Below are 57,671 nucleotides of genomic sequence, written 5' to 3'. Positions count from 1 at the left end.
AAAAGTGAAATCGACCGATAGCGTCACGCTAAACTGTGACGCTATCTTTTTTTAACCGTTATACTCTCAAACCTTTCTATCTTATTTGATCAACCATTAAAAATCACAAAGGAAAGCAATGTTACTCGGCATTCACCATGCAGCGATTATTTGCAGCGACTATCAAAAGTCCAAACACTTTTATGTAAACATTCTTGGCCTTACCGTGCTTGCAGAGCATTTCCGTGAGGCACGTAAGTCCTATAAACTTGATTTACAACTGGCCGATAAGAGTCAAATTGAGTTGTTTTCATTCGACAATCCACCCAAACGACCAAGCTATCCCGAAGCCTGTGGACTTAGGCATCTCGCCTTTCGCGTAGCATCAATTGAAACCGCCATCGAACATCTTCATAGCCATCACATTACCGTTGAACCCGTCCGCATTGACGAATACACAGGCAGAAAATTCACCTTCTTTAGCGATCCCGACGGCTTACCCTTAGAGTTATATGAGCTATAGCACGAGTGAAATAAGGCAACATCGCAGCAATAAGATGAATAAAGCTTAATTACGCTACGGGATAGTCAGCATTAGACTCAATAAAACGACGCAGCCGTTTAACCAATAGTTTAAGTAATCGATTGACCAATTTGGCACTGTGATAAGGTCAAAGCCTACCTAGGCTAACCATTTAGGAACTCAAGATGTTTGATAATCCAGCATTATTACTATGGAGTTTAGTCTTTAGCCTCTTTGGTCTTGGCTTTTTCACCTATGGCAAACGCCAAGGTGCACCCATCCCCCTCGTCGTTGGGATAACCCTGATGCTCTACCCTTATTTTGTCAGCAACCTAATCTTACTCGTCTGCATCGGCATAGCACTCATCGCGCTACCGTATTTTGTGAAGTTGTAACAAGCGATCTTTGTCATAGCTAGATTGAAAAGCTCATATCTATCAGAGCAAATGAGGACTTATGTCTTACTCGACAAAATGACCTTATTCCACTATCTATCACTGGTCATGACTTTACTGGCCAAGCCAATAAGCAACACACCTGATATCCCCTCTAAGGCTCTCGAATAACGCAGGGAATTGGGGCGACTAAATACCCAGCTTCCTGCCGACGCATAAAGGACGTTACACAAGGTCGCTAACAAACTGAAAATAAGACCAAGGGTTAACAGCTGAATTGACGTTGAACCCGCTAACGGGTCAATAAACTGCGGCAAAAAAGAGAGGAAAAATAAAGCGACTTTAGGATTAAGTACACTAACGACAATGCCTTGGAAAACTACGTTGCCGTTTGGTTTGCTATTGTTATCAACCACAATTTTATTATTGCCACGCCACATTGATATTAACGCTTGAATGCCTAAATACACTAGATACGCGGCCCCTAACCACTTCACAATACTAAAAGCCAACGCTGAACTGAGAATGATGGCAGATAATCCCAAGCTAGCAGCAAGCGTGTGAACAAAATAACCCACACCTAAACCCATCGCAGCTTTAAGCCCACTGATCATTTTCCCTTTCATTGTGTTAGATACAATGTAGATGACATCGGGTCCAGGGATAAGATTGATAGCAAGGCAAGCAACTGCAAACAGTAATAGTGAATTTAAATCCATTTAATTTTTCTCCTTGTTAAACGCGTAATCTATCGCGCCGCTTAAGTGGTGTCCGACGCAATACCGCAGCCTCTGTAAACCACTTTAAAAAAAATCAAAACGTTAACTACAAGTAAATTGGTAACCAGAACCTGTGCTCAACTTTATATACTTTTTGCTCACGTCTTGATTCAAAGCAAACTTCAATTTGCTCATCCTTAACGATCTTAATTTGCGCTTAATTTTTTTTATTCACGGCAAATCGTTAAACGGCGCATCGCAAAAATGCCCAATAGTGAAAGTATTAATAAAGATAAGCTGCCACCGCCGCTGTAACCTTGTTTATGTTCTATGGTGGCGACGTGCTCTTCCTTAACCCGAGTTTTAAAGCGGGCAAGCTCGTCATCTAAATTGACTATCATGTCGTTCACCGCGAGAGCAAAGCCCTCGTAGGATTTCTCTCTTAGTGTTGTCGTCACGCCAACAGCGGTTGAACTTTCAGTCAACTGATTAATACCTGGCGCCCTAAATAACATCTTCTGGCTACGCATATCGAAAACGGCTGTATCAACAAAGGTTTGAATCGCATTTTCATTGCCGGGGATTAAATACATGCCCACGATAGTCCAATAAAGGATGGCGGACTTGTTCTCGTGGCTTTGCATCAATTGATCGTAAGAAACCAATGCCATCACATCAACATCATGCAGGCGAGCAACCTGCTGCAAGGTTTCAAAACCTTTACCATTTTTAAGATAGGTACTTGGGATCACTTCGATACGATCGATATAGTCATATTTAACAAAGGATTTTTTAACCTTATCAAGTAATGCCATCTGAGTTCGGCTATCAATTGCATCGGCTTGCCAATGGGACGAAGGCAAGAAAGCGATGCCGACGGTAATAGGTAAACGCAGCACAGGTAAGGATGGCTGCTGGGCTTGGCGACTCTTCTCATCAGGGTATAAATATTCAACTAAGCTACTTGATACCGCATTTTTCTCCGTAGTATTACCGTTAAAAAATGCACTACAACCACCCAGTGAAAGCATTGCGAATGAGGCTATACCACAGGCTAATACCTTAAGTTTCATTTGTTTCCCTACCGTATCCATACACTTGCTGTTAATGATGAAAACTGAACCTACAACTAATGTAGATTTTGGGTTACCTTATCCATTCATCAGAGTAAAAACAAGCTGTTATGTTCACATATCACAGCATTAATCTTCCTTGATTAGATTTTAAATACAAAAAAGCCGCACTATAAATGCGGCTAGTCAATAGGTACAACCACTCTCTAAAATACAACTTAAGTCAAAAGTTAAGCGTATTTACGCACTTTTTTAAGGGCGATTTGTTGTTTTAGCATGGATAAATGTTCGATAAATACTTTGCCATGCAAATGGTCGATTTCGTGCTGCAACACTATAGCTAAAAACTCATCGGTTTCGATTTCGATAGCCTTGCCCGTTCTGTCTAAGGCGGTCACTTTAACTTTTTCAAAACGTGACACTTTAGCGCGATAACCAGGGATAGACAGACAACCTTCTTCACCGACGAACTCACCTGACTTTTCAACAATCTCAGGATTAATCAGCACTAAAGGCTGGTCGCGACCGTCAGATAAATCGATCACGATAATTGCATCTGTACTGCCGACTTGAGTTGCTGCTAAACCGATACCATCATCCGTGTGATACATGGTTTCGATTAAATCATCGATAAATCCCTGAACAGCTTCAATATCTTTTACAGGTTGCGCTTTACGTTTAAGGCGCTCATCGGGAATAGTTAGAATATCGAGTACAGCCATGCCAGTTATCTTCTCTCATCGAGTCAAAAAAATTGGCGCCATTATGGACTATTTGACCATTTACACAATATTTAAGCTAAAAACAGTTTAAATATTTTGTTAGTAATCGAGCTAGCCGATAAAAATATCGAGAAGTGCTTAATCCTTTAAATGCCAAATACCCTCACATCTTCCGCTAAGCCACGCTTTACCGTTACACTAGCGTGAGCTCATCAAGCAAAAGTTTTTGAGCGTGATTCTTTGTGAGTCATACCAATCGTATTAAATATCTGTTCATTCAGCGAGAATTCAACGCGCTTTAGACAAGGCGAAGGCTTGAAGGCATAGTGGTGCTCTGTCGAAAGCCTTAAACGCAGTATAAAGCGTTTTGAAACCCGCCCTTTGGGAGCCTCACAGGTATCCCACTCCGGTGTTGCATTGACTTAAAAGAGAATAACGATTTCTGCGTCAATGCGCCTGAGATTTAAATACCTGTGAGGCTTTGAACTGATTAGATATTTAATGTGATTGGTATCAATACCATTAAGCTGAGGGTTAACAATTCAATGGCATCGTTCCCTAAAGACAAATCACCACTGTATCAATACCTTGAACAAGATAAACAGAGTGTAGCGAGAAAACAGCCCCAAGCAGTGGACTTGTCTCCTATGGCGAAAATCTGGCATATCGTCGCCATGATCCCGCAGGGTAAAGTCAGCAGCTATGGCAAAATTGCCGATTATGCAGGATTACCGGGACGAGCGCGTTATGTGTCAAAAGCACTGAAAGCAGCTCCCGAACATTTGTCACTCCCTTGGCATAGGGTACTCAATAGTCAAGGCAAAATATCCTTCGAGAAAAATTCAACCTTCTTTCAAGAACAGATGGAATTATTAAGAATTGAAGGGATAACAGTGAACTGCGGCAAAATTAATTTGTCTGAATACGAGTGGCGCCCGGATCTGGTGACTTTAGTCATGGCAATGCCATTTTAGTTTAATATATTGATCCATAAACTATTTACATCTCTATTTACAGAAACGTCGTCCTCGGCTATAACCTGCTTACAGTCGATCCGATAATTGATTTATGCTCAACTGATTGACCCAGAACTGTGTAAGTAAGCATGCTACTCGACACTTTTTTATCAACCACTACCGACAATTCTGTAGTGATACAAGGTGAAAACCTGCGACCCAAGGAGCATTCTTTGCGTACCATTCCCACATTATTAGTGAGTTTTACCGTCCTCACTCAAAGTATGTTTGCCATGGCAGCGCCAACGCCGCTAACACCGCAGACGGCCGAATACCAAGTCAACTATGGAGACATTGAATTAGGAAAAGCCAAATACACGCTACCCAATCCCGAAGATGGCGTGTTTAAGTATCGTTTTGATAGCGATCTCAGCCTGTTATTGTTAACCGATGTGCGTCACATCTTGAGTGAATTTACTCAAAATGATACGCAGCTCAGTCCTTTGCGTTACTTACAACAACGCCAAGGTGTCGGGCCTAATTACACGGAGCAAACCGCATTCGCCAAAGCTCAAGGCTTTATTCATACCCGTTACAAAGATGAAAAAGGCAAGTTTCCCTATGATGATAAAATCTTTGATCCTCTTATGGTGCAGTTGCAATTTAGGCTAGATATGATGGCGGGCAAAGAAGTGCTCGACTATAAGATGGTCAAGGACAACGAAGTCGATGAATACAAGTTTCATGTGATCGGTAAAGAACGAATGAACATCGACAGCGGCAGTTACGACACAGTCAAAATTGAAGTCGTGCGTGACAATAAAAAACGTCAAACCTTCTTCTGGATGGCGCCTGACTTAGCGTATTTGCCCGTGCGTCTAACTCACTTTGAAAAAGGCAGTAAGCAGCTCGATATTAAGTTACTTAAATATCACTTCGATGAAGTGCCGCACCAAGAAACCATACCTGCAGACATTGCAGAGAAACCGCTAGTGCCTAAACTGCTCGGCACGACTGAAGGTTAATCGGTAAGGCATTGAGTTAAGATGTATAAACTTAACCCAATGATACAAAGCCTTAGCTTCACAATACTGAACTAAAGCCAAACTCATATCGAATAAAGCCCAACCGAACTAATATCTAACCGAACTATATTTAACTGAACTATATCTAACTGAACTTAGGGCCTACCTCTAAGTTCAGTTAATGTTCATCGCTAATGGTTCATCACTGATTGCTAGAAGGTATGTTAGATACTGACTCGAACTTTTTAATAAAGTGACCTGAACAAAACAAAGTCAACCGTAAATCCGCTTGCCCTCATTATTTAGCTCAGTGGTATCACATCAGAGATCGATTAACAGCTCACCCAATCTGAACAGCTTCCAGTTACCCGGCTGCATAACGCGCCACTGTTCATTCTCGGTCAATGGGCGAGTCGCAATCACAGTCACCACATCATGGGCAGTAGTTTCCTTATCAAAATCAATCACCACATCGGTATCAATAAGTTTCGCTTTACCAAACGGCGCGCGGCGAGTGATGTAACATAAGTTATTACTGCAATAGCTCATTAAATGCTCGCCATCGCTCAATATCATGTTGAACACACCTAAGGCACGGATTTGCTCGGCCAACGTTGCGACGTAATGGAAAACTGCCAACATATCTTCAGGTTTAGTACCGCCAAACTTCTGGGCGACTTGTTCCAAAATCCAGCAGAAAGCAAGTTCGCTATCGGTATCGCCTACGGGTTGATAGCGCGAGACATGAAACTTGGGCAGATAGTCCGTCAATTGACCATTATGGGCATAGGTCCAATAACGTCCCCATAATTCGCGGGTAAAAGGATGAGTATTCTCTAAAGACACACAACCGCGATTCGCCTGACGAATGTGGCTTATCACCACTTCACTTTTAATCGGGTAGGATTTGATCAATTTTGCAATATGCGATTCGCTACTCGGGCAAGCATCTTTAAAAGTACGGCTACCTTTCCCCTCGTAAAAAGTAATACCCCAGCCGTCCACGTGGGGACCGGTTACACCACCACGTTGTGCTAATCCCGTAAAACTAAACACAATATCGGTCGGCACATTGGCGCTCATCGCCAGTAACTCGCACATATTTCTCGCCTATCATCAATCAAAAAAACTACTTATTGGCATTGTAACTAGTTGATGACATTTGTGGAATGATCAAAGCTGACAAATAATTTAAACAATTGTTTGAAAAATACTTGTATTAAAATTCTCTTAGGTTTAACTTTTATGCGACACAGGTCTGACCACAAACTATAATTGTGATCGCAATCAATAAAACACTCTATGACCTGTGGTTGGCACTCGGTCATATTTAAGGAGAATTACAGTGACTACCCTACTTTGGATCATCGCCATGATCTTAGTGCTAGGAGCCCTAGCTTACCTTCGGGTATCTTTGCTCACTGCCACTATTACAGCCGCTGTTGTGATGACAGCTGGATGGACACTCGATGTTGTCGGCCCTATCTCTTGGATCGTTTTCCTCGTGATCGCGCTGCCGTTTAATATCAGTGCATTTAGACAAAATGTGATCAGTCGTCCACTGATGAAGGTATATCGCGGCATCATGCCGGAAATGTCTTCAACAGAGAAAGAAGCGATTGAAGCCGGCACCACTTGGTGGGAAGCGGATCTGTTTGCGGGTAACCCGAACTGGAAAAAACTCCATAACTACCCCGTTGCGCGTTTAAGTGCAGACGAACAGGCCTTCCTCGATGGCCCTGTTGAAGAAGTGTGCCGCATGGTGAATCAACACCAAGTGTCACATCAACTTGCCGATCTGCCTGCCGACGTATGGCAATATCTGAAAGATCACGGTTTCTTCGCCATGATCATTAAGAAAAAATACGGCGGTTTAGAATATTCAGCTTATGCCCAATCTCGTGTGTTACAAAAACTGGCGGGGTTAAGCAGTGAGTTGGCTTCAACTGTTGGCGTACCTAACTCTTTAGGCCCTGGAGAGCTGCTGCAACATTACGGCACGCCAGAGCAACAAAACCATTATTTACCGCGTTTAGCCAAAGGCTTAGAAGTCCCTTGTTTCGCTCTGACCAGCCCAGAAGCTGGTAGCGATGCAGGCTCGATTCCTGACTTTGGTATTGTGTGTAAAGGCCAATGGGAAGGTGAAGAAGTTCTGGGGATGAAGCTGACCTGGAACAAGCGTTACATCACTTTAGCCCCTGTCGCGACAGTATTAGGCTTAGCCTTTAAACTGCGCGATCCAGAGCATCTACTTGGCGATAAAGAAGAACTCGGCATTACTTGTGCTTTGATCCCTACTGATGTGGAAGGAGTAGAAACGGGTCGTCGTCACTTCCCGCTCAACTGCATGTTCCAAAACGGTCCGACTCGCGGCAACGAAGTATTCGTGCCATTAAGCTTCATCATTGGCGGCCCAAAAATGGCGGGGCAAGGCTGGCGCATGCTGGTGGAATGTTTGTCAGTGGGCCGTGGTATCACACTGCCATCAAACTCAGCTGGCGGCGTGAAAACCGCAGCGCTGGCAACAGGGGCTTATGCTCGCATTCGTCGTCAGTTCAAATTGCCTATCGGCAAGCTTGAAGGTATCGAAGAGCCAATGGCACGCATCGGCGGTAACGCCTATCTGATGGATGCTGTAACGACTTTGACCACCACAGGTATCGACTTAGGTGAAAAACCGTCGGTTATCTCTGCAATTGTGAAATATCACCTGACCGACAGAATGCAGAAATGCGTTATCGATGCCATGGATATTCACGGCGGTAAAGGCGTGTGTCTTGGCCCCAATAACTATTTAGGCCGTGGCTACCAAGCTGCGCCTATCGCAATTACTGTTGAAGGTGCAAACATTCTCACCCGTTCTATGATCATCTACGGCCAAGGCGCAATTCGTTGCCATCCGTATGTACTCGCAGAAATGGAGTCAGCGTTTGATACTGAATCGGGTCAAGGTTTAGCTAACTTCGATGCGGCTATCTTTGGTCACATTGGTTTTGCGACCAGTAACTTCATCCGTAGCTTTTGGTTAGGTCTGACATCAAGCCGTTTCTCTAACGCGCCTTATTCAGATAAAACCAAACGTTATTATCAACAGATGAACCGTTTCAGTGCCAACCTTGCCTTGCTCTCTGACTTAGCCATGGCAACCTTGGGCGGCAACCTTAAACGTAAAGAGCGTATCTCTGCCCGTTTAGGTGACTTACTGAGCCAACTGTATCTGGCATCAGCCACGCTGAAACGCTATGAAGATGAAGGCCGTCAAACCGACGACTTGCCATTAGTACAATGGGCAGTTGAAGATGCGCTGTACAAGCTGCAAGCTTCTTTAGACGATTTACTGGATAACTTCCCTATGGGCCTTGGCGGCGTATTACGTGTGGTGATGTTCCCATTCGGTCGTCCACTGAAACGCCCAAGCGATGTGTTAGATCATAAAGTCGCTAAGATCATGCAAACACCGTGTGAAAGCCGTAACCGTTTAGGTAAAGGCCAGTTCTGGACTAATTCTGAGCACAATGCTGTGGGGATCCAAGAACAAACACTACTCGACATCATCGCGTCTGAACCGCTACATGACAAAGTCTGTAAAGCGAGTGGTAAACGTCTACCATTTATGTGGTTAGATAAAGTTGCCGCAGAAGGTAAAGCCTTAGGAGTGTTAAGCGATGCCGAAGTGCAATTACTGGAAAGAGCAGAAATTGGTCGTATGAAATCAATCAACGTTGATGACTTTGACCCAGCAGAACTTCGTCCAGAAGTGGTTTCAACCACTTCACAGGAACGTGCTGCGTAATACTCACTAAGATTTAAACCACAAAAAGGAGGCTAATTAGCCTCCTTTTTTAATGCCTATAACCAATCACACGACTCAAGTCATTAAGCAGCATTAAACGCAATAGCAGCCTAGGTTAATTCTTCACTAAGGTCTCATCTACAGCTTGTAGTGGATCAGCGGTATTATCTTCAGTAGCCACCTCAGCTTGAGCCTTTTCAAGCTTTAATCGCTCGGCCTCCTCTTCCGCTTTTTCCTTTGCTAAAGCAGATTCTGCTGCTTTTTCTTGGGCTTCCCGCTCTGCAATCGCTTGCTGCACTTTGGCTTCTTCTAAAGCTTCAATTGGCAATAGACTGATAAGCTCAATGCCATTCGGAAATACGGTATCATTACCCGAAACAACGACGACCTTACCTTCTTTCGTCAGGTAAACCAGTGGTATTGCCGTCTCACCGTAACGTTTACGAAAATGTTCAAAGCTGAAGTTTTCGGTTAAATTCGTTACTTTCAGTTGAGCGCCTTTCGCCATTAGGCTGGCTATCTTGGCATAAGACACTGCATCACCAAACAAACATAAACGTTGCTTATAACTTTCAGAGAGCTGGTGGCGCGCACTGCCTACTTCGGTATTATTAAGACCAAAAACTTTTTTAGCACCAAAAAAGTCTTGGAAATGAAAGCTCACTAACGGGTTTAACTGTCGGTAAGGTGAAATAATCAACACGCGGCCTATTCCAGTTAAATCCATATAGGTTTCAGCATGTTCCGAAACAGGATTACCAAAATACACTGGAATATTATCCATACGCGCAAGCCTAATATTGTCCCAGTTATTATCAGCCAGTAGCACTTTGACATCTTTGGCTTTTAAAATTTTCGCTAACTCTCTAGAAAATTTAGAGGCGCCAAAGATCAATAAACCTTGGGCAGAATCGGCTTTAACCCCAAGAAATCGTGCCCAACGTCCCGCCGTTAAACTTTGGACCACCACAGTGCCGATAATAATTAAGAACACTAAGGGCACTATTGCATCTGCGCCCTGCACATTGTTGGCTTCTAACTTGATTGCAAATAAAGAAGATACCGCAGCAGCAACTATGCCTCGAGGGGCAATCCAGCATAAAAACCACTTATCCGCTTTCGACAGAGATGTGCCTATACCAGAAGCCCAAATACTCAGCGGTCGTGCCAATAACATGGTCACAGCTAAAACACCCAGTCCACCCCAGCCTAAGCCGAGCATGGCGTTAGAATCTAATCGCGCCGCCAGTAAAATAAACAGTGCTGAAATCAACAGAACGGTTAATGTTTCTTTAAATTCAAGGATTTCAGCAATATCCACACCACGCATATTCGCAAGCCAAATGCCCATAACCGTCACAGTCAATAAGCCCGATTCTTCTTGTAATAGGTTCGAGCCGACAAAGATACCCAGCATTAAGGTCAAAACGGCGGTATTACGCAGATAGTGTGGCAATAGGTTGTGTCTTAAGATTTGTCCCGTTAGATAACCCGCTACTGCGCCAAGTCCTAATCCGAGGGACAACATAGAGCCTAAGGCATAGAGCACATGCGTCGTTTGATCGCTGGCAACGGTTATGTATTCAAAGACTAACACTGCGAGCAGCGCGCCTATTGGGTCAATCACTATACCTTCCCAACGCAAAATACTCGCCAGCTGGGATTTAGGACGCACACTTCTGAGCATTGGCACGATAACGGTAGGCCCAGTCACTACCACTAGCGCCCCAAAGAGCAATGCAATTTCCCAACTAAAATCCAGTAAATAAAAGGTGGCCGTACTGATACAGGCCCAAGTGATCACGGTACCGATAGTCACAAGATGCGTCACCATACGACCATGATCTTTGATTTCTTTGAAGTTAAGAGTCAAAGCCCCTTCAAATAAAATCACGGCGACCCCGAGGGAAATTATCGGAAAAAGCAAATTACCAAAAATCGCATCAGGATTGAGGAATCCAAGCCCAGGGCCTAAAGTGAGCCCACATAGCAACAAGGGTAAAATCGCTGGTAACCGCAGTTTCCAGCCAAGCCATTGACAAAATAACGATAGCACTCCAATTAGCGCTAGCATGCCAGTAATGTGTTCAACCATATAAATCCTTTAGATAACTGAGCTAAATACTAATGAGCTTAGCTTTAATGACGCAGATGACAACAGCATGAACAGTAAGCTGAAATTATCTATTCGATATATCCACTGTTAAATATGACTCTTCCCTCATCACCTATGGAGAAAAATCAAGAAAACGGAGCAATCTAGCGACATCAAGTAAAATAAGCTGTAGTACAAATCCGAAAACATCAGATTTACCTTAAATAGGGATTTAAACTTAAAATAGAAAAACAAAAAAGCCTTATCTTTCGACAAGGCTTTAATCATTTGATGAAGCGAAGACATTGATCAGCGATACACGCTGGTGACTTTCGATAATACGCTAGCTCAAACTTTTATCGTTATTAGGTTACAACCATGGCGATAAGCAAATCCCTAACAACTAAAATGCGTGTGGGCCCTACTCACTTGATAGGCACAACCACACTTATACATATTTACCGAATCCAAATAATAACGCAGGGGATAAATCCCCTGCTTAACACCATTAATCCCTACGGCTACCGTAGTAATCGTGCAGTTCGTTTTCCCATTCAACATCTTTCATATTGGGCCAATGGCCTTTGTCAAACCCCGGCGCCGTTTTGAGTCGCTCTAATGAGATGTCCATGACAAAACATTTTTGCTCATGATTAAGTGTCAGCATCTTCCAAGGCACTGCAAACAGCTTTTCTCCAAAACCAAAATAAGTACTGAACGACAGTACCGCATACCCGACGTGGCCCGTTTCCACTTCAAGCATAATTTCTTTGATATCCCCTAAGGTTTCACCAGAATTATTAACAACATTATTGCCGATCAGTGTTTCAGCGCCCATCAGATATGGGCCGGGTCCTTGTGCCAATGATGGAGAAGCGAACTGTGGATTGTTGTAAATACCGTAAACATCGCGATCATGATAATTCATTTTGTTGACCTCTTTATTAGCGCAGCCCATGAAACTGGACAACGGAATAAGTGAAATACCAAACGTTGGTTTCGAATTGAACATGTCCGTCATTGGACATAAGTTAGAGTATGCATCTCTACAATCACTCGCTCTGTTCGGCATACCGCTTATCAGTTAATGCGAATATAAACACATCGACTCGTCAGATCCCTGTAAGTGCGCCAGCGTACCGACATCCCATTTGCTACGGCACAGACTCATGTTACCCAGTGCAAAATTGCCCCGGTATCAGGAAGATTAGCCATGTCAATTGCGACTATTTTATTGATTATTTTAATTTTGTTATTTCTCGGCATGCTCCCCACTTGGCCCCATAGCCGAAACTGGGGTTATCGTCCTGGTGGACTTATAGGCATAGTGCTACTGGTGCTGATTATATTGCTGTTAACGGGACGCGTTAGCTAATGCGCCCCATTTTTACTCTTTATCAAAAAGGATAATCTGATGAGAACAATTAAAATGTTAAGTATCTTCCTGCTGGCTCTAGGCTTAGTCGCCGTGGCCAGTTGCAGTTCTGCATACAACAAAGAAGGTACTGGCGAGTATTTAGACGACAGTGTGGTCACCACCAAAGTGAAAGCTGCCATTTTAGGTGATAAAAACTTAAGTGTGGCCGAGATTAATGTTGAAACCTTTAAAGGCGTGGTCCAGCTCAGCGGGTTTGTTAAATCGCGTGAAGATATCAATACTGCGGTAAAACTAACAAGCAAAGTCCCCGGCGTTATTTCAGTCAAAAACGATATGCAACTAAAATCTGGCGCACCTTCACCGCAACTAAAAAACTAGTCATTTAATCTACATCATTCCGCAGCCCCGTTCTGATGCTGCGGCCCTTCTTTTTTGCAGCAGATTTTCTGGTGCCAAGTCAATACCACCACAGGTTGAACCGCTATGCCCACTCAACACCAAGACACATTAGCCCCACAAATTCAGAACCGATTAATCCGTCATCTGCCAGTGGTAGAACAAGCGGATTTATTATCGCAAGCTGAGTTAGTCCAACTTAACTTTGCCGACTTACTGTGCAAGCCTGGCGAGTCATATCAATATGTCTATTTTCCCTTAACGGCTTTTATTTCTTTGATTGCTAAACTCCCCAAACATCCGGCATTGGAAATGGGTTTGATTGGTTACGAAGGTATGCTTGGGGCGACGACTTTGCTGGGCACTCGGCAAGTGCCTTCAGAGGCGATCATCCAAGGTTCTGGTCAAGCTTGGCGGCTCCCCATTGAAACCTTTGAAGGCTTACTCGCTCAAAATACCAATCTGAAGCAAATAGTAGAGACTTATCTATACACCTTGTTATGCCAATTATCACAAAATGCAGTCTGTGCCCATTTTCACTCCATTGAGTCTCGGCTAGCACGTTGGTTGCTAATGAGTCACGACCGAATTCAGACTGATGAGTTATATCTAACCCATCAATTTTTAGCCGACATGCTAGGTGTTAGGCGAAGCAGTATTACCGAGGCCGCAGGCAATTTACAGACCCGCGGCAGCATTTCATATAATCGTGGGCGATTACATATTCATGATCGGCAAGCTCTACTTGCCCGTTGCTGCAGTTGCTATCACTCAATGCGCACTTAAGTGCATATTTTCCACTCAACGATTCAAAAAACCTGCCATTATGTTCGCTACCGTACATAGCATAGGTGTTTCTCGCTGTAACCTGAGTTAGCGACATCACCAAACAAGGACACGCTATCATAATGGACACACTAAAACTGAAATCTGTATCAGAGCGACCGCCACCGGAAACTCACTTCCCGCCAGAATCCAATCGGTTGTTATGTGAATTGCCAGAAGAAGTCAAACAACGTATTTTCCCGCATCTGGAACTGGTTCCATTAGAACTCGGACAAGTAGTCTGTGAAGCAGGCTCAAAGCAGCGTTATGTGTATTTCCCGCTGGACTCGATTATTTCGCTGCTATATGTGATGGAAAATGGGGCATCCGCTGAAATTGCTGTCGTTGGCAATGATGGTATGGTCGGCGTTGCCCTGTTTATGGGAGGAGAAAGCACCACGACTCGCGCTGTAGTGCAAAGTGCTGGCGTTGCCTATCGCTTGTTTGGTCAGCGGCTTAAAGACGAATTTAACCGTCATGGCGCCCTGCTCCATCTGTTACTACGTTACAGTCAGGTGCTACTGACCCAAATGGCCCAGACCGCGGTTTGCAATCGCCACCATAGTATTGAACAGCAACTGTGTCGTTGGTTATTGCTTTCGATAGATAGATTGCCCGATGATCGCGTGTTAATGACACAGGAATTGATTGCTAATATGCTCGGCGTACGCCGTGAAGGTGTCACCGATGCGGCAGGCAAACTGCAGCGCATGGGAATTATCAATTACAGTCGTGGGAATATTGAAGTGGTCGATCGCGCGTTACTAGAACAAACCTGTTGTGAATGTTACACGGTCGTTAGGCAGGAATCAGAACGGCTGATGCCACCTCAACAAGCGCAGCAAACATAAACCTACAGTGAATATAAGAATACAGTAACAATAGGGAGTGCGTTAAAAAGGAAGTGTTTAAAAACAACCGATACTTTAGTTACATCAGCCATAAAGACTCACATTTCAATTCTTATATCCTAACCGGTACTTCAAATAAAAATACACATAGCGGATGGCTAGACCACTCGTACAACAGCCATTCTATCGTTATCCCATATGCCACTTCAGTACTAAACCCACACTGGTACTGCAAACCATAAATAAGAACAGGCAGTCATCAACCCGACACGCCAACATGGCGAAAACTGATGCTGCCTAATATCCACCATATTACCTTTGTAATCAAAGCATTATGGTTACTCATTTTTTAGCCCACCCAGCAAACAAAAAACGTGCCGAGCAGCCAATACTGCCACCACGGATCCCATGCGTGCTAACGCACAGACGTTTAATAGTTAACAGGTCATGCTGAATGTACGGTTCATGCACTCTTGCACTACACCGGGTTACTTGAGGTTTATATGAAAAAATTCACAGAACAACATAAATCCGTCGATAACGATGCACAGAATTCCAACACCAACAAGGCCAATCCTCCCGTCGTAGCCCGCAACCGTCAGATGATCAAAACCACAGTTGCAGATAAAGCTAAACAAGACGTGGATACCAGTAAAAGCACACACAATAAGCGAGGTTGAAGAACTTAAATCAAACGACAAGGAAGAAAACTGGACTGAAAAAGAGCCAAATCATCACTCGTTAGCCTAGGACGTGACGAACAAACAGGGAAAAGTTTCATTGATTAAGTGCAAAAACTAAACCATGCAGTAACACACTGCGTTTAGCTCAAGCCGATGCAACCCTTAGTGTACCGGCCCTCTTTACTCAGAGGAGTAGATCATGAATTTCCGTGGCGTCAAATTACTCACTCATACTAACTGACTCAAAAATGGGGCTATTCACCAGTATATTTAACTGTGCATGGTGGAATAACAAACCTAAAGACCACACTCGGGGCACTGTTTCCGAGAAAGGAATTTCAAATGAACATCAATAAAAATCAACAACAGCAATATTCAATCGGCCTGCAGCGAGCCAAGCACTTCTTATTAGCAGGTTGTATTGCAACAGCGCTCGTGGGCTGCAGTTCAACGCCATTGACTAAGACCGCAGAAATGGAACGGGCTGAACACACCATTGCCCGCGCAGAGCAAGCAAGAGTCGGCCAATATGCCTCAAATGAACTGGCACAGGCCAGACTTAAACTTCAATCTGCAAGCAGCGCATTACTCAATATGGACACTGTCAGCGCCGATCGTTACGCCATAGAGGCGAGCCTTGAGGCAGAATTGGCCCAAGCTCGCGCTGAGCTGGCACAAGCCAATAGCGTCAATAATGAAATGAAAAACAATATCAGCATACTGCAGCAAGAAATGTTACGCCGTTCAGGAGGAATTCAGTAATGAAAAAACTTATCGCTTCGTCGGGTCTGCCTTTACGTTTTAGCCATATACTGGCATATAGCCTACTCCTAACAACTGTAGCAGCTTGTAGCAGTACGCCTAAAATAGCTGAAGGCATCGGTGATATCCGTACAGAACTTAATAAACTGCAAGCGAATAATGAACTGGCAATTTTAGCCCCTGCTGCCATTAAACAAGCTGAAGAAGCCGTTCGCACTGCTGAACAACCGGTAAAAGATGAGCAACAATCACAGCACCTAGTGTTTGTTGCTGATAAGAAAGTCAATATTGCCTTAGCTCAAGCGCAGAGCCGCTTTGCCGAGGATCAACACAAAGTCCTCGCTAAAAAACGCGATGACGCCAGATTGGATGCTCGCACCACAGAGGCCAATCAAGCCCATCAAGATGCGCGCCTAGCCCGTGCTGATGCTGCAGATGCGCGTCAGGAAACAACCGAACTGCAAGCCCAGCTCACATTGCTGAATGCCCGTCAGTCAGAACGTGGTTGGGTCGTAACCTTAGGTGATGTTTTATTTGATACTGCCAAAGCGGATCTTAAGTCATCGACCAGTCAACATCTAACCAACCTAGCAAACTTTCTGAACAAGTATCCCGCGCGAGGTGCCATGATTGAGGGGTATACAGATAGCGTAGGCAGTGAACAATACAATCTGGGTTTATCGCAGCAAAGAGCTGATAGTGTTAGCCATTTTTTACAGGGAAAAGGGATCCAATCCAATCGGCTCAGTAGCCTAGGTAAAGGTGAAAGCTCACCTATTGCCAACAATGAGTCCGCCAGTGGCCGCCAGCAAAATCGTCGGGTTGAAGTCATCCTCACCGACACCGCACAGGCTCCACAGTAGCTATCACTTAATCATATTAAGATTTCAGCGTGATCCTTGCTGACATTTGAATCGAGTCTCATCGCTAATAAGATGAACAGCGCAGAAATTAAGGAGATCAGTAAAAAGCAAAAATCCACATCTTTCGATGGGGCTTTTGCAATTTGGCGGAGCGGACGGGACTCGAACCCGCGACCCCCGGCGTGACAGGCCGTGCAGATATGGATTATAGTCCGTTCCCTATCTTACCTAAATTGTTGTCAATTGATTTTCTTAGCATTAAACACATGACCATCGGACTGTTCATTAATGACAATTAACGATAATTTGGTGGTCACGGTCACGAAAACTTGTCTTTTTGCTGATCAATACTTGATCAGTTTTGAGGACTAAAAAGTAATCGCAACATTCAAGGAAGCACATGACATGGAATTCTGATGGTCAAAATGATTTTAAAGCTGCAGGCTGTGGTGCGGACTGATGGCTTTATCAATGTTGCACTCGGAAATGACCTGCTTCATGGCTTTTTGGAGCCCACCTCTGTACATGAGCTAATAAGGTTGGTTATCTTTACCCGGAAACAACAAACGAGGATGACGGTGCGTGCGCCAATAATGCCTCAACGCTAACAAGTTACGTTGAGGTAACTGTACCAGTCTATCCTAGCAACCTTTAGCATCTCGAATATGCACTTGCACCGGCTCCGCATCAATATCACCGACCAGCAATGAAATCGCTTCTCCTAGGCGCAATCCCATGCTGGTTGGTAATAAAAATGACGCCAACGATGCTATCGCGATTGGTGAAACGGCTTGTCGGCCAACGGTCAGTTTACTGCGCCCCAAAACAGTTGAGCAGCAGGATATTCAATCTTTGCTGCGCATTCGTGAGCGCTTAGTGGAGAATCGCACGGCTAACTGCAATCAACTGTCTGGTTTCCTTGTGGAATATGGCCTGATTATCGCAAAGACTAGCCGCCAGTTGATGTTAGCTATTCCGCTCATTCTTGAAGATGCTGACAACGAGTTATCCACGGTTGCCAGAGGGTTTATTCAACGAATCTATGAGTTTAAGTTGTATTTAAATGAACAAATCGACCAGGTTGCAGAGGAAATATTAGCCCTTGCCCAAGCCATGCCACAGTATCCATTATTGCTAACCATCCCCGGTGTAGGCCCTATCGTCGCATCGACCCTATTAGCCAGTATTAATGAAGTGAATGATTTTAAAAATGGCCGGCAATTAGCTGCATGGCTAGGGCTAACCCCTTCACAATACAGTAGCGATACGACTAATCGACTCGGCAAGATAACCAAGCGCGGTAATCAAACGCTCCGACGATTACTTATCCATGGTGCAAGAACCGTGGTGAACTGGTGCGATAAAAAAGACGACTCACTAAGCCTGTGGCTCCAACGGCTTAAACAGCGCCAACACGCTTGTAAAGTGACGGTCGCCTTGGCGAATAAGATGGCGCGGATGGTGTTTGTGGTGATGAGCCGCGGACAGGCATTTGATATGAATAAAGCATGTAAAATGGCGGCCTAAGGTTATCACTTTACGGCATGAATAAAAGTAGATAAATGTCCATCAAAGCACAATGGCCAAAGTTTTCAATATCTTCCCAGCCCTCAGAGCCATCGATGACCGCCACCACGGTTAAGAACAACACATCGAACAAGGGATAAGTCACTTTGGCCGCCTGTCGGTGGTCTTCAATAAGTTCAAAATGCTTGGTAAGGGAAAGAAGGCTCATGATCGTGTCTCAGCAAAAGAGAATATAAGATCACAAAGCCGTCAAATTGAGAAGTACTGCCCGTTTGAATGGCTGAAAATTGTTCGCGTCCTCATTCTGCACTTTAAGTATAATCAAAGTGCACTATCACTTTACAATCAGTATTTTACTGTATAATTTACAGCTTTTCTATCAAGCTGTTCAATTGTTGTGGACCGCTCAATGCATGTTCATTATTCACAGTGCACAATCTTTGAACATTTATTAAAAATAAGAAAGGAGGTCGTGCCTCCTTTAGCGTGTTGTCGAACTTTTAGTTACAAGCTGCGGGCTTTTGAGCGCGCTTTGAATCTACAGCCAGCCAATCATTACAATCACCTTTTTGACACACCTTAATGGCGTAATCTCGGGTCGAGGGTATCAGACCATGTAGCATCACAGTACCGGTATTGAACTCACCTTCAAGCTGAGCATTTTCCCCCATAGTGTCTCCCTTAGGCACTGAATATAAGCGGTAAATCACATATTCTTTGGTGATACCGTCCATCATGGTCAGCTTATACATTTCACTCAGACGGGCAGCGTGGCCAAAGTGATCTATGTACCATTTTTGTTCACACACTTCTTTATTTGCCAATACATGTTCTAAACGGTTTGCAGTTCCGGCGCCTACAGCCTTAGCTACCTGATAAAGTTTAGAAGCGTCCATGATTCCAGCTCCACACACACCAGAGGCACAGGTCGAACCCCAAGTATCGGTACGGGCAGAGATTGACAGTGCAGCGCCGAGTTCAGCGGGGGTCACCTTTGAAACGTTCTGTGTTACTGCCAACGCTGCTGACACTAAAGGGGCTGAAAACGAGGTCCCTTCACCATAACATGCACCGTATTCACAGATCACCGCCATTTCGTCGCCCTGCGCTACGATATCCACTTCGTCACCGTAGTTACTAAAACCCGCCTTGTCACCTGTACGATCAACCGCCCCTACAGTGATTACATTGTTACACTTCGCTGGCACATAACCGACAGTATTGGAACCATAGTTACCAGCTGAGTTAACAACTACGAACCCTTTTGCTGTCACCGCATCAATTGCCGTTTGCAGGTAGGCAGGGCAAGCATCAGTTTCAGCAATTGGTGCACTAATACTCATGTTAATCACGCCAGGTTTGCCCGCGTAAGGAGTGACGCCTTGGTAAGCTACACCACTCGCCCACCATAAACCATCGGCAACGTCAGACAGGAAGCCCATACCACAAGTTAACGCCTTAATCGCGTGGATTTTAACGTTATTAGTTACCCCAGCAATTCCCGTGGCGTTATTGATTTTTGCCGCAATAATACTGCTCACGTTCAACCCATGACTACTGGGGTAGTTGGGACAGGTCACTGGTGGACGAAAGTCGTCGCTGTGCTTTTGCGGCTCACCACCTGAGGTCAAAACGGTAGTCGAGAAGTTACGACCGCTATAATATGGCACTTCACTATTGGTGAAGAATTCAGAGTCAAACACCAATACGTCTGGCGAATTAGCTTCTTGCTGAGTGATATTCGCCATCCCCGCGGCATCCCACAGTCCGACGATATTAGAGCCAGAAGGGGTGACATCTGCACTCTCGAAGTAGTAGTGTTGGTACGTGCTGTAGGTCGGATCGTTTGTGGCGCTGCTGCTCACGCCACCTTCACTGGTCACCATATCTTCACGAGTGGACACTTCCAGATCGGCCTCAACATAACCCACGTTACCATGAGCGTTTAAGTGTTGCGCCACTTCTTCTGCGGTATAACCATAACTAGGTAAGCTAACAATCTGCATTGGGCTTGCGCTGCTGGTTAATGCCTGAGAGCGCATCACTCCCGAAGCGGTACTGCCGATACACCATTCACCTTCGCCATTTGGCGTTGGTACGCATGTTGCTGCCGGTGTTACTGGCGCTGCTGCCACTCGATTGAGGTTACTGACGGCATTTTGGCTGTTAACCACTGGATCTTTCGTGATCACGACCCGAACTGTATCACCTGCCAGTGCAGACATAGATACTGACATCGCCGCCATCGCTAGCATTACCACAGAGAATTTATTGGTCATATTTTTCATTTCGTTATTCCCGTTCAAATTTGAATTAGTTTACTGAGCACATATTGGCGTCTGCACCAACAATGGCGGCTAAAAAGGAGACCGGGGCCGCATACTTCCACACTCCGTCCTGATATGCACCGAGGCTTGGGTTACCTTCGAACATTGACAGGCTGTAATCGATTGGGTTTGCATACACCCCCGTTACCGCAAAGTTACCTGCTGCACCACTTGCCATAGAAATTACTTCTGCTAACACTTGCGAACCGACTTGGGAATGCTGCTGCGCCTTCGCCAAAATATCCGTCATTGCATCACTTAAGGCGGTTTCGCTTATTTGCCCCGCATTGTACGCTGACACGAGACTCGGGCCATTGGCTGCCCACGCTAACAATAACGTCTTGTTGGTACTGCCATTTACTGCTGATTGAAACTCTTTGGCGTAATCAACCGAAACGGCCTCCCCCATCACCATGGCGATTTCAGAGAGCTTACTCACTACAGCTAAACTTTGTGTTCTTTCCGCAAAGAGGGTTATCTTGGCGGCTGAACCTGCTATTTGTGCAATCACAGGGGCAGCAGTAATATCTTTTAACACAGCCTTACTGGTTTGCAGCACTTGGCGATTTTTGCCATCAGTAATGGTCACTACGCTGGTAATTGCAGCGGTGGCAAAGTCCACGTTACCAGCTTTAATGGTCACCGTTACCTTGTCGTCAGCAACAGTATGTTGCACTGTAGCAACACCACCATTGACAGTCGGCGCGGTTTTTACACTAAAACTGTTCTGAGCACCCGTGACGGTCAAGACATAAGTGCCCTCACCGCCTTCCTGAATTGTTGCTGGTAGCGCGGAGGTGACTACAACAGTTAATGCTGGCGTTGTAGTCACCTCCCGTCGAACCGTCATCAGGGTTGGTTGGGGTTGTTGTTCCTGAATCACCGCCACCACCACAAGCTGATAGTGCAAAAAGCGCGGCCATGGCTGTTATAGATAAATGCCGATTATTTATTTTCATGCTTTACTCCTACTGATTGTTAAATGTCAGGTGCTTTGAATATGATGTTGGCCTAATACAAGGTAAATAAAGGCCTGTGCGATAAATGATGAACCTATCGCGAATATCGTTATAATTTGGTGTTTTTATTTTCTGGGATTGCTTTTAAAAACCTGTATTCCTTTGAATATATTAATTCACCTTCACCTCCCCCTAAAAAACATTACATGCTTGTTTGCTAGATAAAATCATTTTCCTCAAAGTAAAGAACAACTGATTCCAATCCCTCTTGCGCCAGATAGTCCGGAACATCACCAACTTCTTCAGCGTCTAGTTCAAATTTATCCATCATTGTTTTTCCCATGTTTTCTTTCGATTGAGGCGTTTGCATAGCCTTTGCGAAATCGCTCTGGATTGTATTCCCATAGTTAATGTGCTCTAGCTAATTGTCCCGAATACACTGTTGGTGTTTTCAGATACACCAACGTGCCAAGCGAGGATCTTGCGGCCGCTGGGAATATCAATAACAAGACGGTTGCTAGAGGCGACGATATACAAGGTCATGTAATCCACACACTGGCGTGCTCAAATGGGCGGATCAATACGGCAGGAATGCGACCATTCTCAAGCCACTTATACAATGTCCATTTACTTGGCAAGCCCATCAGATCGGCAACACGATCTACTGAAAGGTTTTGTTTTTCGCGAGCAAACTCTAAACACAGCGCCATCAAGTGGCGCAAGTTATTTGCTCTGACCTTTTCCCAGTTGCGTCTCATTGGGTTATGCCTTTAAAGAGGTATTCCAAACAAAGCCAGATCTTGCTGCTATGAAAGCGACGATCGGCCTGATTACTATTGACCGAGTACAGATATGGAAGTGAAGCGAACACAAATGGCCTCATACGACCTCCTTTTGTGTGTTTTGTGCGTTTACACAATCATTTGTGCTAAGATTGCCCTGGGTGTTTTTGCTCGGATGTAAATAGCGGCTTGGCCAAATTACGTTTGGTTCAACACCGATTGCAGTGGCGATAATGCGTTCGCCTTTAGGCCACTTTCTTGCTAATGCATTCCACAATGTACCCGCATTACTGTAACCAGCAGCCTTTGCTACTTGGGTTAAGTTGGTGCCTTGTTTTTTAAGGGCGGCAATAATGTCTGCGTGATGCCAATCATCTTTTGGGTTTGGGATAGGTTTATGCTTATCCATTTTTTTGCCCTTTTGTTTGTGAGATTCACTAAAAAATTAACACAAATATATTCGTGAACACGATTGTTTTCAAGCCAAATTTAAGCATTCATGTTCATTTTTATGGGTTAAATTCAACAAGTGCACGCATTTGTTTTTAAATCAATGGTTTGAATAGAACATGAACGAAGACAATAAACACGAAAAATCTCACCCAAGTTCTATGGGTGAGCATGAACGTTTTTGCGATAGATTGAGTCTTGTTATTGGGGATGAAAGTATTCGTTCGTTTGCATTAAGGGCTAATCTGTCTCCACCTGTAATAAAGAAGTATGTTGTGAACGATTCAACGCCAAACGTAGAAAGGCTTGTGGCGATAGCTGAGGCTGCTGGAGTAACAGTTGAATGGCTTGCCACAGGTAAAGGGCCAAAGTATCCCAATAGAGTTGTTGAGTCTGACCATCAGCATCAAGTCATGGAGGGAAGGTGTGGGGCTTATAAAGCTAACAATGACTTTCTATCTGAGTTTGCATTGATATCAGGCTATAGCGTTCAAATATCATCAGGATGGGGTAGTGAAGGAGATGATACTCAAGAGCCTAGCCGTCATATTGCTCTTAGAAAACGCTGGCTTAAATGGCGTGGCTTTTCTGAAAAGGACTTAGTAATAGTGTGGGCCAAGGGCGACAGCATGGAACCTATTATTAGCGACAACAATACCCTGCTGGTGAACATACAACGAACCACCTTAACCGATGGTAATATCTATGTGATACGCAGTGATAACCAGTTATGGGTTAAACGAGTCCAGGTTAAACCAAATGCTTGGCTTTTATTGAGTGATAACCCTTTATACCCGCCAATCGAAGTGCCAAAGACTGAACAACATAACTTCCACGTTGTTGGACAGATAGTTCACATCTCGAAGGATATTGGGAATTAAAATTTAAACCTCTTTTAAACGTCATATAGGTTTAAATTGCAGTGATCACTTTTTTAGCGGCATTCGACTAAATTGGATCGCCAATAATCAAATTGAGATTGCACATACTAGGAACAAAAAAAGGCGCGGTAACCAGAACGACTCCCCCAACAAACCCGCGCCATTCCTCAACAGTTCTCATTTATTCAAGCCTAATTTTATCTAATCTCGATTTAATTGGTTTATGATCATTATTTAAGAGTCTATACATTCGCCGTTAATTCTGATGAACTTTCAGTAGCCGATACAACTTCGCTATCTTCACCCGCGTTGATTTCTGAATCGCTCTCTGTACCTTCATTTTATCTTGCTGGAATCACAGAAATGACAGCATAAAACGTACGCCATGATTAAGGATTTAAACCAGCTTACAGGGCTAGGAATGCTGAAAATTATTGCGCAGTTTAATATTTGAGCAACTCTAGGGCTTGTTCATAACTTCGATTAAGGAAACAAACCCGATCACGATCACAAAAAACGATCTTTTCCATGATCAATATTTGATCTGAATTGGGCGATGAAAAAGTGAGTACTATATTAAAGGAAGGACATAATCACACGAAATGGAATTCTGATGGCCCAAATGATTTCGAAGTTCCAAGACAAGCATGAGTTGATTTTACATCCCGCAGCGAGAAATGCATTCGATGTAATGCAATCATTCCCTGCACTCTGTAATAAACATGCTCTACCTGCAAGTATTAGGTCTGAATTTGCCTCCCAAACAATATATTGTTTGGGGCACATAGATTCGAGAGTAAAAAGCAATAAGGTAAAACATCGCGGCAAAACATTTCAGTTTTATAGTCCTATTTGGGCAGCAAGTTTTTGGGATAATGGACGCCCACCAGAAGGTACTTTGCTGATTTACGAAGCAAACATTCAAGACCAACTGACACCTGAAATAATTGAGAAAAAAGCGTGGTTGTCACTATTGCAACTGCTCAGTTTATCCATCAATTCTAAAAATATTGCAGCTTTTATTGATGCCTGGCGCCAAGGACTGCCAGAGCAGTTTTCACGCGAACTCTTTGAGAGAAATACACTACCTGACCAGCTATTTTGTGATTTGTTATCTATCTCGAGAGGCACTCTGGTTCAGCAGCGGCAACGCCAGTCTCCTAAATGTCCAACATCTGATTCTGTCGATATTGTCTCCGAATTAACAATGCCATGGGAACCCAAATAATGACTCCTCCGGCACGCAACATCAGCAAAAAATTAAAGGAATTATTAAACAAATGGCTGGTGCCAGAGCATTTAAATCCAGAGCTCAAGCAAACTCTGTTAATGCAACTCGCCTACAGTATTCAAGCATTTCCAGCAGGATATTGGGAACAATTTGAACTGATGCATAGGTTAGTAAAGGTTCTGATAACAAAAACGTCTTCAGGCTCAGTGAGCAACACTGAAATATTTGGAATTTTAAAGAAAAATAAGCATCTTACATCATATCCATTTGCTGCCACCATTTGTGCAGTGTTACCACCCAATGCAACACCACAATGGATAACAAAATACACGGCTTATCAAGCTATCTTGCTCATCTGTTGTTTCATCCGTTATACCCATGACCAGCACCTAGCAGCCTCAGGAAATGAAAAAGCATTACGCGAGCTACGTCTGGTTGCGATGGACCCCAAGCATCGAAAACTATTAGATATATTGCCAGAGTTGGATGAAGGAGAATCAATTGAACTACTGGTGTCAAAGCTTAAAAAACTACGGGAGAAGAGTTATCCTGCCCTGCAAGAATACGGCCTTGGCTACTTAGAGTTAGTGCTTAGAGAAGCAGTATCTTGGACTAAAAGACGGCGAAGAAGAATTAGAATTCCTCCTATTTCAGACCCTGACACCTTCATCGAACTTAATCCCGTAGATGCATTTGAAGACGCAGGCCTAGAGGTTAAAGAACTATGTGTCGCATCCACAAAACCGACAACGGCTCAAGAACGAGATGAGGCAATATCGGTAACAGCAGGCCGAACATTTCGTATTGAAGATAGTGCCTTAACGCATAATCAAAAAACAACCCATTCCCCATCCTCAAGAGCGGTACGGGCTATACAGCATAAGTGTCTGACCGAAAAACTCAGTATTATGCAGTTATCCTTAAATTGCAGTTACAATCAACTGACCGAATGGGATATACGTCAACTCATTCGTTTTACGACCAATGGAATTAAAACTGGAGTAGACCCAGAAAGCTGCTCAACCCTACTTTTGTGCCTGCTATGCGGTCGAGATCCTATTTCACTAGTACAATCTTCAAATACATTTTGTCTAACACATTACAAAAAACGCCCTTGTATATCTCTAACCCACACAGTGCCAGCAAGCAAACAACATGTAAGACTAGAAAAATGTTTGAACAATACAATAAACCATTTGGTGCTGCCGCTCCCTCAATTTTTACAAGATGAGCTTACTCAAAACGTGGGCACGGCATACTTGAAGTCAGTCATTAATGACATTAACAAGCAACACCGATGTCGTTTAAGCCTTGGAAGAATAACCCGTTTTCTTGAACACTGGTATCTCAATAATGGACTAGATCGTGCCGAAGTCGGACTCATAAAAGGGCGAGCACCTCGAAACCAGCCTGCACTGAGCTATTCAAATTTCGATGCAGATAAACTGATTGAAAACCACCACAGATACGTGAGTTCAATCTTCAAGATGGCTGAGAGCGATCCGCAACTCCCCAAAGTTAAACCCATCAAAAAGCAATTGGGGAGTGCATTACTTCTCCCTCCACGGACTTTGCACAATTTTTTCCGCGTTCTAAGGAGTCAAATTCCTCGCCCGCGAAAGCAATCTTTGGAAGAACTCACGACACTCCATAATTACTATGTCTGCTACGTATGGGCGCTTTTGACGTTTGCAACCGGTCACCGCGATGTTAATGCACCAATGGGACAGCGTACCGATTTCAACAGCCATAACAATACCTGGTGGATAAGCGATAAAGAAAACCGACATGGGATATCTGCTAGAACACTGATACTCCCAAAGACTGCAGTGAAGCAACTTGAACATTATCTACAACATCTTCAAGAGTTGAAAAAACGCAGTCAACTCATCGCAAAAGATATTTTCAATCGTGCAGACGAGGCAATTACTGGCAGCGGAAATCTTCTATTTTTTATAAAACATCAAGAACAGAACAACATCCCCCAAATTACGCAAGAACTCACGCCTGCTAGAGTAAAAGCATTTCTTGGAGACCAGTTACCCTGGCCTGGCAACTGGGGGAGACATCACATGCGCAGCGAATTAAAGCGTCTCGGTGTTGCTCCTGAAGAAATAGATGGTTGGATGGGGCACGAAGATATTGGAGAAGAATCAATGGGTCGTCATAGCATGCTATCAACTCAATACCTCAACCGTATTGCTCAGCATATCGAAACGCTACTGAACACTCATGAAATTACGGTGGTTGACGCATGGAAAACCCGCTGATCCTTCCACATGAACAGAAATCCCTAGTACGGTTATTGGGGCATCAGTCCAGAACAGCTGCTCGGCAAAAAAGTCATATAACTATAATAAAACAAGCTCTGGCGGTGCTTGAATATCATCTACCTGAGCTGTTTGAAACACCACCGAAATACGACCGATTTTCGGCAGTTTGGCCACAGGTTGACTCGGCTCTGCGAAAGGTCCTCAAATCGGAAACAGCCTACCGCCGAGGGTATTCTTTTATCTGCAGACAACTAGAAACGGGTAACCGACAAGGGCTTTGGCAGATCAATCCTCCCTCAGACTATCTCACCCTTCGTAGAGTTCGACCGCTTAGAAATTTGACTTGGCAACACAATACTTCTGATTTCGCATCAAAAATTGACGGTTTGCTAGACAAGCTTGATAAAGCATCCGATCCCCAGCAATCCTTTGCCAGATTGCTGATGAGTTGCATTTGCTATGGAGGCCTGAACCGACCTGCACTATGGCCTGCTCTGGCTAAAGCATTAACCGATGATAAACCATTAAATGGCAACAAGGACCTTTGCTGGCTAACGTTGAGGCCAAATCATGGGAAGGACTTTGCCAGTAACCTCTATACCGATCACGACGGTATGGGGCCCAATGAAGCTCAGGTGGAAGTTCAGTTCTTCCCCGACCCGATAAGCCTTGGTCTGATGAAGCTATTCCTAAGTTTCAGGCCCAAAAATTGGCGTTACCCCAAATCAATTACAAAATGTTTAGAGATAATCAAGTCTGAACTCAAGCTTGATCTTCCAATAACACAACTTCGACAAGGCGGGGTTTGTTTTGCAGAGACTCAACTAAATGTCGATCTACCACAAGTGTTGATAGAGTATTCGTTGGGACGTCAAAAAAGCGCATCTCTACCAAGTGTTTACTGGTTCAGATTGTTGAAAGGCACAACGGGATCCTGCAATGTAAGGAGCTTTGCTCAATTCAAGCAATGGTATGATCTAACGCAAACAAACAGTTCAGCAACACCGTCATCACGCAGTTCTAAGCTAGGTAACCGATACCTACCGAATCAAATAAGAGAAATACTTAAGCAAAATAACGCAAAATCCCAAGGAAAGATTCATGTTGTCAGTAAGTTGCGGGATCTAACACAACCAAGCCTCCGCCTAAACGAAGAGATCCTTCTTCAATGGCTAATTCACCACCTGAATACTGAGAAAAATGCAGTATCAACAGCTAATAGGTACTTTGGAGCAATTGGAGGCCACTGGTTGGCTGCGACCGCAGGCGTTGACCTACACTGCTTGAGTAGTGACGACTTTATCTATATTTATCAAGAAATTATGAATCGCACATACAGTCAGCGGGAACAGCACTATAAGGCCGGTCGATTTGAGAACCTACACTCATTCGCACAACAGAAATTTGATCTCCCTCCTCTTAATCAGCCGCTAAGCGAAGGGAGCAATATTACTCCCCATGTGAGTGCCGCCATTGTTGATGAGGCACTGTTTTCAGCCCTGCTGCGTCAAATTGATTATTTAGAAGACTTAGACCATGCTGCCAAACGGATATTAAAGTGCTTTCTCATCATTGCTTATCGAACTGGTCTCAGACCAGGAGAAGTCGCCAAACTGCGTCTAAAAGACATCGAGCCCTCTTCTGTCGGCTGGCTATTTGTTCGTGAAAGTCGCCACGGACATAACAAAACCGACTCAGCGCTTCGAAAAGTGCCTTTATTGCCTTTACTGACTGACAACGAAAAGCTTTTGGTGGAAAGCCATCTTAGTGAACGTCTTTTGGCTTGCCATAACCACTATGCCGAATTGCTCATTCACGCAGATGGAAATCCCTTTGAAGTGTTAAACACTCGTCAAATATCCTTGATGATGAAAGAGATATTGTCTCAATTAACCGGCGGTATTTATTATCGACTGTATCATCTACGCCATACAGCATTATCCAGACTTCAGCTTCTTGCCCATGATGACCTGATCGGCTTGCCAGAAGTAGTGAAGGCTATGCTGCCGTACACCCCTTCGCAACGGAAGATAATACGTAAATTGATATTTGGTGAAGGACGGTTACGTGACAGATATTCTGCGCTGGCTGTGTTTGCAGGCCATAGCAGCCCAGACACAACATTCAGAAGCTACTTACATTTCACCGACATATTACTGGGCAGCCATTTGGCGGTAAATGCCCAAGAAATACCTGCTGGCACCGCGAAAGTGGTACTTGGAGTACGCCCTTATCGTTATAGAGTGATGCAAAAATCAGGAAACATAACCCCTGTACGTTTACTGCCATTCTTTAGAAAACGGCTCTCACCTTTTATGAGCCCAGTGAACAGCATTCGTCAAAGTACAGTCCTTCAGAACAACGAGGTTGAAAAAAGCAGTCACTACATTCAGGCCTTGGCTATACTCAGGAGGATTGAGCTTGGTCATGACTATCAAGAAGTTGCACTTCATTATCGCCTCCCCCTAGAACAGGTCAAACGCTGGCTTGATGCTGCAACTGCACTTCGGATGTTAAAAACACCACAAGACATTGACCGATTATTTTCAAAAAAACGTTGCTATGCACTGCTACCCGCAGAACCTACTGACATTGCTGATCGAAAGGATATTTATTCAGCGTTACAAGCATGTAGCAAGCTCAAGTCGAGCAAAGAAGGAAAAGTCGAATTACGATGGTCTATTCAGTATTGTCTGACGCATACAACCAGCAGCCACACGTCGATCTTCTTTGATAAAGCGACAGAGTTTCAGCGATTCATGGCGTTGGTAAGCCAACTTTTTACCTGGAAGCGCTGGCATCTTAAACTGCGTTATCAATATGGCAAAACATATAATCAGTGGCGATGTCACCCCGATATCGAAATAACTCGCGACACGTTACTGAAAATAAACGAATATCCAGAAGGAGCTGGAAGATTATTTTTACGTCATACCAATGAACAAAAACACATCAAAAGCAACGGTGGCAAAGCAATAAGCCAATATTCTTCCCCGACATTGCAAACCGTATTCCACCGGCTGGCGATCATCCTATTCAAAGCGGAACAAATAAGGCAATGGGAGCAGAAATAATGCCCCCACGCCTCACCCAAGCCGCTTATACCATTGATCGTTCATGGCGGAATGTGCGTACCAATGATGGGGAGGCACGTCTGCAAAAGCGGTGCGCCAATGACATACTTCCATAGATAGATTGTCACATAGTCTCACCATAGAGGCTGGAAGATAAGCCTCTGAGCGGCGCCCTACCTTGACCGAAAAGCAACTACTCAACGCCTCAAAAATCTTGGGGGAACTACGATGCAATGCCTCCAAAGGTCCAGCCAACACCATAAAATTGTAAGACTCGTGAGAACCCGCAATGCCATCCCGAGTATCTGCATTGTAAAAAAGGTGAATTTTACCTATGTCATGCAAAAGACCCCCAATGAAAGCCACACATACACTCAAGGGCCCTACATTATAACGCCAACAAAGCATAGCCGCTGTCACCGCCACCTCATGACTATGCTCCAGTAATCCACAAGAATGATTATGATGGTGACTACGACTAGCTCTGGCGGTAAAAAACTGCTCCATCAACTCATTGTTGAGTAACACTGCTAAGTAAAAACGTCTCAATGCCTCATCATGGATAAGCCCCAAAATCCCCCAGATATCGATAATGATCGACTCACAACCTGCTGGTACGAGTTTAAAATGATGATGCACAACAGCTTTATCAGTGACCTCAGGAATACTCAAAGTTATTTTTACCCGTTGCAAATCATCACAATGATTCCATTGAACCATCACTAGTTGCCCGTCAGGTTCTACACCTTCCATAACATTAGGGGATAGTTCAAGAGTATAACACTCTCTTAAGCAGCTAAATTGCCACAACTCTACCTGTTCTCTGCGCTCAATCAGATGAACCCAGGCCAAGTCATCTGCATTATTTGTTCGGGATCTGATATTCATTTTGACGACTCCCCTTTGGGTCCATTGCCAATCAACCGTTCAAATGCTGCACCGTCTTGCCCCAATAAATTAGGTACATAGCGCGAGTAAACCCTAAATAACATACCAGTATTGGCGTGCCCTAACTGTCGAGCAATCCATTCAGGACTCTCTCCAGCAGCGAGCCAAAGGGTTGCTGCTGTATGTCTTGTCTGATAAGGATTTCGCTTTTCGAGCCCCAAACTTTTCAGTAGTGGATACCAAACGCGTTTGGTGACATTGTGATGACTCAGTGCGTCACCACGCTGGTTACAAAACACGAAGTTGCTCTGAGTCTCGGTTTGCTCACGTTGGGTCTGAAGTGCTTCATATACTGGCTGGTTCATTGCAATAGCTCGGCATGAACCAGACGTTTTAGTTGGGCCAAGGCTGCCACGAACCAGTGACTGGCGGATGTGGATCAGTCTGTTTGTAAAATCAATATGCTCCCAAGTTAGGCCATCGATTTCCCCTGTTCTCATCCCCGTGAAGAACCTAACGAGGTAGTAAGTACGGAAATCTGTTCTCACATTCTCTACAACTCTGTATACCTCGTTGAGAGAAAATGGGTGAATTTCACTTCTTGGCATAGGTAACGCTTTGATATTTCGCCACGGGCTCTGAAATTCAAAACGTTCAGCAGCCTCATTCAGGATCAATCGCAAATATGTCATGATATGGTTGATGCGAGAGGTTGATAGAATTTTTAAGGTGGCCAGATCCGGTTCGCACAGCCTAGTGCGAAAGCCAAGAATGTCAGTCTTACTAATAGTGGCAATCATACTATCCCCCATTGCAGGTAACAGATGGCACCTCAAGATACCTTCAACGGTCTCAATTTGACTGGCTCGCCACTCAACTCTCTTTTCAACTAACCAAAGGTTGGCGAAAGTGCCAAACAGCATCCGTCCTTCCGAAGCTTTAAGTTGGCTAACTTTAGTAAGTTGTCTGAAATACTCAGCTTTAGGGCTATCAGGGAAATGATGCCTATAATCAAAGCTACCAGCCTTCATTTGCTGTTCGAGTAGCGTTAGCAACCTATTTAGCTTCTGCCGATTAGCTGAATTATCAACAAGACTCGTCTGCTCTCGGCAACGCACACCCTTATAGCGAAAATCCAAATAAAGTTTCCCATCACGGCTATTTACTGTTCCCATGGCAACCTCCTAGTTCATCTGATTAATCAGATCATGGGCAGAGGCCCCAAGCAACATAGATTCCTCAACTCTTTCCCAGATGTAGAGCAATTTCCGCCCACCAAACGGCCGAATGTAATGCACCCCTTCAAACAATTGTTTATCTTTCAAACACTGACGGATAGTACGAACGTCATAGCGGATACGTGCAGATAGTTCTTCTGTTGTAAGGTAAGTATATGGCATAATCAAATCCTCTCTTTTTTCTCTTCTGAAAACAAAAATAACCCACAGAAGAGAATTTAGCACTAAAATGAACCATTGCAAGCCTTTTTTCTCTTTTGCAGGTATTTTTTCATTTCAGGAAGGATTTTATGATAAAGTGTCACTTATCTCGGATTTTGGGCGAGAGAAAACAGAAAATTGCTGAAGTATCACGAGATACTGGTATAAACAGAAATACCCTCCATCGGCTGTATAATGAAACAGCAACAAGGATTGAGCTTGATGTGATTGAAGCACTATGTATGTACTTAGATTTGCAGATTGGTGATCTATTTGAACTTGAGAAGACTGAAAATAAGCATCATCAAAACTAATCTCTGGGTGATTGCTCAATAGCTTATTGCAAAGCAAAAGAGAAAAAGAGAAAAAGAGAAAAAGAGAAAAAGAGAAAAAGAGCTTCATCTTTTTTACTGATATATCGCCGCAATCTAGCTAATTCCCAGTTAAATTCGATGGGATTCCAATATGTAGACACGCATGATACTGTTTGATCTTATCAATTTCGCCAAAAAACTACTCGATCCAACATCATGCGTAATATCGGCATATTAAACGATTTGCTCAAAAAACAATGCCCCCAAATACACCAAAAACACCTTAATTCTCTGATGGTTGCTACCGAGTCTTTACTCAATGGTAATCAACTCTCGTTAACCCCGTTAGGCCGGAACATAACGAATAACGTTGCACCAAAACAAAATATTAAGCACATTGACCGACGGCTCGGAAATCTGCATGTTGTTAAAGGTAAGTTCTCTATTTATCAATGGCATGCACAGTATCTCTGCGGAGTATTCTCTATGAATTAAGAGTGATGCCCATTATTCCTGCGGATTGGTCTGGTGTACGCGAACAACTGCGAATGATGACCTTACGCGCATCAATAAGTGTTACAGATCGATCCATTGCTCTGTACGAATGCACTTTTCTTTTTGAAGCTAATGATTTAGAGATAGCAATATCCCGCGCAGTCATAACGCTTTCTTAGCTGAGCTTGCTAACGTATTGCCGCCAAGATGCTGCCCGCTTATCGTCACCGATGCAGGTTATCGAATCTACAATTAAACAATCGCCGCAACTCCTTCTGCGGTTAGCTTCGTATCAAGGCTCCCACCTTATGAGGGGGAGGTCATGTTAACTCCAGTGTTACTTAAGTTTCGGGCAAGCCCCCCTCAGGTACGTTTGATAACCGACTTTAGCAACATCAAATCAGACTTACTGAGGGACAATATCCATGTGGCATTTCGCAGTACTGAGCTAAACGACGAACCTTATATGGCACGTTTCATTGCCCAAGATGAAATGGTCTTATGTGCGTCAGAAGCTTACCTTTTACAGTATCCGCCGTTGACTCATCCAAAGGGTCTACAGACGCATAGTCTAATCACCCGATGCACTGACTATTCGCGCTATAAGCAATGGACTTTATTGGATAATGCCAAAGAATTGACAGTGAAAGTTGCCGGAGAGCTGGCTTTTAGTAACAAACTAAAGATTTACGCAGCGATATTGCAGGGGTTTGGGATAGCACTACTGCCTCGTTATCTCGTAGCCAACGAATTAGAGCAAGGTATGGTTCACGAAGTATTGCCAACCTATCGCCCAAAAAAGCGCAAAATTTTACGCCCTTTATTCTCAGCGACGGGCAGAATCGGCCTTGATAACTCACTTTGTAGAATATGTTATTCAATCCCTTAGGGATCTACATTAAAAATAAAACTCACAGGCTAAAGCCCTAGGCCCACTACTTGGTTACGTCCACTCTCTTTCGCCAAGTACAATTGCTGGTCCGCTGTTTCGATCAATGTTTGCCAAGTCAAATCACTTTTAGGTAGCACGCTCGCGACACCAGCACTAATCGTCACTTCTTGGAAGCTCGACTCGAGATGTTCAAGATGCAAAGCTTGTACTGCATTCACTATTTTCTGTGCCGTATGAATTGCACCGGCAAGCTTGGTTTCTGGCAGAATACAAATAAACTCCTCCCCGCCATAACGTGCAACAAAGTCAGTCGCGCGCTGCAGAGAATCACTAATGGCTTTTGCAACTTGTCGCAAACATTGGTCGCCTTCCTGATGACCATAACGATCATTAAAACGTTTAAAAAAATCCACATCTAGCATCACCACAGATAAGGCTAACTCGTTGCGGCAGCAATGTTTCCATATTTCAGGAAGTCGCTGCTCAAACTGACGTCGATTGGCGACGCCCGTTAAACTGTCAAGCAGCGCGATAGAGTGCAACAGATCGGATTGTCGCTTGAGGGTAAACTGATTCTTTACCCGCGCAGTGGTGATAATTGGATTGATAGGTTTATGGATAAAATCGACTGCACCCAGCTGAAAACCTTTAACTTCTTGCACTTCATCAAAATGAGCCGTGACAAAAATAACCCCAATAGTCGCGGTTTCAGGATCGGCTTTAAGATGTTGGCAAACGTCAAAACCCGACATACCAGGCATTTCAATGTCTAACAGCACTAAATCTGGCTGTACCTTCTGGCATATGGCTATCGCCTGCTCACCATTGGTCGCCATAAACAACTCATACTCTTCATTGAAGAGTTGATGCAGTATTTTGATATTGAGCGGCTGATCATCAACGATGAGGATCTTACCTTTCTCACTTTGGGGCCGAGCAATTAATTCTGCAAGATGCATTACGCCTCCTCTAACATGATAATCCGTAGCGTATCTAATGCCTGATTAAAATCGAGCGCTTGCACTTGCCCATGCAATATGGACCATTGTGGATGGCCTGACAGCAATTCAGCTAACTGGTCAGTTAAGGCCATAGCTTCTAAATTGTTCTCTTTTAATAGGGTCATTAGGGTATTAAGGTCCGTTTTAACACTTTGCATCGATGCCGAAGAATATACTGACTTTTCTACATTATCGCTAATAACTGGAGTAGATTCTTCCGCCTCAAAGTAAATTGAAAGTTGCTGACTATTCTGATGGATAAGTTCCTCTAGCCTATCTGTCCAACGCTTAATATCGATAAGCTCAGGGCATTCTTGCTTAAACTGTTTCTCTAAGTAAGCCGCATGCGCAGCTAAACGCCGAGCACCAAAATTACTGGCAATGCCTTTAATACCATGGCTAATCGCTGCAGCAGTTGAATAATCAAAAATTTTAGTTGATTGTTTATACTGATTTAGTTGCTTCGTCATTTCAGGTGCAAAACTTTTGGCCATTTTTTGGAAGAAAGACTGATTCCCCCCAAAACGACGCAGGATAATACGAATATCATCGAGTAATTGCTCATCACTCTGCTCCTGCGTCGCTTCGGGACTGTGCATTTCAGATTCAGCAGAGGTCATATCCTCACGGCCAACTAAGCGCAAAATACTCGGTAGTAATAATGGCATATCGATGGGTTTGCCAACATGGTCATTCATACCCGCATTGAGACACTCTTGCCTATCGGATGGTGAAGCATTGGCAGTCATTGCAAGTATGGGGAGTTCAGAAAAACGTCCATCAGCACGAATACGGCGAGTTGCTTCGAGGCCATCTATGTCCGGCATTTGCACGTCCATAATAACGATATCGAATAAATCGCTACTTTCTAGTACTTGATATACACCTTCCAATCCGCCGTCGGCGAGTACCACACTTGCACCTTCGTAACTCAGTAGCTCATCGATAACTTGTCGATTGAGTTGATTATCTTCGACGACTAGAATACTTAACCCTGAGAGTAACCGCTGTGAAAGTGGCTTGGGGTGCACATCCGTTGTCTTGCCTTCGATAGCATTCATTACTGCTTCAGCCAAAGTCTGCGAGGTCACAGGTTTAGTGAGGAAATTAACGAAAGGGACATTTTTAATATACTGACTGTCGGCAATCACTTCATGGCCATAGGCTGTTAGCATTACCACTAATGGGGGGGGGCTAACAGAAGTTGTGTTTTGTATCATCTCTGCAGTCTGCAGCCCATCAAGGTCAGACATTCTCCAGTCCATTAACACAACATCAAAGGGCTTTGATTGCTTTACCTTATCAAGGGCTTCGTAACCGCCAGATGCAGTTTCAACTTCACAACCGAACCCCGTTAACACTTTATGTAAAATCTCTGTTGTTAGCTGATTATCATCAACAACCAAAATACGATATTTAGAGAGATCAATCCGCTCACTCTCTTTCTCCGTCATAATTGGAAACGTCACATCAAACCAGAAACGACTACCCACACCTATTTGACTCGTTACCTGTAACTGCCCTCCCATGAGCTCAACGAGCCTTTTACTGATCGCTAGCCCTAACCCTGAGCCACCAAAACGGCGGGATGTTGAGGATTCTGCCTGTTCAAATCCGGTAAAAATCCGCTCAATCTGCTCGTCACTGATACCAATACCCGTATCGGTGATTGAAATTTGTACTGTGACTATATTAGCCTCATGTCGTAAACATTCAATACCGACAATCACTTGACCTTGGTGAGTGAATTTAAGGGCATTTCCCGCGAGGTTAACGAGGATTTGTTGCAATCTAAGTTGATCTGCTAACAGCCAAGACGGCAAAGCCGTGTCTAGGTCAAACATCACCTCGACATCCTTATCGCCATGGTTACCTGACAATACAACGGCAAGGTCCCGCATCAGCAATTCAATCGAACAAGGATGAGGATCTAGGGTGAGTTTTCCCGCATCTATCTTAGAGAAATCAAGGATGTCATTTAATAACCCTAACAATGACTTCGCTGCGATTTGTGTTTTATTAATATAATCTTGTTGCTGCACAGAAAGTGCAGTGTGTTGAATAAGTTGCAGCATACCTAATACAGCATTCATTGGGGTGCGAATTTCATGGCTCATATTGGCTAAAAATGCAGACTTAGCCGCACTCGCTGCATCAGCTTCATGTTTCGCCGCCCTCAAAGTCTCTTCTAACTGGCGCTGCTCTGTGATATCTAAATTAATCCCAATCACTCTAATAGTATTACCATGCTTATCGCGCTCAACTTGGGCGGCTGCCTGAACATAACGAATCGTACCGTCTGTTCTTACCACCCTAAAAATAGAGTCATACAGATCAATTCCTTGAAGGGCAGCCTTTAATTTAGCATCGGCAACAACAATATCGTCAGGATGAACCCGCATAGACCAGTGCTCATAGGTTAATCCTTGTTCCCGAAGACTTTCAGGCTGATCGTAAATCGCAAACATACGCTCGTTCCACTCAAATGAGTTATTGAACAAATTCCAAGTCCAAATACCTAACTGAGCCACTTCGGCGGCCTTACTTAAATGGTTACTGGCCGTTATCAGTGCTTCTTGCTGCAGCAACATCAGTGATACATCGACACCAATGCCTAAATAGCCAATAATCTCGCCAACACTGTCACGCATCGCAGTGACAGAAAGAGACACTTGAAATTGACTGCCGTCTTTACGCACATAGGTCCAATTGCGGGTTTCAGAACCTTCGGCTCTTGCCTTATAGATGAAAACATCAAAGCCTTGAATGTCTTTACCATATTCAGCGGATAACTCTGCAGACCTTATCATCACCTCCTCGAGCAAATGCAGAGGCGCAGGGGTAGATTGACCTATCATTTCCTCGGCTGAATAACCGAGTAAGCGCTCTGCTCCACGGTTAAAAATGGTGATATTCCCTTGCACATCAGTGGCTATGATGGACATTTCAGAGGCGGCATCGAGCACGTTAGTCAGTAATGACCCTAAGTTATTTTTCTCAATCTGTGTCAACTTACGGTCGGTGATATCGATTTGTAATGCAACATAACGTTCAATTTTACCGTATTCATCAAATACTGGACCTATCACAGTATCGAACCATTTCAATGCTTGGTGCTTATCACGATTGCAGATTTCACCGTGCCAAGACTGTCCCACGTTTATCTGTTGCCACATAGCTCGCCAGAAAGACACATCATGTTCACCCGACTGGAGTATTGCATGGGTTTTCCCCACCACTTGCTCACGCGCATAGCTACTAATGCGGCAAAAATTATCATTCACCTCTAAGATGACACCATTGGGGTCAGTAACGGAATAGAGTAGCTGTTGATTAATAGTGTCGAGCAAGGTTTGGTTTTCGAGTAACGCCTGCTGCAACGCATGGGTACGCTTGCTGACTTGCCGTTCGAGACTCGCATTCAAGCTTAAAATATGTCGTTCAGCTTCAAGCTGCGCTGTAATATCGCGGATCGTTTGGCTCATGCCAGCAATCTTGCCGTGCTCGTCATAAATAGGCACGGCCGTAGTTGAGGTCGATAAATGGCTACCATCCTGTCGTTGATGGCTAGTTATCCGATTTAAAGAGGTTTTCCCCGCTAACACTTCGGCGAATAATGCTCTTTCTTCCTGCACTATGCTGGCAGGAACAATCAATTTACAACACGACTGGCCAAGAGCGTGCGCCTCGGTATAGCCAAATAACTGCTCAGCACCTTGGTTCCAACTGGTAATTTGGCCTTTAGTGTCATAACTGATAATGCCATCGAGGGAATGCTCCAGCATGCTGGCGCGCCTAGCCTGTTCAAGCAGCACCTGCTGCTTACGCTGCAAACTGATGGACCACATGGCAATTAACGCAGCTAAAAGCAGGCTAAACAAACTGCCACTCAACAGCACTAAACTGGGTTGATTAAGATGCAATGACTTAATAAAGGATGGATAAGCGATGACTTCTATCTGCCATTTACGACCAAAAATGTCTTTCGTCATTTTATGGCGATATGCAGATAGTGGAGACGCCTCATCAGGGTGTGTTTCAAAAAAACTGATGGGACGCTCAGCTTGGGTGATATCGCTAAGCAACAGCTTGGTCATCTTCTGATTCAACGCTAATCCCATTAGAACTTCGTTCGTCACTAAGGGGGCGTAACTCCAACCATACCCGGCCGAAAGTCTTTCCTGTTGTGATTTAGGTACTAAACCCGTGCGATAAATAGGCTGCAGAATTAAGAATGATTGTAGCGGCCTACCCGTAGCCTGCACTAATGTGATGGGTGCAGACAAGCGCACTTCACCGGATAACATAGCCGCATCGGCAGCGGCTTTACGATGTGCCTCTGAGGCAATATCTAAGCCAACGGCAGCTTTATTGCGGTCTACAGGCTCAATATATTCAATAACGTATCTTTCGCCATCATGAGCGTTAAGTTGGCGAATATTAAAGTCAGACCAATCATCTTGACGAGCTCTTGCTATAAATGCCGCTTCATCGGGACTGGGTACTCGACGAATAAAGCCAAATCCACGGGCGCCGGGAAACTCATGGTCCACATCCCGCGTTAAACTATAACGATGGAAGCTAGCACGACTAATATCATGCTCACCCGCAGTGATTATCGTGCCGCGTGCACCGCGTAAACCATATTGATATAAGGTGATACGGTTAATCACGTTCTCACTGATTTGCTCCGCGTCTTCGCGCAAGGCTTGGTCAATTTTTTTGGCGTTCATGCGCCCCGTCAACCCTGTTAATAACGTGCTTAGCACCAATCCAATCAACAGGACTAATAAGCCCCATTTCGAAGCATTTTTATAACTCATGGACAAGTGCATAAACGCCTAATAATTTATAATCAGAGAGTTATGATTTTGGACTAATAAAAATCCTTTTGCCACTCAGCGAATATCAACAAAGGATAAATGCGCCAAAAGTTGCTATAACACTACACTCGGCATACGGGCTTAGCCAAATTTAATCCTGACTCCTGCATTGGCAATAAATCCATCGTTACGCGACCAGATATCAGTTGTCCACTGTCCCGCAGGAGTCCTTTCGGGCAACAGCAGCGGATGAGTATCGCTTTGTTTAATGTCTAGCAGATTCTCCAGATTGATAAACCAACTGTAGCGGCCAAAGGTCATTTCACCCATCAGGCCAAGATGCCAGTAGGGCTCAGACTCGGTCAGATAAGGGTTGTCATTAAGACGTTGAATACCAGTGTAATAGGCTTCGAACCCTGCACGAAAGTTACCGTGTTGCTCCCACATCGCCACGAATCCTGCGGAGTGTTTGGGCGTCAATGCAATCTCGCGGCGAGACGTTCGGCCTTGAGTCGACTCAGTTGCATCCAGATAAAGGTAACTTGCTGTCAGCTTGAGATCGCCAAGGTAGTAGCGTAGTAGTATTTCTGAACCGCGGATCTGGCTTTCTCCCTCAGCATTGACGAGACGAACTCTGTCGAAGGTATCATTGTTTTCAAAGGAAAAAGCCTCAAGCTTGGTCACATTACGGATATTCGAACCAAATAGGGTAAGGCTAGTTTCTAAATCATCGAAGCGGTAGGTAAAATCGACTGAGGCCGTTTGAGCGGTTTCTGCCTTGAGCTCCCCAAGAGGCTCAAGTCGCGACAAGCCTGCGGCTTCGATTTCTTCTACAAATGGGGTTGGTGCGTAATAGCCTTGACCATAGGAGCCGCGTACTGTGAAACCATCGGCACGGTACAAGAGTGAGAATCGGGGGCTAAACTCGGTACCATATTGGCTATGGTGATCCATACGGGCGCTGACAGAAGCGATCAAATCCTCCATCAAGCTGTAGTCCACCATTGCAAAAAGCCCTGGCACGTCGAATGAATAGTCAAAGTCGGAATAGTTGTCCGATTCATAAGTATCTGATTGATACGCCGCACCAATCACCCAATCTAGATTGTCGCGATAGCCAGACAGGCTGGTCTCTAGCAAGTAATTGCCATGCTTATCGTTGTCGTTATCAACCCCATAGCCGTGGAAATGTTCCTGCACCATGGCGGAGGCGCGGGTACTAAAGGTCAAAGTATCGGCAACGGGTCTATGATAGACAAGACCAGCATCCATACGCTCTGAGTTCTGAGTCTCGACAAAGGGATTACCATCGGCCACTGTGTACCCATTTAGCGTTCCGCCACGACGATTTTCAGTCATGTAGCCAGCAGTCACATAGAGGTTATCGCCATTGTCACCTTCATGAAACAGCCTTGGTCTCAGGGTGTAACGTTCATATTCCGGCAGATCGGCCCAGCCATCGGCATCTATATCTTCGATGGTTTGATAATGGGCACCTGCTGTAATAGATCCCTTGAGATTGTCGCTGAGGGGAGATTCGGCGTAACCCGTAAAATCTTGGCCATTTTTAGAGGTCAGGTTAAGGAGTGTCTCGCCAGCAAATTCATCGCCCGGTCGTCTAGAGACCAAATTAATAACCCCGCCTAAAGCCGAGCCACCATAGAGGGATGAAGCCGAGCCCTTTATAACCTCTACCTGTCCCAGATCCGTAGGCGGAATTTGCAGTAAACCTAGTGATGATGCTTGATTGCCGTATAGCGGCAGACCATCTGCCAGCAATTGAGTGTAGCGGCCATCCATTCCCTGCAAACGCACATTTGCGCTACCGAGAGCGGGTGAAGTGGTTTGCACTCGTACCCCACCCGTTTCTGCTAACATCATGGAAATGTTTCCTGGCCGCATAGCCGCCTTTTCCTCGATTTCCTCGTGAGTGACCACTTCAACCCTCATGGGCTGATCATCAACTACCCGCCCTAAACGAGTGGACTGAACCAAAATTCGTTCCATTCCCTCGTCATGCTCATCACCGTGTTCATCGGTATGTTTGTCATCATGGCTATCTTGTTCATGGACGGCTTCATGTTCATGCTGGCTGACCGACTCTGCGGCGTGTTCGTCTTTTTCATTGACCGGAGCGCCATAGGATGAAGTTGCGCCTAAGGATAATAACAGAAGGGCTAAGGGCGACAAGTGAGGCATAGGTATGTCCTATAGCGTTAAATAATTAGTAAGTGGTATGATGCAAGGCTAAAGCTTACAGTTACTGGAAGGTCAAGATGAAAATCAGCGAACTGGCATCCGCCTCACAGGTTCCAGTAAAAACTATCCGTTTCTATGAGCAGGAAGGATTGCTGCCTTCCCCAAAGCGAATGGCCAATGGTTACCGGTACTACGCTCCGCAAGATGTGGATACCCTCATTTTTATCCGCCGCTGCAGAGCGTTGAATATTGCCCTGAGTGACATTCGTCGTCTGGTAGAAGTCCAGCAGCATCTTCACAACTCTTGCGCAGTAGTCGATGAGATTATTAGCGAGCAGCTCAAACGTATTCGCCAAACTCAGCGGGAGTTGGCCAAGCTAGAAGCTTCACTCTCATCCTTAGTTTCCTGCGATAACCAACATGTTAGCGACTGTTGCATCCTCAAGCGCCTGAAGCAAGACGAGTACCGCGAAAGTTAAATATGTCGGCTATAGCTGTTTACAAAAATTGACAACCCAATAGAAGCTATGTGAATAACACTGACCACATGACTAATTCGTAACAGAAATGCATTTTAATATATTAAAGTGCATTTTTCGTCTTACTATATGGTGTACTAGTTTAAAACTAATTTGATGACTCCAATTGTGCAGAATTAGTGGTGGACCCTAAATTGGGTTTGAATTTGGTACTAACAAAACTCACTGCTGTGCAGCAGTTAATTTGACTAAGTGTTCAGGTTTCGACAATGCCCAAATACTATTTCGTTCTCCAAAATAAGCTCGCTTATAAACTTTCTGGGCGCAGAAATAAAAGCATATTGCAAAAATCAACGCCACCATATCAACTGGCCCCAAACTAGCATAAGCAATCGACTCGGATGGTGCAAACAGCGGTGAGATGAGTGTACTCACAGGGATCAATGCACAAACTAATGCTAATAACTTCAGTATATGGATTGCGGCCAACGCAGGGTTACGAACAAAACTATAAATAATCGCCCCAAAAAATATAACGTAGTAACACGCAAGATAATGACTATTGACCTGATGAGTTACCAGATAAAGCCATTTAGTCACCAAGATAGCGAAACTCACCCCCAACATTGACCCTAAACAAACACCAATTGTCAGCGATGCCATAAAACGTGTCGATGCTTGCTGCTCTGCTTGCTTTTTACGACGTTTTTCTAGCCAGAGTAAATTGCCACTATAAAACAAAAATGCCCCTAATAAACCAAAGGCAAAATACATCCAGCGACCAAAGTCACCCGCGTAATTACCAAAATGCAGAGCAAACAAACTGTTTACAATTGGACCATACGCCCCCTCACTGGCTTGATTAAGTGTGTTAAATTGCACCGCAAAGGTATAAGGGTTCAGATAAATAAAATCGCTATAGCCACCACGCATTATCTGCCCATCGGTTTTTACTTCGACAGCTAGCGCGGGATTGGTAGTTGAAAGGTTTGAAAACGCCATAGAAACAATTTGATAGCCATGGGTCATTGCACTCAATTGCTGTCGATACGTTGCCATTGATGGAAGTTCAGTAATTGAGTATTCAACATTTGAGCGTACAGGCCGTTCAAATAAAGGTTTATCACCATAAACGATACCCAACCCACCATAAAAAAAGTCGTGGAATGCAAAAACAATCACTGTCCATGCGATGATAATGTGGAATGGCAAACTGATGATACCAACGAGATTATGGCTGTCTAGCCAAAGGCGATTACTTCCCTTATTTTGCCTCAGTGCGAACAGGTTTTTGACTAAAGTAGGCAGCAAAATAATAACACCTGACACTAACGCCAAAAAATACAATAGGGCTGCCACACCTAAAACAATCACGCCTAAATCTTCATGGCCCACTTTACCGATGATGCCAGCAGTACGATGCAGTTGGTCAATTAACGTACCCAACTCATTAGTACTACTCATTTGAGTGATAATCTCGCCACGCTCAGTCAAGCTTGCATGCCGTAATTGATCATCTAATCGAATACCCCGACCGCCGCCATGTTCGTACCACTTCATTGGTGATTCATTTTCATCAAAGCTGATAATAAAACCTTCTCTAGCTTTATCATATTGGCTCAATGCCTGCGTAATTAACTCATCCAACCGCTCACTGGGTACTTGAGCTAACTGCTGATTTGACGGTATAGCCCATTGCTCAATTTGCGGTTTGAACATAGTCAATGCACCCGCATAAAAAGCAATGAATAATAGCAGTCCAGTTAATATTCCCGTCCACGTATGGATAGACTGATAAGTACGAAGCACATCTGCACGGATTCTCATAACAATGTCCATAACCCGATGAAAATAAGATAAATAGCAACATTAGCCAAAACCAAGCCACACAAAGCTGTGGTTGCGGTCTTGAATAAAAAACTCAGTGAAACAACGGTCAACCAAATTAAACTAATTAGCCACATATTAAGCTGTACCTTCATTGGCGCATCTATTCCTCCGGGGCCAAACCAAGCAAAAACGGCCACCACTCCGTAGGCGAATGTAAGACCTAACACACCTGCAATCAGGCTTTTTCGCCACCAATGAGGCTGAATCTTTTCAGCTTCAGTTAACCGCTTCATGACAATTCACCTCTATGTTTTACGAGCGTGACCAACGGAATGCATATCAGCAATAGCAAGACATTAAAAAACCAAGTGAATAATGCGGATATCAAACTCAAATGCTGCGACCAAAAAAATAGTGCCAATAAAAGTAAACAATATCCGATTATCAAAAATGATTTAGGTAATGACGTTCGTCTTAATCTTTGATGTTTACTCGTACCGTAAATAAGCATGATACCGATAACTGTCGCTACAAAAGCTGAAATTCCAAACATATTTACCCTGTTATTTTCATTATTTGGTAGAGGTCACAAAACCGATAAATGGTAATGTAAATGACATACATTCGCAATTGCGATTAAGGTTATTTTAATGTAAATTGTCGGCACTTCTAGCTAACACCACGCTATTCATTAATAGTCAGTCCGAGGATCTTCATGAAACACAGGGCATTTAAGAAAAATATGATTGCGGCACTTCTGTCGAGTATTAGCATGTCAACGGCTGCCGCTGCCGTCGAGATAGCGTCGGCAGATGCTATTGAAAAAATTACTGTATATGGCGAAAAAATTGAGCGCAGTTTAAAAGATACGACCTCGTCGGTATCTGTTATTGACAAAGAAACACTCGATAGCGGTCAGTATCAGTCGATTTCAAATGCTTTGTCCGAAATACCTAACGTTGTCGTACTAACAGGCTCGGTACCAGATATCCGTGGTGTCTCAGGCAATGGTTCGGCTTCAGGCTTCAACTCATTCACTGGCGGTGCTCGTGCACGCGTTTCCACTCTGATTGATGGTGTGGCAGAACCCTTTGTAGCCGATCTCACTGGCGATACAGGCTTATGGGACATTCAACAAATTGAAATATTTCGAGGGCCACAATCGACCATTAATGGCCGTAACAGTATTGGTGGCACTGTATTTATAAAAACTGAAGATCCCACGTTTGATTGGCATGGTGCCGCCCGTTTAGGTTACCGCAACCAAGATAACTATATTGATAGCGCCGTGATGCTATCAGGCCCGATTCTAGACGACGAATTAGCCTTTAGGATCAGCGGGCAAAATGTCACAGGTGAAACCTATAACAAAGGTTTGGAATACAGCACAAACCCAGCCACATTCGACCAAAATGAACTCATCACTAATCGCTGGCGCGGCAAGGTTTTATGGCAACCAAGTGCGATTGACGCTCTAAAAGTGATGTATAGCTTCTCGTTTAATGATGAGAAAGGAGATTCCGGACGTAACTACTTCACGGGAAATGACCCTTGGGCATATAACCCTATCTTTCAGCGTTATATTGAAACTAAATCGGCCTCACACTCAGTAAAAATCGACTACGATCTTGGTGAAGGCAAAGCATTTGATTTAGTTGTCGCCTACATGGATTATGACTGGGGCTTTGAATCTTACGAGCCAGTAGTGACAGCACAGCAATATGTGGATATGAAAGATCAAAGTTACACTGTCGATGGTAAATACAGTTTTGGCTTAAATAACCGCGACTTGAATGGTTTTATTGGCCTATCTTATTTTGAGCGCAGCCAAGACTTTGATAGCACAGGCAGCTCAATTTATAACGGCGATGACAGTAGCACATCAACGTCTATTTACGGTGAAATCACCTATGGTTTAAATGACTCACTTTGGGTCACTCTCGGCGGTCGGGTGATGCGTGATGAACAAACACGTAATTTTTCGATGCAATACCAAGGCAATCAACTAAATGAAAACCTCGATGACGGCACCACAGTCACACTGCCTAAGTTAGTACTGCAATACGCCATCACAGATAACACGACCTTAGCCGCCAGTGCGCGCCGCGGATATAACGCTGGCGGTGGAGCATTGTCGTTAGCAGAAAGTGAATACTACTATTACGATGAAGAATTTGTTGATACCTTCGAACTTAGCTCGCGCAGTGAATTTTTAGACGGTAATGTCAACCTTAGTGCCAACCTTTTCTATAACAACTTCGATGGATATCAAGCATCTAATCAAGCTCGAAAAATTACCAATGTAGACAAAGCAGTTACCTATGGTATTGAAACAGCTCTGACTGCAATGCTTGGTAATAACTGGCAATTAACGACTGGAGTGGGCTTACTCGACAGTGAAATTAAACGAGCAGATCCTAATTATGGGGATGTTATCGGCAATCAACTGAATGCGGCGCCACACGTTACAGCAAACTTAGGCATTAAATATTGGCTCAATGACGAGCTAACCTTTGGCCTATCAGGCAACTATGTTGGTGAATACTTCGCCGATATCAACAACACAGAAGACCGCATGGCAGGTGACTATGTAGTAACTCGCTTTAGCGTCGATTATCAAGCCAACAGCTGGCGGGTGAGTGGCTTCGTGAACAACCTATTTGATGAGCAAGCATTGACAGTAAATGAGCCTCCCAGCCGCAGTTATGTGGACGGTTACGCTGCAATTATCGACCCAAGAAACATCGGTGTATCTGTGATGTATAACTTCTAAAAAACCTTATTAATATAGATTCTTACACATGAAAACATCCCCTCTTATCGAAGGGGATAATGGAATGGACCCATCCACTTTAAATCGGCCTCGCAATGGGCCACGATGTAGTCGCTAAAACTCATCAAAAAGAGGACGGGTCCAGCTATGAAGATTACTACAATCGGTTTAGATATCGCAAAGTCTGTTTTTCATCTTGTTGGTGTTGATAAAGCGGGCAAGTTAATCAAAAATAAATGCTTAGACGCAAAGACTTGCTGCCCTTTGTCGCGAAAATTGAGCCTTGCCTTATCGTTATGGAGGCGTGTGGTGGCGCGAGTTATTGGGCCAGAGAATTCGAGCAATTTGGGCACGTAGTTAAGTTAATTGCCCCGCAGTATGTGGTTCCTTTTAGGCAAGGTAACAAAAATGACTACAACGATGCGCTAGCCATAGCTGAAGCCGCGCAGCGACCGAACATGCGGTTTATAAAACCCAAAAGCGTCGAGCAGCAAGATGTGCAACTGCTCCACCGTATGCGCGAACGATTAACTAAACAATCAACAGCCTTAATCAATCAAGTCAGAGGGATGCTAGCGGAATACGGCATTGTGATGACCAAAAGTAAATCGGCCTTTAAAGCCCAGCTACCTGATATTTTGGTCGATGAAGCCAATACACTGACCACCAAGGGTAGAGCCATCTTTTATCAGTTATATGATGAGGTTATCGACATTGAAAAACGGCTTAAGAGTTGTGACACTCAAGTACTAAACGAAACTCAAAACAATGTGATTTGTCAGCGATTACAGACTATCCCTGGTGTTGGGCCTGTCACCTCTACGGCGATTTATGCTGCAGTGGGTGACGGTACAGACTTTAGCAATGGCCGACATTTTTCAGCTTGGTGTGGCTTAGTACCTAAGCAGCACAGCAGCGGAGGTAAAGATAACCTCCTCGGGATAAGTAAGCGGGGAAACGCCTATTTACGTACGCTGTTCATCCACGGCGCCAGAGCGGTGTTGCGACACAGTGGGAGTAAGTCGGATAAGTTGAGTTGTTGGGCTATCCAGCTAGCGGAACGCCGAGGTTTTAACCGAGCCTGTGTGGCCGTCGCGAATAAGCTCGCCAGAATGTCATGGGTTATCGCGGCACGTGAAGAAGAGTTTCGGCTCGCTATGTAACAACATCAAATGTACTTATTATGTTAACGATTAATCAACCAGCAAGTTGCTAAGACACTTGATTTGAGGATGAGACAGTCAGACTGATCTACTAAAAACTGTACTGGTCAACCCAAACTGGACACTTTTACTTGAGAATTTTCAAACTCTACAGGTGACAGATCGTCATTAGCAGAATGCAGCAGCTCCAAGTTGTAATATTTCATGTAAGCCGTCACGTCTTGCTTCATAAACTCCCTTGTTGGTTGAATCCAATCGTGTTTCAAGCTACCAAAGAAACGCTCAACAACGGCATTATCCCAACACGCACCCACATCACCCATGCTGGCTCGGATACCATAGCTCGATAGCAGCCTACCGAATTGCTTACTGGTATATTGCGAGCCTCGGTCACTGTGAAATACCAACCCTCTGGCCGGTTGGCGCAGGTTGTAGGCTTTTATTAATGCCTTGGATATCAAATCTGTGGTCATGCGTTTGTCTATGTGCCATCCCACAATCCGGCGTGAATATAAATCCATCACCACAGCTAAGTACCTCCAGCCTTCACCCGTCTTTAAATAGGTCACGTCACTCGCCCAGACCTGATTAGCCGATACTGGATTAAAGTTCATGTTTAACAGGTTATCAGCCACTGCATCTGAGTGTTTTCGCTGTGTCGTCACCTTGTAAGCACATCGCTGGGTTACTTTGAGTCGAAGGCGGTGCATAATTTTACGAACGAGATAGCGACCAACCAGGTAGCCTTCCTTGCGCAATTTCTTCACCATTTCACGATTCCCTAAGCTGCCTCGACTTTGCTTAAATTGCTGTCGAACAAGGCGATAAAGCTTCAGTGTTTCAAGGCTTATCACGTTTGCAGGGCGTTTATGCCAATCGTAATAGCCTGACTTACTGACACTCATTACTCGACATAACAGTGCTATGGGGAATAGGTGAGATTGCAGTTTGATGAAACGAAATCTTACTTCATTTCTCTCGCAAAGAAGGCGCTTGCCTCGGCGTGCCCCTTGGGTATTTTTAGAATTTCTTTCTCCATTCGTAATTCTTTGTTTTCTTTACGTAATCGCTTTAGCTCATCACGCTCAGACTCTTCTAAGGTGATACCTTGTTGCAGGGCTTGGTGTTTTTCCTTCCAGTTGTAAAGCAGGCTCGTGCTAACTCCAAGAGACTTTGCCGCATCGGCAACGCTATAACCTTGCTCTAGCACCATCAAGACGGCTTCATCTTTAAATGCCTGCGGATAACTCTTATGTGATTTTTTTAAACTCATATAGACCGCTTAATTTATTGACCATACTGTCTCAAAATTAAGTGTCCGATGGGATTAGACCAGAACAGACTGATACCTTATTTGGTTCTTTATCACCCCAAAACAAATTTGAATTAGCTTTCTCATTGCGGCACTTAACGCTTGTATCTTTGTTTTCCCTGCGGACAGAAGTCGATTTTTTGTGCTTTAATATCTGGGTTATGTGTTCCAGCACTAACTGCTGCTAAAAATATTTTGGATCGAATTCTGGATGGACCAATTTTACTCAGTGTCGTTCTCCCTTTAAACAAACCTGATTCATTTAGCTTAGGTGCTAGGCCAACATATGCTGCAGCTTGCTTAGCTGTTGAAAAGTTTTTAGCTGAAAAAAGATAGACTAACTCTCGGGATATTACTTTACCTATACCGATCACACTCGGCTTTGTTTCCTAATAGTGAAATCCAATGTTTGTCGGGTTTAAATCAAAATAATATTCTGATTACAGATAAACGACTGACGATGAAACAAGGGTTTTATGCGCCATACTGGCGATCAAGAAGCACTCTGTAGTTATTTCTGTTAGGAAACAAAGCCATGACACTCATGAGTAAATCATGGTTCTTTTTCATGGTAGTACAGGCAGTGAGAATGGTATCGATTTCATTTTCAATCTCTTGAATTTCTTCTTCTAAAATCCCAACAATACGAGTAATTGAGAGTAAAACCCAGGGTGAGATCGCGAACAATTTTCAGCCATTCAAACGGGCAGTACTTCTCAATTTGACGGCTTTGTGAGCTTATATTCTCTTTTGCCGAGACACAATCATGAGCCTTCTTTCTCTTACCAAGCACTTTGAACTTATTGAAGACCACCGACAGGCCGCCAAAGTGACTTATCCCTTGTTCGATGTGTTGTTCCTAACCGTGGTGGCGGTCATCGGTGGCTCTGAGGGCAGGGAAGATATTGAAGACTTTGGCCATTGCCACTTGGAAATACTGAAGAAGTATGGTGATTTCAGCAAAAGTATTCCTGTTCATGACACCATCGCACGAATTATCAACAAAGTTGATCCAGAAGCGTTGCAACAAGCTTTTATTTCATGGATGCAGGCAACCCAACAATTGACTTAAGGCCAAGCCATTGCCATTGATGGCAAAACCTTACGCGGTTCTTATAACAGAGAAGAGCGTCAATCCGCTATTCATATGGTGAATGCTTTCTCTGTCACCAACGGTGTGGTGATGGGGCAACTTAAAACCGATGTGAAGTTCAATGAATTCACTGCGATCCCTGAGTTATTAGCCTTATTGGATATTAAAGGCGCACTGATTACCATTGATGCAATGGGCACTCAAGCCGATATTGCTCATACCATCATAGATAAAGGTGCCGACTTCCTGTTAACAGTCAAAGGTAATCAAGGTGCTTTACATCAGCGCGTAAAAGAGGCCTTTGCCGCTGAGTCAGAGAATGTCGAAAACACCACTAAAATCGAGGCGCAGCATGGCCGAAAAGAATATCGGGAATACCAAATTATAGATGCACTCAAAGAGCGACTTGAAGCCAAATGGCCGACCATACGCAGCTTTGGTAAAGTCATTAGTTATCAGGTAAACAAAGGCAAAGGAACGCTGCAGACACGTTACTACATCAGTTCCGCCAAATTATCGGCTGAAGAATTAGCCTGACACAGAATTATGAACAGCCTCTGTCGTTGTGGGATAGAGCGATGCTGTCGAGACGTTTCATCATAGAAACCATCAACGACCAGTTAAAAAATATCTCACAAATAGAGCACTCCAGATACCGCAGCGTGCATGGTTTTATGCTGAATATGATTGCGGGGCTTATAACCCCGCAATTGAAAGACAATAAGCCACAACTGAACCTCACTAACGGGGAGTTTAATACTATTGCAGTTATGGCTTGTTAAACCGATCTCAGGTTATATATTACCTTAAATGTAATGGTATATCGTATTTTTTGAATAGTTTTACAATCAAATCTTTGTAAAGCGGTTTTATGATGTAACCCTTCGCACCAACAGAAACCGCCTGCTGCACAGATGACTTATTTTTGTTACCAGTCAGCATAATAATAGGCGTACTTGAATTTATTCCATTTGATTTATTAATGTGGTCGATAAGATAAAACCCATTAGTATCAGGAAGATTTATATCCATTAAAATCACATCATATTTTTTCTTTGCCAGTAAATCTAAGGCCATTCGACCAGACAAAGATGTATCAAGTTCAATCGCAAATGCTCTTAAGAGCATAATGGTCAGGTTCAAACTAATATGATCATCTTCAACAATTAACATCTTTGGCACCACGGGGATCTCAACCTGTACATTAGCGTTTTTTGAATCTGTGTATAATTTATTATACGAATACTTAGTGGTATCCACACTCGCTACGGTCTTACTTTCAACCTCTAAAGGCTCATCAGGTAGAGGAGCTTCAGCAACAATAGCAACATTTGAAACATCAGTAACAACAAGTTCAAGTAAGTGAAGCGCCTTGCTCTGCAACTTCAACAAAGCAGGTCTAATCTCGTTAGAACGAATAAACGATAATATTTTTTTCAATGACGCTAAATCTAACTCTGCAGTCTTATTGCTTGCAAGATGTGCCTCAGCCCTGTCTAACGATGCCTCAATTTCTGCTAAATTTGACTCAAAGCTTTGTTCTAAATCCTTTTTTCGTTGAACTCCCTTAAGTACAATTTCCTTAATATGCGAAGAGTAGTTTTCCTGAATATTTATAAAATCTTCAACTCTTTTATTCTTACCTCTCAGACCAATCTCTCGTAATAAATGAGTGCATATAATAATCGCTCGATGTATTTCATAAATAGGCCTAGCAATCAGATAATCATTGATAACCCCACTTCGATAAGCCTCGTATGCTTCTTTTTCTTGATGTTTTGGAATTAGACTAACAACCGCATGTTCACAAATATCTACGGCCTGCAATTCTTCAATCGCTTCGTAATAAATGAGTAAAGTCTCTTGTAATGTTTCTGCTGCAACAAGAATCACTTTTGGTGTTGACTGTTTGATCTGCTCAACAAGCTCAACATTTGATTTAATCACGTGAATACGAGAAAAGTGACGTATCAGAACACTTATCAATAAACGGTCATTATCTTGATCATTTGTAAAGAAGACGATATGTTCAAAATTAACTCTATCCACGGACATTACTCCTACGCATAAAAAAATCAGACAATGCGAATAAATCATCATCTACTTCTTGCCAAAACTCTAGTACCTGTTTGTACTCGATATCACTGTTACGAGATACACGTTCCAACTCTTGACAAGATAAATTTAATTTTTTGGCACCAACATAAAGAGAATTGCTCTTAAGGGTATGGCTTATCCCAGTAATGGAACGAATATCATTATCCATAATTGCGGTTCGTAATGATTCGCGCTTCACTAATAAATTGCTGTAATATTGCTCCAGAAAAAACTCTAACTCATCATCAGTAACATCTTGGCCAACGAACTTATATATCGCTGAAAAATCGACAATCTGTGAAACATCGGCAGCTTCATCTACTGTATTATCTAAACAAAAAAAGTCACTGCCCAATGAAACATCATCAGTATTAACGGTTTCGGTCTCTAAACTTGAATGTTTTTCTAAGGTTGTTTTAACATCATCTAAAAGGTGAACGAGATCTATCAGTGCAAGTGGCTTGACAAGTACACGATTAGCTCCAGCCTGCAAGCACTCTTCCTTACATTCATCCCCATGTTCTGCAGTCAACATTACAATAATTGAAGGAGCAAGATGTCGATAATCCTCAATTTCTCTAATAACTGCAATAAGATCTGGACCATATATAGTTGGCATTACAACATCTGAAATGATTACATTAAATTTATTAGCTTTAAAAAGCTCAATGGCCTGCATCGGATCTTGCACACATGTCACCATTACCCCCACTGACGATAATTGCTTCTCAATCACAAACAGATTGTCTTGGCTATCATCAATAACCAATACACTTACACTACTATAATTCGTTTTATCATCAAGACTGACAATACTAGACTTATTCTTTTCATTAACAAAATCTATAACCTGATAAATTTTTAAGGGCGGATATGATATGACTTCATAATCAGAGTGAGACCGAGAAAGCGATAAGTTACTTAACTCGGCAACTCTTTCCTTCTTTGAGAACAAACTTGTTATAAATTCATTCCTTGAGATAATATCACGTTGACTTAAGTCCACAAAAAGTATTGAATCATCCGTATCAAAATCAACCAATTCATTACTTGGTAAAAATAACAACTCAAAATTTAGATCGCTTGAATATCTTGTTACGGCCTCATGAAAATCAGGACTATTAGTAAATGCGGTAATGGGAACATTCATATTTGAACGATGAAATATAGCTTCATCGAGCGCAATTGAACTATCATCAACATCAAATTCAACAACAAAGTAAAAAACACTTCCATCGCCAATTCGACTAACTACCTCAAGCTCACTTCCCATTGAATGGCAAATGCTCTGACTAATATATAACCCTAAACCAACACCACCATGCAGACGATGCGAACCTGATAACACCTGCTCATACTTCCCGAATATTCTTAATTGTTCTTCCTGCGTCAAACCAATACCATTATCAATAACAGAAAATTTTATCTTAATATTTTCAAAAGATTGCTCGACAATTTCCACATCAAGTAAGATTGATGGTTCAATTTTATTTGAGAACTTAATTGCGTTTGAGATCAAATTATAAATAACTTGATTAAGCCTCACTTCATCACAAATAACTCTAGAGTTAAACCCTAATGGCATATAAAAGTCTAAGTTAATATTTTTTTTGCTTGCTTGAAGACTAAACACATCAATAATTGACTCCCCTAAGACCCTAACATCTACAGAATCACTTTTGCTAATTAGATTAATTTCATTACCTTTCCTAAAGTCCAACATACTATTAATAAGTAACAAAACTTGTTTTGCAGTACTAAATGCGACTAACAGCAACTTTCTATCTTGTTCGTTTACACGGCCTAAACTAAGTTCAATCAAACCTAAGACTGCATTTAATGGAGTACGTATCTCATGACCGAGAGTCGCAATAAAATCATTTTGAGCACAATTCAACTGCATCAACTCAGAACATTTATCGACTAAAATATTTCTTTTATTATATTTACTTGTTTGGTCTGTAAGCAATCCTAATCTGGATCCATCATCATGTAAAATGTCCCGATACTCGATATACATACCAGATTTAGTTTTAAAGACTAAAAGTAGATCTTTGCTGGTTGCAAACTTATATCTAAACCATCTTAAAACCCTACTACTATTCCGTCTCGTAAACTCGCATTTAAAAACATCACTAATTAGATCAAAAAATGATTTACCGATATATTCTCGAAGGCGAAGATACGGAAAGAAACAGCCAAACTCACAAAAAACATGGTCAATTATAGCCACGCTACTGACACCAATAACACTAACTGCTGTTTGACCTGGTGAAATATCATTAAAATCTAAGCGACCAAAATGGCTGTTTTTCAGTTTATCTAACGTTAACACGCCATCCTCTACAGTACAGAGAACAACAAAGCATGCATCAGTCATCTTTATGACTTTGAAATTAATTATTTTATCGTTAATTTTAAGATTTTCATTAATAAGGTGGTGGGCCTTAATTTTATTAAAATGAGAAACAATAGACTCTCTAGCACCCACTAAAAATGGATCTGCCAAAAAAAGGTTATTCTCCCCTAACCACTCCCCTTCAGTAGAAATCAGCAACGCACAAGAATCAAAAAAGTTCAAATCAATCACGTTCATCATAAAATATCCTTATTATTCACTATCAATCAGCGCTATTGAACTGAACGTTGATACTGATTCAACCAACCATATACGTTGTCACATTTTAAAATAAATCTGTCTTGATCAATATTGTAAACCTCTATGAAATAATCAACGGTAACCCAATCCCCTTCCATATATGCTACCGCAAGCTGTAAACAATGAGCCAAATACCCACGATTATTAAGTAGTGCACTCTTGATTTTTTGCTCTAACGGTAAAGGGCCTATTGCTCTTTCCATTGGTTTATCCAGAATGGCATCCAGCGTTGACAATAAGCCCGTAAGAAATGCTGACTCACTTAAAAAAGAAAATCCCATTAATGAAATTAACTCCTCACATAGCCGAGCTCTCATCATAGTATTATGAATTAACACCACAGGCTTGTTTGGGTTGAGTTCAGCTAGCATAATAAGGCTAACAAACTTACGAAGTTTATTTTCCCCTAAGAAAATCATTGCCTGCTTTATTGAGGTAAATTCTGTTACATGTTCAAATTGACTTGAATTGACAAACCTAAGTAGTTTGTAAGTTAAATCTAAATCTTGAGAAAAATACTTTTCGAGCTTTTTGTAGCTAAAGTCAGGCTTGAAAACCTCATGATAAATTGACAATGTAAAGTGTTGAGAAGCACCAATTTCACAGCCTTCAATCAATTCAGGCTTGTAAAAGTAATAACCTTGAAAATAATCAAATCCTAATAATTTAGCTTGTTTATATTCAGCCAGAGTCTCGACCTTCTCAGCCAGTAACTTTAAATTATACTTCCTAAACATTGGAATTAAATGAGCAATACTATCTAACGGTGTAGAAACAATATCTACTTTAATAAGCTTAAAAAATGGAAAAAACCGCTCCCATGCCGCCGAGTAAACGAAATCATCTAAGGCAAGATAGTAGCCCAAATTAAATAGCTCTTTAATTACAATGAAATTCTCCTCACTTGGCGCAACAGTTTCCAATACTTCAACCACGATTCTATTATGTGGAAACATATATAATAAATACTCACTCAAAAAGTGAGTGGGGAAATTAATTAATGCTGGCTTCCCCTCCGTCAAATCATCTAAATCCATATTTAAATAACTATTGACGAGCAATTTTGCTGTAGCGGCGTTATCAGCAATACCCTGTGGAAAGCAGTTGTCACGACTATTTCTAAAAAGTAGTTCATAAGCAACAACATGTTTATTCCTATTTAATATAGGCTGTCTTGCCATATAAAAGCGCATAGGTCACCTCTTCCATTTTTCACTTAATTTTCAATTTTCAGTGAATCAGTCCTTTAGTTTCCAGTCTAGACCTCGAACTTAAAACTTTCAACACCACATTTTTAGTCTCCACTAAATTTAGCATAAGTTGTTATAAACAATGAGTTTAAAATAATAAACTTAGCTTTATTTCCCAGCACAAAGTGCTGCTATTTCTAATTAGAGATGTACATTTACCATATACACCCAATCAGGGCGGGATCATACTTTGTTAACTAACGGAAACTTTTAGGCTTAAACAGGATCAGAGCAAGCATGTTATGCTAACGACCTATTCCTAATGTCACTGTTTGAACACTTGAAACTCATCGAAGACCCTCGCTCTCACATCAACCTAGACCATGATTTAGTTGATATTATTTTTCTTGTTTTAGCCGCTATCGCTTCAGGTTGCGATGGCTGGCAAGCTATCGAAGAATTCGGCCAAGAGAACCTATCTT

General features: G+C 43.2%; 45 protein-coding genes and 7 pseudogenes. 27 read left to right on the top strand and 25 right to left on the bottom strand.

Annotation, left to right across the window (positions count from 1 at the left end):
- Positions 1–118 precede the first annotated feature (118 nt).
- Entirely contained in the window at positions 119–502 is a 384-nt protein-coding gene (locus L5L98_RS14220) for a VOC family protein (protein WP_219233647.1), read from the top strand.
- 185 nt (positions 503–687) lie between these two features.
- A complete protein-coding gene (locus L5L98_RS14215) occupies positions 688–897 on the top strand; it encodes a hypothetical protein (protein WP_113939622.1) in 210 nt (69 codons plus the stop codon).
- A gap of 92 nt (positions 898–989) precedes the next feature.
- On the opposite strand, the gene L5L98_RS14210 is transcribed toward L5L98_RS14215, so the two are convergent.
- The 3 genes from L5L98_RS14210 to def all read right to left on the bottom strand — a co-directional run bounded on the left by L5L98_RS14210 (position 990) and on the right by def (position 3,411).
- Complete coding sequence (locus tag L5L98_RS14210; protein ID WP_131525774.1) at positions 990–1,616, bottom strand: LysE family translocator; 627 nt, start codon at positions 1,614–1,616, stop codon at positions 990–992.
- Between the two features lie 227 nt (positions 1,617–1,843).
- Positions 1,844–2,689, bottom strand: a complete 846-nt coding sequence (rhlP, locus tag L5L98_RS14205; protein WP_263141860.1) for a rhombotarget lipoprotein — start codon at positions 2,687–2,689, stop codon at positions 1,844–1,846.
- A gap of 230 nt (positions 2,690–2,919) precedes the next feature.
- Positions 2,920–3,411: a peptide deformylase gene (def, locus tag L5L98_RS14200; RefSeq protein WP_011789520.1), complete on the bottom strand. Its 492-nt coding sequence runs from the start codon at positions 3,409–3,411 to the stop codon at positions 2,920–2,922.
- A gap of 545 nt (positions 3,412–3,956) precedes the next feature.
- On the opposite strand from def, the gene L5L98_RS14195 reads away from it, so the two are divergent.
- The gene (locus L5L98_RS14195) at positions 3,957–4,385 is read left to right on the top strand and encodes an MGMT family protein (RefSeq protein ID WP_212600583.1); all 429 of its coding nucleotides are present in this window, start codon (positions 3,957–3,959) and stop codon (positions 4,383–4,385) included.
- A 215-nt stretch (positions 4,386–4,600) separates the two neighbouring features.
- A complete protein-coding gene (locus L5L98_RS14190) occupies positions 4,601–5,392 on the top strand; it encodes a DUF3108 domain-containing protein (protein WP_105252420.1) in 792 nt (263 codons plus the stop codon).
- Between the two features lie 321 nt (positions 5,393–5,713).
- On the opposite strand, the gene L5L98_RS14185 is transcribed toward L5L98_RS14190, so the two are convergent.
- A complete protein-coding gene (locus tag L5L98_RS14185) occupies positions 5,714–6,493 on the bottom strand; it encodes a class II glutamine amidotransferase (protein WP_113939616.1) in 780 nt (259 codons plus the stop codon).
- A gap of 244 nt (positions 6,494–6,737) precedes the next feature.
- Between L5L98_RS14185 and fadE the strand changes: the two genes are divergently transcribed.
- Positions 6,738–9,185 carry an acyl-CoA dehydrogenase FadE gene (gene fadE / locus L5L98_RS14180; RefSeq protein ID WP_263141857.1) on the top strand — a complete coding sequence of 816 codons (2,448 nt, stop codon included), beginning with the start codon at positions 6,738–6,740 and terminating at the stop codon, positions 9,183–9,185.
- 115 nt (positions 9,186–9,300) lie between these two features.
- Here fadE and L5L98_RS14175 read toward each other — a convergent pair whose 3' ends face one another.
- Together L5L98_RS14175 and L5L98_RS14170 are read right to left on the bottom strand one after the other, a co-directional pair.
- Entirely contained in the window at positions 9,301–11,280 is a 1,980-nt protein-coding gene (locus tag L5L98_RS14175) for a cation:proton antiporter (RefSeq protein WP_263141854.1), read from the bottom strand.
- Between the two features lie 508 nt (positions 11,281–11,788).
- Positions 11,789–12,208 (bottom strand): PRC-barrel domain-containing protein, encoded by a 420-nt coding sequence (locus tag L5L98_RS14170; RefSeq protein ID WP_028760076.1) that lies wholly within the window; start codon positions 12,206–12,208, stop codon positions 11,789–11,791.
- A gap of 285 nt (positions 12,209–12,493) precedes the next feature.
- Between L5L98_RS14170 and L5L98_RS14165 the strand changes: the two genes are divergently transcribed.
- The 9 genes and pseudogenes from L5L98_RS14165 to L5L98_RS14125 all read left to right on the top strand — a co-directional run.
- Entirely contained in the window at positions 12,494–12,655 is a 162-nt protein-coding gene (locus tag L5L98_RS14165; protein ID WP_081729035.1) for a DUF3309 family protein, read from the top strand.
- 39 nt (positions 12,656–12,694) lie between these two features.
- The gene (locus L5L98_RS14160) at positions 12,695–13,036 is read left to right on the top strand and encodes a BON domain-containing protein (RefSeq protein WP_028760077.1); all 342 of its coding nucleotides are present in this window, start codon (positions 12,695–12,697) and stop codon (positions 13,034–13,036) included.
- A 105-nt stretch (positions 13,037–13,141) separates the two neighbouring features.
- The gene (locus L5L98_RS14155; RefSeq protein WP_263141851.1) at positions 13,142–13,840 is read left to right on the top strand and encodes a Crp/Fnr family transcriptional regulator; all 699 of its coding nucleotides are present in this window, start codon (positions 13,142–13,144) and stop codon (positions 13,838–13,840) included.
- Positions 13,841–13,962: 122 nt separating this feature from the next.
- Positions 13,963–14,730 (top strand): Crp/Fnr family transcriptional regulator, encoded by a 768-nt coding sequence (locus L5L98_RS14150; protein WP_263141849.1) that lies wholly within the window; start codon positions 13,963–13,965, stop codon positions 14,728–14,730.
- Positions 14,731–15,233: 503 nt separating this feature from the next.
- On the top strand, positions 15,234–15,410 hold the full coding sequence (locus L5L98_RS14145) for a hypothetical protein (protein ID WP_263141848.1): 177 nt from the start codon (positions 15,234–15,236) through the stop codon (positions 15,408–15,410).
- A gap of 345 nt (positions 15,411–15,755) precedes the next feature.
- Complete coding sequence (locus tag L5L98_RS14140) at positions 15,756–16,175, top strand: DUF4398 domain-containing protein (protein WP_105252417.1); 420 nt, start codon at positions 15,756–15,758, stop codon at positions 16,173–16,175.
- Positions 16,175–17,038, top strand: a complete 864-nt coding sequence (locus tag L5L98_RS14135) for an OmpA family protein (protein ID WP_263141844.1) — start codon at positions 16,175–16,177, stop codon at positions 17,036–17,038. Before L5L98_RS14140 ends, L5L98_RS14135 begins: the two co-directional genes overlap by 1 nt.
- A gap of 416 nt (positions 17,039–17,454) precedes the next feature.
- The gene (locus L5L98_RS14130) at positions 17,455–17,646 is read left to right on the top strand and encodes a hypothetical protein (protein WP_263141843.1); all 192 of its coding nucleotides are present in this window, start codon (positions 17,455–17,457) and stop codon (positions 17,644–17,646) included.
- A gap of 127 nt (positions 17,647–17,773) precedes the next feature.
- Positions 17,774–18,565, top strand: a pseudogene (locus L5L98_RS14125) (IS110 family transposase); the annotation flags it as partial.
- A 43-nt stretch (positions 18,566–18,608) separates the two neighbouring features.
- Here L5L98_RS14125 and L5L98_RS14120 read toward each other — a convergent pair.
- The 6 genes and pseudogenes from L5L98_RS14120 to L5L98_RS14095 form a co-directional block, all read right to left on the bottom strand.
- Positions 18,609–18,773: pseudogene (locus tag L5L98_RS14120) on the bottom strand (transposase family protein); the annotation flags it as partial.
- A 292-nt stretch (positions 18,774–19,065) separates the two neighbouring features.
- Complete coding sequence (locus tag L5L98_RS14115) at positions 19,066–20,853, bottom strand: S8 family serine peptidase (RefSeq protein ID WP_263141839.1); 1,788 nt, start codon at positions 20,851–20,853, stop codon at positions 19,066–19,068.
- A gap of 25 nt (positions 20,854–20,878) precedes the next feature.
- Complete coding sequence (locus L5L98_RS14110) at positions 20,879–21,802, bottom strand: hypothetical protein (protein WP_263141838.1); 924 nt, start codon at positions 21,800–21,802, stop codon at positions 20,879–20,881.
- Between the two features lie 266 nt (positions 21,803–22,068).
- Positions 22,069–22,221 (bottom strand): hypothetical protein, encoded by a 153-nt coding sequence (locus tag L5L98_RS14105; protein ID WP_263141837.1) that lies wholly within the window; start codon positions 22,219–22,221, stop codon positions 22,069–22,071.
- 169 nt (positions 22,222–22,390) lie between these two features.
- Positions 22,391–22,609 carry a hypothetical protein gene (locus L5L98_RS14100; protein WP_263141835.1) on the bottom strand — a complete coding sequence of 73 codons (219 nt, stop codon included), beginning with the start codon at positions 22,607–22,609 and terminating at the stop codon, positions 22,391–22,393.
- A gap of 121 nt (positions 22,610–22,730) precedes the next feature.
- The gene (locus L5L98_RS14095) at positions 22,731–23,042 is read right to left on the bottom strand and encodes a transcriptional regulator (RefSeq protein ID WP_263141832.1); all 312 of its coding nucleotides are present in this window, start codon (positions 23,040–23,042) and stop codon (positions 22,731–22,733) included.
- A 160-nt stretch (positions 23,043–23,202) separates the two neighbouring features.
- On the opposite strand from L5L98_RS14095, the gene L5L98_RS14090 reads away from it, so the two are divergent.
- From L5L98_RS14090 to L5L98_RS14075, 4 genes are all read left to right on the top strand, one after another.
- The gene (locus L5L98_RS14090; protein ID WP_263141829.1) at positions 23,203–23,964 is read left to right on the top strand and encodes an XRE family transcriptional regulator; all 762 of its coding nucleotides are present in this window, start codon (positions 23,203–23,205) and stop codon (positions 23,962–23,964) included.
- A gap of 613 nt (positions 23,965–24,577) precedes the next feature.
- Positions 24,578–25,192, top strand: a complete 615-nt coding sequence (locus L5L98_RS14085) for a hypothetical protein (RefSeq protein ID WP_263141826.1) — start codon at positions 24,578–24,580, stop codon at positions 25,190–25,192.
- The gene (locus tag L5L98_RS14080) at positions 25,192–27,465 is read left to right on the top strand and encodes a hypothetical protein (protein WP_263141824.1); all 2,274 of its coding nucleotides are present in this window, start codon (positions 25,192–25,194) and stop codon (positions 27,463–27,465) included. The genes L5L98_RS14085 and L5L98_RS14080 overlap by 1 nt, the downstream gene beginning before the upstream one ends.
- Complete coding sequence (locus L5L98_RS14075; protein ID WP_263141823.1) at positions 27,450–30,542, top strand: site-specific integrase; 3,093 nt, start codon at positions 27,450–27,452, stop codon at positions 30,540–30,542. The genes L5L98_RS14080 and L5L98_RS14075 overlap by 16 nt, the downstream gene beginning before the upstream one ends.
- 12 nt (positions 30,543–30,554) lie before the next feature.
- Here L5L98_RS14075 and L5L98_RS14070 read toward each other — a convergent pair whose 3' ends face one another.
- The 3 genes from L5L98_RS14070 to L5L98_RS14060 are packed head-to-tail and all read right to left on the bottom strand — an operon-like array spanning position 30,555 to position 32,830.
- Positions 30,555–31,430 carry an HD domain-containing protein gene (locus L5L98_RS14070; RefSeq protein WP_263141822.1) on the bottom strand — a complete coding sequence of 292 codons (876 nt, stop codon included), beginning with the start codon at positions 31,428–31,430 and terminating at the stop codon, positions 30,555–30,557.
- Positions 31,427–32,605 (bottom strand): site-specific integrase, encoded by a 1,179-nt coding sequence (locus L5L98_RS14065; RefSeq protein WP_263141821.1) that lies wholly within the window; start codon positions 32,603–32,605, stop codon positions 31,427–31,429. Before L5L98_RS14065 ends, L5L98_RS14070 begins: the two co-directional genes overlap by 4 nt.
- Positions 32,606–32,614: 9 nt before the next feature.
- Positions 32,615–32,830 carry a hypothetical protein gene (locus tag L5L98_RS14060; protein WP_263141984.1) on the bottom strand — a complete coding sequence of 72 codons (216 nt, stop codon included), beginning with the start codon at positions 32,828–32,830 and terminating at the stop codon, positions 32,615–32,617.
- A gap of 128 nt (positions 32,831–32,958) precedes the next feature.
- Here L5L98_RS14060 and L5L98_RS14055 point away from each other — a divergent pair, with 128 nt between their 5' ends.
- The 3 genes and pseudogenes from L5L98_RS14055 to L5L98_RS14045 all read left to right on the top strand — a co-directional run bounded on the left by L5L98_RS14055 (position 32,959) and on the right by L5L98_RS14045 (position 34,567).
- Positions 32,959–33,183, top strand: coding sequence for a helix-turn-helix domain-containing protein (locus L5L98_RS14055; RefSeq protein WP_263141820.1), 225 nt, complete (start codon positions 32,959–32,961; stop codon positions 33,181–33,183).
- Between the two features lie 216 nt (positions 33,184–33,399).
- Positions 33,400–33,922 (top strand): annotated as a pseudogene (locus tag L5L98_RS14050) (IS4 family transposase); the annotation flags it as partial.
- Between the two features lie 78 nt (positions 33,923–34,000).
- Positions 34,001–34,567 carry a LysR substrate-binding domain-containing protein gene (locus L5L98_RS14045; RefSeq protein ID WP_263141818.1) on the top strand — a complete coding sequence of 189 codons (567 nt, stop codon included), beginning with the start codon at positions 34,001–34,003 and terminating at the stop codon, positions 34,565–34,567.
- A 29-nt stretch (positions 34,568–34,596) separates the two neighbouring features.
- Here the strand turns inward: L5L98_RS14045 and L5L98_RS14040 are convergent, their stop codons facing one another.
- The 3 genes from L5L98_RS14040 to L5L98_RS14030 form a co-directional block, all read right to left on the bottom strand.
- The gene (locus L5L98_RS14040) at positions 34,597–35,529 is read right to left on the bottom strand and encodes a diguanylate cyclase (RefSeq protein ID WP_014620512.1); all 933 of its coding nucleotides are present in this window, start codon (positions 35,527–35,529) and stop codon (positions 34,597–34,599) included.
- On the bottom strand, positions 35,529–40,406 hold the full coding sequence (locus L5L98_RS14035; RefSeq protein ID WP_317633958.1) for a PAS domain S-box protein: 4,878 nt from the start codon (positions 40,404–40,406) through the stop codon (positions 35,529–35,531). Before L5L98_RS14035 ends, L5L98_RS14040 begins: the two co-directional genes overlap by 1 nt.
- Before the next feature lie 129 nt (positions 40,407–40,535).
- Positions 40,536–42,593 carry a TonB-dependent receptor plug domain-containing protein gene (locus L5L98_RS14030; protein WP_263141808.1) on the bottom strand — a complete coding sequence of 686 codons (2,058 nt, stop codon included), beginning with the start codon at positions 42,591–42,593 and terminating at the stop codon, positions 40,536–40,538.
- 77 nt (positions 42,594–42,670) lie between these two features.
- Between L5L98_RS14030 and L5L98_RS14025 the strand changes: the two genes are divergently transcribed.
- Positions 42,671–43,072 (top strand): MerR family transcriptional regulator, encoded by a 402-nt coding sequence (locus tag L5L98_RS14025; protein ID WP_263141805.1) that lies wholly within the window; start codon positions 42,671–42,673, stop codon positions 43,070–43,072.
- A gap of 222 nt (positions 43,073–43,294) precedes the next feature.
- On the opposite strand, the gene L5L98_RS14020 is transcribed toward L5L98_RS14025, so the two are convergent.
- Together L5L98_RS14020 and L5L98_RS14015 are read right to left on the bottom strand one after the other, a co-directional pair.
- Entirely contained in the window at positions 43,295–44,899 is a 1,605-nt protein-coding gene (locus L5L98_RS14020; protein WP_263141802.1) for a PepSY-associated TM helix domain-containing protein, read from the bottom strand.
- Positions 44,896–45,195, bottom strand: a complete 300-nt coding sequence (locus L5L98_RS14015; protein WP_012197545.1) for a hypothetical protein — start codon at positions 45,193–45,195, stop codon at positions 44,896–44,898. Before L5L98_RS14015 ends, L5L98_RS14020 begins: the two co-directional genes overlap by 4 nt.
- Before the next feature lie 422 nt (positions 45,196–45,617).
- Here L5L98_RS14015 and L5L98_RS14010 point away from each other — a divergent pair, with 422 nt between their 5' ends.
- Both L5L98_RS14010 and L5L98_RS14005 read left to right on the top strand, forming a co-directional pair.
- On the top strand, positions 45,618–47,675 hold the full coding sequence (locus L5L98_RS14010) for a TonB-dependent receptor (RefSeq protein WP_263141799.1): 2,058 nt from the start codon (positions 45,618–45,620) through the stop codon (positions 47,673–47,675).
- A gap of 147 nt (positions 47,676–47,822) precedes the next feature.
- Positions 47,823–48,838, top strand: a pseudogene (locus tag L5L98_RS14005) (IS110 family transposase).
- A gap of 107 nt (positions 48,839–48,945) precedes the next feature.
- On the opposite strand, the pseudogene L5L98_RS14000 reads toward L5L98_RS14005, so the two are convergent.
- Both L5L98_RS14000 and L5L98_RS13995 read right to left on the bottom strand, forming a co-directional pair.
- A pseudogene (locus tag L5L98_RS14000) lies at positions 48,946–50,111 on the bottom strand (IS3 family transposase).
- Positions 50,112–50,245: 134 nt separating this feature from the next.
- Entirely contained in the window at positions 50,246–50,524 is a 279-nt protein-coding gene (locus L5L98_RS13995) for an IS110 family transposase (protein WP_317633957.1), read from the bottom strand.
- Between the two features lie 392 nt (positions 50,525–50,916).
- Here L5L98_RS13995 and L5L98_RS13990 point away from each other — a divergent pair.
- Together L5L98_RS13990 and L5L98_RS13985 are read left to right on the top strand one after the other, a co-directional pair.
- A pseudogene (locus tag L5L98_RS13990) lies at positions 50,917–51,780 on the top strand (ISAs1 family transposase).
- 20 nt (positions 51,781–51,800) lie between these two features.
- Positions 51,801–52,025 (top strand): annotated as a pseudogene (locus L5L98_RS13985) (transposase); the annotation flags it as partial.
- A gap of 19 nt (positions 52,026–52,044) precedes the next feature.
- Here L5L98_RS13985 and L5L98_RS13980 read toward each other — a convergent pair.
- From L5L98_RS13980 to L5L98_RS13970, 3 genes are read right to left on the bottom strand one after another with little or no spacing between them, the layout of a single operon-like run.
- Positions 52,045–53,292, bottom strand: coding sequence for a response regulator (locus L5L98_RS13980; protein ID WP_263141797.1), 1,248 nt, complete (start codon positions 53,290–53,292; stop codon positions 52,045–52,047).
- Entirely contained in the window at positions 53,285–55,939 is a 2,655-nt protein-coding gene (locus L5L98_RS13975; RefSeq protein ID WP_263141795.1) for a hybrid sensor histidine kinase/response regulator, read from the bottom strand. The genes L5L98_RS13980 and L5L98_RS13975 overlap by 8 nt, the downstream gene beginning before the upstream one ends.
- 32 nt (positions 55,940–55,971) lie before the next feature.
- Positions 55,972–57,192 carry an EAL and HDOD domain-containing protein gene (locus tag L5L98_RS13970; protein WP_263141792.1) on the bottom strand — a complete coding sequence of 407 codons (1,221 nt, stop codon included), beginning with the start codon at positions 57,190–57,192 and terminating at the stop codon, positions 55,972–55,974.
- Positions 57,193–57,511: 319 nt separating this feature from the next.
- Here L5L98_RS13970 and L5L98_RS13965 point away from each other — a divergent pair.
- Positions 57,512–57,671, top strand: a 160-nt coding sequence (locus tag L5L98_RS13965; protein WP_263139880.1) for a transposase family protein, incomplete at its 3' end; no start/stop codon positions are given.

Source organism: Shewanella sp. SM23, from assembly GCF_025654295.1.
Taxonomy (GTDB): domain Bacteria; phylum Pseudomonadota; class Gammaproteobacteria; order Enterobacterales; family Shewanellaceae; genus Shewanella; species Shewanella oncorhynchi.
This window is presented reverse-complemented; position numbering and strand designations above follow the sequence as displayed.

Coding starts and splice junctions, on each gene's coding strand:
- L5L98_RS14220 (WP_219233647.1), top strand. CDS start 119: ATGTTACTCGGCATTCACCATGCAGCGATTATTTGCAGCGACTATCAA.
- L5L98_RS14215 (WP_113939622.1), top strand. CDS start 688: ATGTTTGATAATCCAGCATTATTACTATGGAGTTTAGTCTTTAGCCTC.
- L5L98_RS14210 (WP_131525774.1), bottom strand. CDS start 1,616: ATGGATTTAAATTCACTATTACTGTTTGCAGTTGCTTGCCTTGCTATC.
- rhlP (WP_263141860.1), bottom strand. CDS start 2,689: ATGAAACTTAAGGTATTAGCCTGTGGTATAGCCTCATTCGCAATGCTT.
- def (WP_011789520.1), bottom strand. CDS start 3,411: ATGGCTGTACTCGATATTCTAACTATTCCCGATGAGCGCCTTAAACGT.
- L5L98_RS14195 (WP_212600583.1), top strand. CDS start 3,957: ATGGCATCGTTCCCTAAAGACAAATCACCACTGTATCAATACCTTGAA.
- L5L98_RS14185 (WP_113939616.1), bottom strand. CDS start 6,493: ATGTGCGAGTTACTGGCGATGAGCGCCAATGTGCCGACCGATATTGTG.
- L5L98_RS14175 (WP_263141854.1), bottom strand. CDS start 11,280: ATGGTTGAACACATTACTGGCATGCTAGCGCTAATTGGAGTGCTATCG.
- L5L98_RS14170 (WP_028760076.1), bottom strand. CDS start 12,208: ATGAATTATCATGATCGCGATGTTTACGGTATTTACAACAATCCACAG.
- L5L98_RS14165 (WP_081729035.1), top strand. CDS start 12,494: ATGTCAATTGCGACTATTTTATTGATTATTTTAATTTTGTTATTTCTC.
- L5L98_RS14160 (WP_028760077.1), top strand. CDS start 12,695: ATGAGAACAATTAAAATGTTAAGTATCTTCCTGCTGGCTCTAGGCTTA.
- L5L98_RS14155 (WP_263141851.1), top strand. CDS start 13,142: ATGCCCACTCAACACCAAGACACATTAGCCCCACAAATTCAGAACCGA.
- L5L98_RS14150 (WP_263141849.1), top strand. CDS start 13,963: ATGGACACACTAAAACTGAAATCTGTATCAGAGCGACCGCCACCGGAA.
- L5L98_RS14145 (WP_263141848.1), top strand. CDS start 15,234: ATGAAAAAATTCACAGAACAACATAAATCCGTCGATAACGATGCACAG.
- L5L98_RS14140 (WP_105252417.1), top strand. CDS start 15,756: ATGAACATCAATAAAAATCAACAACAGCAATATTCAATCGGCCTGCAG.
- L5L98_RS14135 (WP_263141844.1), top strand. CDS start 16,175: ATGAAAAAACTTATCGCTTCGTCGGGTCTGCCTTTACGTTTTAGCCAT.
- L5L98_RS14130 (WP_263141843.1), top strand. CDS start 17,455: ATGGTCAAAATGATTTTAAAGCTGCAGGCTGTGGTGCGGACTGATGGC.
- L5L98_RS14115 (WP_263141839.1), bottom strand. CDS start 20,853: ATGAAAAATATGACCAATAAATTCTCTGTGGTAATGCTAGCGATGGCG.
- L5L98_RS14105 (WP_263141837.1), bottom strand. CDS start 22,221: ATGCAAACGCCTCAATCGAAAGAAAACATGGGAAAAACAATGATGGAT.
- L5L98_RS14100 (WP_263141835.1), bottom strand. CDS start 22,609: ATGAGACGCAACTGGGAAAAGGTCAGAGCAAATAACTTGCGCCACTTG.
- L5L98_RS14095 (WP_263141832.1), bottom strand. CDS start 23,042: ATGGATAAGCATAAACCTATCCCAAACCCAAAAGATGATTGGCATCAC.
- L5L98_RS14090 (WP_263141829.1), top strand. CDS start 23,203: ATGAACGAAGACAATAAACACGAAAAATCTCACCCAAGTTCTATGGGT.
- L5L98_RS14085 (WP_263141826.1), top strand. CDS start 24,578: ATGGCCCAAATGATTTCGAAGTTCCAAGACAAGCATGAGTTGATTTTA.
- L5L98_RS14080 (WP_263141824.1), top strand. CDS start 25,192: ATGACTCCTCCGGCACGCAACATCAGCAAAAAATTAAAGGAATTATTA.
- L5L98_RS14075 (WP_263141823.1), top strand. CDS start 27,450: ATGGAAAACCCGCTGATCCTTCCACATGAACAGAAATCCCTAGTACGG.
- L5L98_RS14070 (WP_263141822.1), bottom strand. CDS start 31,430: ATGAATATCAGATCCCGAACAAATAATGCAGATGACTTGGCCTGGGTT.
- L5L98_RS14065 (WP_263141821.1), bottom strand. CDS start 32,605: ATGGGAACAGTAAATAGCCGTGATGGGAAACTTTATTTGGATTTTCGC.
- L5L98_RS14060 (WP_263141984.1), bottom strand. CDS start 32,830: ATGCCATATACTTACCTTACAACAGAAGAACTATCTGCACGTATCCGC.
- L5L98_RS14055 (WP_263141820.1), top strand. CDS start 32,959: ATGATAAAGTGTCACTTATCTCGGATTTTGGGCGAGAGAAAACAGAAA.
- L5L98_RS14045 (WP_263141818.1), top strand. CDS start 34,001: ATGTTAACTCCAGTGTTACTTAAGTTTCGGGCAAGCCCCCCTCAGGTA.
- L5L98_RS14040 (WP_014620512.1), bottom strand. CDS start 35,529: ATGCATCTTGCAGAATTAATTGCTCGGCCCCAAAGTGAGAAAGGTAAG.
- L5L98_RS14035 (WP_317633958.1), bottom strand. CDS start 40,406: ATGCACTTGTCCATGAGTTATAAAAATGCTTCGAAATGGGGCTTATTA.
- L5L98_RS14030 (WP_263141808.1), bottom strand. CDS start 42,593: ATGCCTCACTTGTCGCCCTTAGCCCTTCTGTTATTATCCTTAGGCGCA.
- L5L98_RS14025 (WP_263141805.1), top strand. CDS start 42,671: ATGAAAATCAGCGAACTGGCATCCGCCTCACAGGTTCCAGTAAAAACT.
- L5L98_RS14020 (WP_263141802.1), bottom strand. CDS start 44,899: ATGAGAATCCGTGCAGATGTGCTTCGTACTTATCAGTCTATCCATACG.
- L5L98_RS14015 (WP_012197545.1), bottom strand. CDS start 45,195: ATGAAGCGGTTAACTGAAGCTGAAAAGATTCAGCCTCATTGGTGGCGA.
- L5L98_RS14010 (WP_263141799.1), top strand. CDS start 45,618: ATGAAACACAGGGCATTTAAGAAAAATATGATTGCGGCACTTCTGTCG.
- L5L98_RS13975 (WP_263141795.1), bottom strand. CDS start 55,939: ATGATGAACGTGATTGATTTGAACTTTTTTGATTCTTGTGCGTTGCTG.
- L5L98_RS13970 (WP_263141792.1), bottom strand. CDS start 57,192: ATGCGCTTTTATATGGCAAGACAGCCTATATTAAATAGGAATAAACAT.